The following is a 57,671-nucleotide window of genomic DNA, read 5'->3' as shown; positions in this document are numbered from 1 at the left end:
TGCACGTAGTCCAGCATCCCAAGCAAAAGGGCATTAACGCCGGTATATACGTGCTTGCTGCGGTAATTTCTCGGTGCTCCGTGGGCCGCGTTCCACGGCTTTTTCCACGGCGTAACATCGTTTTCCAGGGCCAGAATAATGCGGTTAGTGATAATCTCCTGAACGTCGGTGCGGGGGGCGAAGGTGGTTGCAGCTTTCATATCGAAGGGACTAAGGGGTGAGGGTTGCGGGTTAGTAGTTGTACTCAGGATGGGCGGGCGGTCCGGGCTGCTCGTGCTCTGCTTTCAGCTTGGCATCTTCCCAAGCTTCGCTTTCGGCAATGGCCAGGGCTTTCCATTTCATCAGCCGGGCCGCGTCGGTGCTGGTGCTAATCAGGGCCTCGGCTTTCTGGCGGCGCTCCTTGGTAAATGCGGGGTGGTTCAGGACTTGCCGAAGGTTGCGGCGGGCTGATGACACCATGAGCAGATAACCGGAGGCAAGAACGGGGGCGGCGGTCGTTTCCATGAGTAAGAGCCTGTTTGTTTGCTTGTTACTTATACTATTTAAACGCAACCCCCCCCATTAACGTTGCTTTTTTAGCAATAATAATCTTATTATTTTGGCAATAATCTGGCACAGTGTTGGTATTTTTCCCTCTTGTTCGTTTTTGCAATTGCAGATAGGTAGCCCCCGGGCAGGGTTGTGTAACCAATCACCTGGCACTGCTCCCACATCGGGGCGAAAGCAATAATGCATGCGCGCAGTTAGGCGTAGCGCCAGCAGTATTTCGGTGCTTTATTCCTTTGGTTCGCGGTAGGGATGGGAAGGGAGCGACCAGCGGGAGCTGTCCGTCAGGACCGGAGCGCAGCGCAGCCCTGGACAGCCCGGCCACCCGCCCAAAACTCAATTCACCAAGTACCAAAAGTGCCCATCACACGCTCAGTTGAGCACTACTGTTTGCCATTTTCTCTTGGCTTGCCAAAGCTTAACTAAGTCTTAGCTTTGCTACCTATACCCCCCGAAATGTCCTGGAATGAAAGCAATTTCTACTACGCTGATTTTATGTGTGCTGGGCCTGAGTGTTAGTGCTCAAACCCGTTCTGCAAGTCCGGTCCGAAAAAGCACAGGCACTGGCACTGCCAGCTATTCCAAGCCTAAGCCTAGCAGTGCGCCTAAGACCATTGCTCCCGCCCCACCTGTTGAGCCGGCCTTCTACGAGTTGGATAAGGTTAAGCAGAAACCTTATCTCGACGAGGCTTCTATGAAGGCGCTGGCCGATGTGGTCCTGGAGGCTTATGCGGCGGCAATCCAGAACCCGCAGGAACATTCTACAGCTAAGGCTGCGGAAGAAACAGTTTATGCGTTTTATGACATCAACTATGATGGCAAATTGGACAAGCTCAACGCCACGCAGGGCAAACGATTTGCGGTAGAGGACACGGCTGATTTAGCCAAGGATGACCGCTGGATGTTCAGTCTCCTTTTTGATGCCAACGGTACGCTTCAAGTGCCCGACAAGCTCAATGTCATTGCTCACCGAAAAGAGCAGCAAGGCAGTTCTATCAAAGAGGTCGGGCTGCTGGCGTTTGAGCTACCACTTACCCCGGAGCAGAAAACCCAATTAGAAGCGGTCAAGCTGAAAGTAACGGCTAAAGTGGACATGAATTCCATGACGGGAGACCTTAAACCGGTGCCGGTTCTTCTGCCCTTCACCCTGACTCGTGATAAGCCCGCGACCCATTTGATTGAGGGTACGATTACCAAGAATATGGGCAGGACCTATCTCTCTTTGAATAGCTTCAATTCCATGCAATCTCAGATTGATGAGCTGCTGAAAAACGAGCCACTTCTACTTAAAGCCACCCATCAGGATTTTGCATTTACGGTCGCTTATAACACGTCAGGCTATGATATTGACGTTCGTGAGCTGCGGGACAACTTCATTGTTCGGTCAAACTCACAAGCCAAAAGCTTCAACACAAATACGCTGACAGTAAGCAAATTCGCACCAGTTGCCAAGCCGCGCCGATGAAACAACTTCTATCCTTTTTCCTGCTGATTTGCTCCCTGACCGCGGTTGGCCAAGTCACCAAAAAAGTTATCATTACCACCTCCCCTAGAACGGTACCTGCTGGGAAAGTCTGGAAGTTGCAATGCAACCGCCCTACGAAAGTTCAGCTTCACGAGGGCACTCTGCGCTCGGGCACTATGTGCAACGGCTTATTTCTGTCGCGGCCGGGCCTGGTTTTCAATGTCAACAAAGGCTACGTACCCAATGCAGTGAGCTATGGCGTCGTCTTCAAGTCATTTGAAAAAGTGCCCTACACGAACGAATACACCTACTCGATTACACCCGTAGCCATCGTAGACAAGAGCTTCAGCCTGGATGAGCTACACGAGAAGAAGGCGGAAGATGTCGGTGTTAAGGAAGTTGTCTTTCGTGCGGGCGAGGTGGTCTTTGTGGCTACCTGCATGGCCAGTATTGAACTGACCGAGTACAACATGAGTGCTACGGAACTTGCAGCTGCGCAGAAAAAAGCTGCCGTTGCTGCCGCTGCAAAGAAGGCAGTGGTTTCCAATTTAACGATTCCGGTAAACCCGGAAAAGTACGTAGCGCCGGGCACCAAGCCTGCCATCCATGACAAGGATTTTAAAACCTTGAACCTAAAGAGCACCGGAGTGCTGCACCAACGCCCTGGCAAAGCAATGGCGTTGGATGATACAGCGGTTTTCAATTTCTCTCTTTCGGCTGACGCAGTTGATATCGAGAGCCAATCGGGCATCAACAAGTCTTATAAGGTCCTCGGCATTAAATACAACGAGGAAATGAAGATGCAGGAGTTCAAGTTGGGCGACGAGGCCGGTAGTGCAACACACAAGCTTTTGGTGGCCTGGAGCAATTCCAGCAACGGGTATATGCTTCTGCTCAACTCACTGGACAAGTCGGAAGAATACCAATTTCAAGAAACCGAATTGGTTTCCAAGCTGTAATCCCGCCTCTACAGGACCCATTTAGCTTATATGCAAAAGGTTGCTTATACCAAACTCACCACGGCCGATGAGAAGATATATTATAACGGCGATTTATTTACTGGGCTAGTATTCTCTCAATACGTTGAGAACTCATACGCCTCTACGCCCTTTGAGAAAAGTCATGGGGAGGAAGAAGTAGTAAACGGCGTACCAACAAACGTCTTCAAGGAGTTTTACAAAAACGGCCAGTTATGCAAACGCATACAGGTCGCGCCCGGACAGATATTTTCTGTCAAGAACTATATAGCAGGGGAGTTTGAGACTTACTACAAGGATGGCAAACTCTGTGAAAAAGGAGAGATTGTTAATCGACAGTTGCGAGGTCACTATGAATGCTATTACGAAGACGGAAGCCCATTCATAAAAGCAGAATTCCCTCCTGATTCCCGAGTTGGGAATGGCATCTGTTACTACAGGAGTGGGGAAGTTTGCCAAGAGGGGGATATCCAGGCCTGGGGCTTTTCCAATGCCCTCGAAAAGAGAGTTATAGCGACCCCGTTAGCACCAGACGGTTATAGCAACCTTGGCAATACGTATGGCATTCCATATGCTGACCACTACTTCTCCGACAAGCTGTATGACTATGTAAACAATGACTTTGACTTTGCTCCTTACCCAAGGCTTTTACACAACTTTGAATCAAGAAATAAGAAGGGCGAGCTGATAACTCAAATCAGAGATAGCATCAAGGAATGCTATGACAAGGATGGCCATAAGGTCTTGGTAGAATCATGCAATGAGGAACTGCAAAAGCATGGGCAATCATGCAAGTTCTCATATGGCTCCTTAAGAGAGATTGAAAGCTATTACAATGGCACCCTAGATGGCATATATTTAAATTTCAATTATAACGGGTTCGTATCAGAAAGCGGGTATTATAAAGATGGGCAGAAGGTTGGGACATGGTGCTATTTTGATGCGAATGGGGTCTTAAGGTAGCCTTCAGCGGTTAATAGCCTAGCTAATATTGGGCACTTTGCTTCCTTAGATGGTACTAGCTACTGCTGAAGCTAGTCTTAGGCTAGGCGTAAAATCAGCGTACATTGTCACTTGTGAATACTTTTCCAGTCACCGATGAAAAATGAATGGGACTTCTTTGCCGATGTGCAGCGACGGTTAGCTGCTGGCCAGCAGCTCGTGCAGGGGCACTTCGCTAATCCGATTATATTCCCCTATGACGAGCAGCGCGGCATAGTGCTCGATGAGGACGGAAACCAGTATGAGCTAGGAAATGACTATAAACAAGCACTGAGTGAGTTCCTGCAGCAAATGCATACCCCGTGGGGCTTATGCTTCCGGGAGCGTCTCATTTGCTTTGGACAACAAGTAACGGCATCGGACTATACCGCCGACTATGTCGTTGCCTATGAAGCTACTACTGCATAGGGGCTATAAATCGGTCATCCAAACTTTACTATGTAAGCTTGGGGCCACGTCTGCGCTCTGGCTGCTGGGTCTGCGCCTGCGCTTGCTTTGTCGGAGTATTGAGCACCTGCATAGCCTGGCGAAGCTGGCCTACGCTGGGACTATCTTTAAGTGCCGGCACCTGGTCTATCTTGGTGAGTACCTTGGCTAGATTCTCCTGGTCCATCGCTTTAATTTCCGGCTGCCTGAGCAAGCTTTTACTGACCTGCTGCAAATAGGCAGCCTGTAACCCTCCGCCGTTCTCGCGTAGCGACTGTGCTAGCGGCGCTGCAGCGTCAATAAACACGCGCCGGGCCTGGTCATGGCTGGGCGATTCACTTGGGTGTATCTGCTGCTGCTCGGCCCGTTTCTGTTGCCGAAACTCTTCCTGCTCAACGGCGAGTTGCCGGCGCTCAACCTGCTCTGCCCTCCCTTCAATGACCGTAGCCTTGGGGTTTGTAGCCAGCGCGTCAAGGGCCGCGCTAATGGCAGGGAGGTGGGGCGAATCCAATCGGTAGCGTAGGGTTAGCTCGGTTTCTATCTCGCGCTTGTCGGGCTGGCCGGGGGTAACACCAGCTGGCCGGTTAATCGAGTGGTCAATGCTCAGCCCAGCCTTCTCTATATTTTCCTGCAATATGGGCAGTTGTGATACCTGGTCGCGGCTCTCGCGGAACTCTACCACTAGCAGGCGCTCCCCTCTTTCACGGGCTTCGGCCTGCGCCTGGTGCTGCGCCGCGATTTTGCCTATGCCCTGCATCGGGTCATTTTTCCAGTACTCCATACCAAAACCGTATTGGTCCTCATCAACTGCAGCCGCGCCTAGTTCCCGCTTTACTACCTGCTGCATCTGCTTCTCTTTCAAGTCCTGGTTCCAATCCTTGCCCTGACTCTTAACAATCTCAACCTTGTGCTCAAAGGCCAGGTGCTGCGACGCGCCCTGGTTGAAGGCCCCCAACGCTTCGCGGTTCATCGGAACGTGAAACTGGTAGGTATGGGGACCTAGTTTGGTCGAGCTAATCAACTCGTCCCGTAAGGTCTGGCTCACGGCCTGCGTGTTTGTTTCACCACTCTGCTGACCATACTGACGGGCTGTCTGGTCGTTGTACGTTTTTAAGTGATTCGTCAGCGCCTGGACCCCGGCCGGGTTGGTAGCCGTGACTTCGACGGTTAAGAGGTGCTTATGCTCGCGAACTACTTTCATCGGGTTCTGCCCGCTGGCGAAGCCCGCGAGTAAGCGCGTATCGTAGTGGTGGCCCTGGGTGTCGTTGTCAAAAGCCGCCTTTACCGTACAGATGCGCTCCTCGCCAAGCAGGCGCTTCATCTCAAAAATCTTGTTTTGAGTAAGTACACCGGCCGTGGACGCATAGAGCGCTTTTTCGGCAGGGTGCATTTGCGCGTAGGAAAGCGCATCAAGTGCCGACTCTGTTACTACCATGCTGGCAGCCGGCCGGCCCTCCGGCAGTTTGCTGAGCCAAAGGGAGCGGGAGAATTCGCTCTCCGGGGCCTGGCCTTTGTACCCCTCGCCCTTTAACTCTAGCCCGACTACCCGGCCCTCGTGGTACGCCGGGAAGGCAGTATTTACAAAAGTCTTGGCCGGCATCCCCTCCTTCTGCACGGTATGGAACTGGTTCAGGATACGACCGGCGAACTGCGGGTTTGCTATCGTGCTTTTGGTAATACCCCGGCTTTCCAGGTAGGTGGTATTTTCCAGCGGCCGGCAGTCCTTGGTGTAGATGCTCTGGAATTTTTCGCCGGGCGCGGTTTCGCTGATGGGGGGCAATTCCAGCTTAGGACGCTGGTCCTCGGGCAAATTCAGGTAAGCCCGGAAATGGTCATTCACTGTCTGCCAAACGTTGCGGCCCGGCTGCTGCTCGATACCGACGATACGTCCCGAGTTGACCCGGTTTTTCATCCAGTCGATGACGCTCCCCTTATCGCGGTCGTCGTGACTGTTGAAGTACATCCAGTCGTTCCCCCGTCCCTTGAACACGACGAGCGTATCATCCCCCTCGAAAACGTGCCACTTGCCCTTGCCTAAGTCCTCCCCTTTTTTTAGGGTATAGCCGTAGTAAGTCAGCAGTTCAGGAAGTTCTACTTGCTCCTTTATCTTCTGGAAAGTCAGGGCGTGGTCCATGCAGGGGGCATTAGGTGGGGTGGGGAGGATAAGTTAAAATGATAGAAGCCCGAAAAGGATTTCCGGGCTTCTACGAGGTTCAAACGGCCTGCTGGGGGGCCAACTCATTAGAGGCGCGGTGCGCGCTTCGTTACTTTCGGCGCTTCTACCCTGGTCGTTTCCACAGTAGCGGCTGGGCGGGCACCCGGCGCCGTCTGCTCGACGCGGGGAGCCTGGCGCTGCTGTAACTCATGCGCGGCGGGCCGAATTTCAATACACGCCTTCGCAGCGTTTACCTGCACGGTCCCATCGAACTTTCTACCACCGTCGCCACTGGCCATGTTAGCCAGGTCAACCGCTTTGCCTTCCTTCAGGTCGTGGCTCTGTTCAGGAGTCAGCTTTACGCCGGCGATGGTTTCATGCAAAGTAACCTTGTTCTCCGGCAGAATGACAACTTTGTTCATTGCCTTATCCACGGCTACATAGCCGTTGTACTCCTGGCCTTTCTCGTCTTTGAGGCCGCGAATGAGGCCGGCGTTCCCTTCCGTTTCGAGCTTCTGGCGCTGCTCCGGCGTGAAGGGCTGGCCGCCAATCTCGTTCGGTATCACGAGCTTTTCCTGGGGCAGTTCCAGTTTGAGGGTGGCCGTACCATCGGCCTCGCGGTGCAGCACCATCTTGCCCTCAAACTTCACGACTTCCTCCCCATCCTTGCCGGCAACCTGCATGGGCAGCAAGTCGGTTTTCTGTCCATTCAGCAGCTTTTGCAGCTGGCCGTTCTGCTCAAGGTCAGCGGTGCTCAGGCCAAGTGAAGCCAGTACTTTTTGCGGCACGTCGGATGCCTGAAACAGTGCCGGGGCTTTGGCCGGGGCCGACTGCTCGGGAGCAGCTTCGGTACCTGGTGCTGCAGCTGACGCGCCGGCCACTGCCGGCGCTCCGGGGCCGGGGAGCACGTTGCCCTGGGGGGCCTGCTTAATCTGCTCGACGCCCTGGTCCAGCTGCGCGGAGCCAGCTCTTTTCAATAAGCGAGCCTGCAACTCCTGACGGGTCTTATCATAGTCAACTTCCAAAGTCTGGCGGGTTTTGGGGTTCCCGGTCAGGTGCTGATAGAAGTTCTTTAGAAAGGCAGATGCGGGGTTGCCGCTGGTGTCGATATCAAAGATGCTTTTCCCTTCCTTCAGCACCTGCTCCTTAGTCTTGCCCTGCTGCTCGGCTAGTTGCTCTACCCGCTTCTCTCCGGCGCTCTGTTGCATCTGCTCCGGCACGGTGAGTGCGGTTTTCGGCACGTCGGCCAAGTTGGCACTCAGCGCGTCCCACTGCTTCGCGCCAAAAGCTTCTTTTACCTGCTTGCTGCGCGTAGGCTCGTAGTCGTCGTCGTAGCCGACTTCCTGCCGACGAGCGGCGGCCTGTGCTGGCTTTTCAACCACTTCCAAGCCATTGCCCACCTGTTTAAAACCCTGCAAAATCCCTTCGAGCTGGGCCAGCTTGTTGGATTCCGGGTCGTAACTCACGCCGAAGCTGCCGGTCAGCTTCCCATCTTCGCCGCGTTCCATCTTCATTGTGCCGACGGCAACTCCGGCATCTTTGAGCTGGTCGAGGTAAGCGCGCATTTCCATCAGCGGGGCAACTTCGTCGCCTTTCTGCTTCCATTGGATTTGCACCTCCCCTACCGGGTCTACCGTGGGCGCGTCTGTGGCTCCTGGGACTGCTGCGGTAGCGGCTTGGGGCTGCTGGACCACAGTGCTCTCACTGGGTAGCGCCTGGCTCTTGTCGCGCAGCTCGTCGGCGTAAGCGGCCTTTCCGGCATCCGGCCCTTGTTCTGCTTGGTTGGCTACCACTCCCAAATCCGCTGCAGCCTCGGTGCGAGTAGAGCCTTGGGTATTCGCAACCACGCTGGCCAGGCCTTCGGCCTCGACGGTCTGCGCGGCCTGCTCGCGGGCCTGGGGCGCTGCCTCACAAAATACGTTAAGCGCTGGCACCGGCGTGTCACTGAACCTGAGCCTGCCCATGTCAATGATTTTCCAATTGCCCTCAATCAGCTCAACCATCGTTGGCTTGTCTACCTTGATAAAGTCCTGGCCGGGTTTAGGCAGCCCATTTATCTGATAGGCCGGTGCCAGCACGTCGTTGAAGCTGGCAGCCAGTTTTCCATCAGCACCAGGGGCCGGGAGAAGTGCGCCTTGGCTGGGATTGTCGGGGTTGATTTGAAGCTGATACAAGGAGTAGTGCTCGGCCTGGTCGGTTACGTCCTGACCGCTGATGTTGCCGTTGCTGGTAGGCACCGAACTCACGTAGCGAATGCTAGGCGACGTGGGGGCCGGCGTCGGATTTTCTGCTTGTTCTGCCATTAAGAAAGGAATTTGGTGGGAGGATTTTCCAATAAAAAAGGCAGGAGCCTAGTCGGCTCCTACCTACGGATTTACTCCATTATTGAAAATGGGTTACCTTATTGACCTCACCAATTAAGCTTGCCATTTAGCAGCAATGCCCGCAACTCGGCTAACTCCCGAATATGTACCTCGTTGTACTGGTCCAGTTTCTTGAGCAGCTCGGCCCGAACACACGCTCCGGCATCTTGGGTCGCCTCCGTAAGCTGAAGCTTACTAACAAGGCTGTTATTCTCGCTTAGTATCCAGTTAAGGTTATAGCCCTCCTTTTCATAGAGGGCCATCACTTTCAGCCAGTTTTCAATCTGCCCGCCCTTGCCGTTTTCCATCCGGTGGATGATGTTTTGGGTTAGGCCGGTCCGCTGAGCTACCCGCGCCTGGCTCCAGGCGTGTTCCCCCTGGAACCGGCCTAGTTCCTCCCGGATTGTGACCAGTCGCTTACCGACCCGCGCCGTCATGGGGTGCTCCGTAGGGCCACTGGTCTTATCCTTTGTCATGGTTATTCGTTCTTTTTCTTGATGAGGTGCTGCAAGTTCGGGTCATTCCCTATCCTGATTAGCTCCCGCTGGCAAAGCTCCTTCACATCGGTTTTAATCCGATTAAAGTTAGCCTTTATCATTTCTTCGGCTTCATCCTCTCCGGTAGCCGGATTAATGAAGCTGGTAATGTCCGGGATGGGCTGGTAGTTTTTGGCCTCGGCCGTTACGGCTTTCACGTCCACCTGAATCTTGGCGTGAAATACCTTCTGGTCGATTTCCTCCCCGAAGTTATCCGCTACGGCGCCCACAAAATTGCCTTGGGTCAGGTTCGCAATGGTACTGGGAGGAATCATACTGTCCATCTGCGTGGATAAGCTGGTGCTTGTCTCGCGCATGTTGATGCTCAGGCTTTGGCGTTGCTGCAAGATTTTGCCGAACCGTTCGCTCAGCCACTTGCCACTATTACCGGACACTTGGCCACTGAAAACGTTGCCTACCGTGTTCTTAATTACTTCGGCTTCCTTCTGGCCGTAGTCGCGCTCTAGCTGGGAGAAGTCCTGGAAGCCAAGGCAGGTACTCACCTTGTTGCTACGAGCTGTAGCAATGAGGTTATCGAGGCCCTTGAAGTAAATCGTCGGCAGCTCGTCAATGATGATGGAGGATTTGCGCATGCCCTTCTTGTTGACCAGCTTCACAAGGCGGGCATTGTAGAGCCCCAACGCGGCCCCGTAGATGGCCTGCCGCTCGGGATTGTTGCCGACACAAAGCACCTTCGGTTCCTCGTTGCTGTTGATGTCGAGCGTGAAATCATTGCCCGACATTACCCAATACAGTTGCGGGCTGGCCAGTCGGCCGAGCGGAATCCGTGCGCTGGCAATCTGGCCTTCCAGCTGCTCAATCGCATCCTTCTGGAACGCCGACACGAACGGCTTCACCAGGTTCTCAATCTCCGGGTAAGAGGCCAGCACGGGGAAGATTTCTTCGTAGTCCCGGCTTAGAAATTCAATGACGTGGGGGAAGGTGCAGTACTTGCCCTTCTCAAACAGGCGCAGAAACCAGATGATAGCGGCCACAAAGTTGATGGGCGACTCCACGAAGAAGTCGCCCTGCTTCTGAATCCAGCTCTTGTTCAGGTTCAGCATGATGGTAGAGGCGCTTTCGTAGGCGTCTACAATGTCCGTCATCATCTCCGGCAGCAGCGGATTGCAGCGGTGGCTTTTGCGTGGGTTATCGAAATTGATAACGTAGAAGCCTACCGGCTTATCGAACTTGTCTTGGTGCTTCAGTAGCTCATTGTAGCAGATGCGGCTCAGGTCGTCAAACTTGTAGTCGTAGATGTACATGCAGAAGCCCTTGGCCAGGTGCTGGCGAATGAACTCGTTGATGACAGCGAAGCTCTTGCCGCTGCCCGGGGTGCCGAGCACCATCGTGGCCCGGAAGGGGTTTACCACGTTTAGCCAGCCCTTATGCATCTTTCCGCGCAGTTGGTAAGTGGTGCGCAGGTTCACCGAGAACTCGTTTTCCATCAGGCGTTCCTCCTGGGGGAAACTCTCGTTGTCCTTATTGAAGATGTCTTTCATCAGGTTGTTGTTAAACAACCGGCTCAGCCAGGCCCCGGCGCTCAACAGCAGCAGAAACCCGCCGCTGACGGCCGCCACGTAGATGATGGTAGCCAGCCCTGGGCTCATGCTCATCGAGCGTACCACATCGGAGCCAAACAGCAGCGCAACGCCTATCACGGCATAGCCCAGAATCGTCTTGCCTTGCAGCTTTTCATCAGCACGCCCTTTGGTGCCAAGGCAGCTCAGCAGCAGAAAGACCGCTGCCATTGCCTTGCTTATCCAGCTAGCCTTGAACAGAAAGGTGTTCCGGGTGAAGTTGCCCATTATCGTCTCAATGACTTTATGGCTCCATCCCATCGACTTGAAGTAGCCGAAGCAGAAGTAGTAGATGTTTACAACCAGGAGCGCAATGGCGAGTAGGCGCATGAACTCCATTATCTTCTTTAGTCCTTTTTCATCTTCCATTGCTGGGTAGTGGGGGTAGGTTGATAGGTAGAAAATACATTTTAGAGGCGTGGGCCTCGTTTTTTTGGTTCTGGGGTGGGCTGCCTGGGGACTGGGGCTACTTGCTGCTGCACCTGGGCCGGGGTTGGAGCGGCCTGCAATGCCTCGCGCAGTTCGGCCCCTTTAAAGCCGACCTCCTGGCCCTTTACGGCTACCCCGTTCAGTTCAAAGCTCACCCCGCGAAGCACTCCTCCTTTGTCGTGGGTGTAGCGTACGGCTATCTGCTGCCGCCGGAGCTGTTCCTGGAACCAGGACTCCCCTCTCCTACCCTGCTCAGTCAACAGGCGCTGCACGGCCTCCCGGATGGCCTCCCGCGCTAACTCCTTGCTCGGGTCCACGTCCTTGATGCTCTGCCGGCGCTCCGGTAGCGGCTGCATCCCGAGTTCTTCGCTTATCTGCTTCGTGATAGCCGGCTGCCGGTAGAAGTTGTTGCTCGTGCGCAGGGCGGGGCCTCCATCGAGCGGAACCCGGTTCAGGTAGATGTGGACGTGGGCATGCTGCTTATCCTTGTGCTCATACACGACCACCTGGTGCCGCGCCACGGGAGCGCCCATCAGCTCACAATACCGCTTCACGGCCGCAACCTTTTGCGCTTCGGTTACCACCTCTCCGGCCTTCCAGGAGAGCACGGTATGCCACACTGGTTTCTGTATGCGCCTGCTCTCGGAAGCTACGCTTTGCATCTGCTGGGCCATGAGCTGCGGCGTGGCTCCTACCAGGTTTGAAATGTATAAGGGCTGTACTTCACCTGGCTCTTTTGCTTTGCCTTTTCGCAAGCCGGCACCGTAAGTCAGGGCTCCTTCAAAGTCGCTGCCAGTAACTGTCTTTGCTATCATGCTAGGAAGCCAAGGATTGTAGACAGGGCCTGCTTTAGCTGGGTTTCGTGGCTGTGAAATGGCTTGCCGGAATGAGCCATTCGGGCAATCTGATTTAGGTTGTTTCCAATCCCGACCAACTGACGCCTTACTTCCAATGGTAGTTTCTCTCTTATCTCGGTGCCCTGGCCCAAGTCCCGTAGGTATGCGGATACGCTTTTGTAACCGGCCAGACTAGCCTTCAATTCAATTGCTTTTTTCTCATCCTCCGAGACGCGAACGGGTATCATCTTGTCGCGGGCGGGTTCCTTTGGTTCGGGCGCGTTATCGACAGTCATTCTCTGTTTTGTAGACTAGTTGAGCCTAACTACGGCAAATTCAGTTTTAAGGCTACTTTTTAGGTCGTCTGCTTTAGCAAGCCAAGCCAAGTGAGCCTGCGAACTTGGCGGTGCCATTGTAAGATGCAAACGAAGTTTGTATATACAATGGCATGGCTTGCTGGACGAAAGAACGAGCTATCAGAACGGGGCCGTTGAACGATTCCAGAACGAGGCTAGGACTAAGATAGAATGAGGCTTTGACGCTTTGATACTTTGAGGCTATGAGGCTCATTTGCCAATCTCAATTAGGCTTCCGAGTAGGAGGGAAGGGGTATGCTACTTGGGTGATAAGTGAGTGCTATAGGCAATGGTTTATTGAGGCTGTGAGGCTAAGATGTTTTGAGGCCGTGAGGCTGTGATAACGCGAGGCTTTGAGGCTGAAACTACATTGGTTAATACCCGTACTAAAAACAACGAGCCCCACTTGATACTTTGAGGCCTTGAGGCTAATGAGCTTTGGGGTTTTGGCTATTTGAGGCCGCGATACTTTGAGGCTTAGAGCCTATGATATTTTGAGGCTCTGAGGCTATGACGCAAAGAGTTTTTGAGTCTATGATACTTTGAGGTTATGACGCTGTGATAATGTGAGGCTATGAGGCCTTGGCATCATGGGGCGCAGCCTCAAAGTTTCTTTGAGGCCATGAGGCTTTGAGGTTTCATAGTTCCGTCTATCTTTGTTTATTCCCTAACTAAAAAACTGACCCATGAGCGAACCAATAGTAATTGCCTTTGCCACTCAAAAAGGGGGTGCGGGCAAGTCCACCATCGGCGTACACGTTGCCTCAGCCCTGGCCTATGTCTATGGCTACAAGGTGGCTGTTTTGGACTGTGACTATCCCCAAAACACTGTCCAGGTATACCGCAACAACGAGTTACAGAAAATCAAGACGGACGAGTCGTTCAGTAACCGACTGCTCAATCAGGGAATCACACCCTACCCGGTCAGCATATCGAGCGTGGAAAAGGCGGTAGATTCCATTGAGGCGCTGGAAAAGCAGGGCTTCGATTTCATTCTGGTAGATACGCCTGGTACTATCAACATCACCGGCCTGCCCGAATTGCTCCGCATGGTGCAGTACATCTTCCTGCCGATGGAAGCCGACCAAGGCACCGTAGCATCTACGGTGGGCTACATGCAGGTTTTGGCGAGCTTCCTGAAGTCAGCTCAACCAGACCCCGACGAATCCAACCTACTCGGGTACTACGCCTTCTGGAATCGCTATGTAAAAGCGGAGAAAAAAGCCACTTACGACAACATAGAGAGCTTTTTCAAGGAGAAGGGCTTGCCCTTGCTGCAAAGCCGGGTAGAACTGCTGATTGGCTACAAAGAGAAGCGTTCGACGCTCTTCGCGCTTCCTGAGCGTGAACTGGAAAAGCTGGGTCTGGGCAAGCTGATAATGGAAATCCTCTATATCGTCCTGGGGCCTGGTAAAACAACACCCTCCGGCAAAGCCATTGAGATGCCGGCTATTAATGCAGTCGAGGCCGCGGCTTCGGATGATTCGCTTTAACACCTAGTGCACGCACACCCTCTAAAAGCCCTACAGACCCATGGCCAAACCTAAACCAAAAAGCGACGAGGAGAAGAAAGCCGCGCTTTCTCAAATGCTCAGCTTAGCCGAAACCACAAATCACCTCACCAGTGCAGCACCTGCAGCACATGCTGGGTCAGAGAGTGTGCAGGAAACACCACCTACACCGGCAACTACCCCAGATAATCAGGAACAAAAGGGAGAAAATGCTTCGGTGGCACCAACCCCTGAAGCCGCAGTTCCGGCTGCTTCTGAGCCGGCGACTAGCCCTGCGCTGGAAGTCCCTTCTCCGGAGCCCACGGCTTTGACGCCGGCGCCGGTGCCAACACCCGAACCTGAACCGAAAGCACCCGCACCAGCGGCGGCTGCCGCAACTAAAGACAACGACTCGGCCGTAGAACCGTCGCCAGGGGCTATACCTGACTCAGTGACTACCGTAGAGGTGGGGGCAGTGGAGTTGGCGTCGCTTTTCAAGCCCTCAGCCGACAAAAAGGTATTTACCATGCGGCTGACAGATGCCCATTACCAATATCTCCTACTGCTAGGCACCATCGTAGGCAATGGGGCATCCGCGCCCGATATCGTGCATAACATCATCGAGCACTTCATCGACAAAAACGACCAACAGATACAGAAGGCCATCGCGAAGCAGCTGCGACAACGCCAGGCCAAAAAGTAAAACCCAACCTTTCATTTCCTTTCCAAAATGCTTAATCAGTATACCTGGGGTGACTTTGCCCTTTTTGTCCTGGTAGTGGTCACCCTCTACTACATAGTGGTCGGCTTCCTGTATTACCGGCAAGAATTGACAGATTTCTTAACCCGGAAGGGTAGGGGAGGGGCACAACTCGCCGGGGTGGGGGCTGCCTCTGCAGCCTCAGTTCCTCCTTCGCTGGTCCGTACTCAGTCAGCTTTTGTTGTAGCTACCCCTACCGCAACGGAATCGAAAGCCGACGTAGAAACCCCGGAAGTAGAGGACGGCGCTGCTTCAAACCTGCCTGATGGCCCGGAGGTAGCGGAAGTAACCGGGTCGCTGCCGGATTCTACGGCAGCGGCTACCGGCCTGGATGATGGTGAGTCCGCCGCGGTGCCAATGGATTCAGCCGGTGGAGCGGAAACAGAAACCGACACAGCCGCCGAATACGACGAGCAGCGCACCGAGGAACTGGACGAGGTAGATACCGAACTGGCAGCCCGGGCACGGCAACTAGCTGCTCAGATGCCGGTCGAGGAAACCAATGTGGATGAGGAAGACGTTATTGAAAAAAACAATAACGAAACAGGCGATATTGAAACCATCAGTACCTTCAGTCACGTAGAGGACGAGACAGCTTATGAGCATGGCTCTCCAACCACTGGAGACTTGCTCTATGAGTTTCAGGAACCCATCGGTTCAACCGCCGATGTATTACCTGCTGCTGAACAGCTCTTTTCGGCTACTTCAGTGGTGGACTTCATCGCTCAGGCGCGAGCTGGCAACCGGCCAGCTGGACCAGTTGCATTGAATGAAACTTCCCTGGCTACTCTAATTGCAGACAAGGTTTCAGCAAGCAATCAGGAATTGAATGCCCTGTTCGGAGAAGACGATTCGTAGCGCTTCCTTTTCCCTTCCTACCAACACCATCTCCCTTACCATCTTCTATGAAAAACCAACGCACTGTTCGCACCCTTTCTACCGCCATACTATTACTGGCTACCCACGTAATGTATGGTCAGGGCGGCAACGGCACGGCTGGCATCCAAGATGCTACGACGCAAGTAACAAGCTACTTTGAGCCGCTAACCAATCTGATGTATGCCATTGGCGCGGTACTGGGCCTGGTTGGGGCCATTAAGGTGTACAGCAAGTGGAACTCAGGCGACCAGGACACGCAGAAAACAGCCGTGTCGTGGTTTGGCTCGATGATTTTCCTGGTTATTGTGGCTACGGTCATCCGCTCGTTCTTCCTGTAGCCCTGGGCTATGCCTGCCTATGACCTAAACCGGGGCATTAACAAGCCCGTCGAATTCAAGGGGCTGGTGGGAAGCAACATTTACTTCCTAGTGGCTGGCATCGGCCTGACGTTCGTTCTGTTCGTGGCCATGTACCTGGCCGGTGTCCCGCTAGTGATTACGATGCTGGTAACCTTCGCCGTGGGCGGGGGAATGTGGGCTGGGGTATTTGCCCTCAACCGCAAGTATGGGGAGCACGGCCTGATGAAAGCCAGTGCTCGGCGCTCATCGCCCAAGTTCATTACGAACCGGCAGAGTCGCTTATTCCAACATCTCAACGAGGACCGGACCGGGCGCGCATAGCGCCCGGTTTTGGTTACTCTCTACCGCATGAGCAACAAAGTTCTGCCTTCCGTTTCCCTGGAATCCAAGCAGCCCATCTACAAGGTTGAAAAGGACTGCCTCATCTCGAAGAACGCCGATGTTACGGTAGCCTTTCGGCTGGACCTGCCCGAAATCTTCACCCTCTCCCGGGAAGATTACGCGCAGCTGCAGTCGGCCTTTGTCAAGGCCGTGCGCCTGTTGCCGGACCACTCCGTAGTGCACAAGCAGGACTGGTACGTGGAAGACAAGTACGCGCCGGGCTTCGAGGCGGAAAGAACGTTGCTCTCGGCTTCCTACGAGCGCCATTTCAACGAGCGGCCCTTCCTCAACCACTTTTGCTACATCTACATCACCAAGTGCGCTTCGGAGCGTCCGGATTGGGGAAGTGCCTCGGGGCTGCTGGCCCGGCGCAACATCGTGCCCAAGGAAATGCTGGACACGAAGGAGCTGGAATCTTTCTTTGACAGCGTCGGCCAGTTCGTGCGGACCCTGGAAGGAGTGGGGCCCACGAATGCTCCCTACATCAAGTCGCACCGGCTCACGTCCGACGAACTGGCCGGCACCGAGCAGGCGGCGGGGCTGTTAGAAAAGTACCTGGCGCTGGACCTGTCCGACCAGGCCGTACAAGTGGACCTGGACCTGACCGAAGGGCTCAAGGTAGGCGCGGAGATATGCAACATGTTCTCGGTCGCCAACCTGGATGATTTACCCATTGGCGTAGAAACGGATATTCGCTACGAGCAATACAGCACCGAACAATCGGACTTTCCCATCAGCTTTGCCGCGCCTCTGGGGCTGCTGCTGGGGGCCAACCACATCCTGAACCAGTATGTGTTCCTAGATAACACGGCCAAGACCGTGAAGATGTTTGAGCAGAAGAAGGACCGGCTCAACTCGCTGTCCCTCTACTCGCGGCAAAACGCCATCAACTTCGAGTACTACAACTCTTTCCTCAACGAGTTGATTGCTACCAAGCGCCGCCCGGCGCGGGTGCACTGCAACGTGCTCACCTGGGGCCAGAATGAGGACCAGCTGACGGAAGTTCGCAAGCTGGTGAACGCGGCCTTCAACGCCATGAACTGCAAGCCGCGGCAGAACACCGTGGACATTGCCGCGCTCTATTGGGGCGGCATCCCGGGCAACGCCGGCGACTTCCCCTCGGAAGAGACCTTCTACACCTTCATCGAGCAGGCTGTTTGCTTCTGGGCCAGCGAGACCAACTACCGCTCCACGGGCGCCACGAAGGGCATCAAGCTCTCCGACCGCCTCACCGGCAAACCAGTGCTGGTCGATATCTCGGATGAGCCGATGAAGAAACAAATCATCTTCAACCGCAACAAGTTTGTGCTCGGTCCTTCGGGCTCGGGCAAGTCGTTTTTCACCAACCACATGGTGCGCCAGTACTACGAGCAGGGCGCGCACGTCCTGCTGGTCGACACCGGCAACTCTTACAAAGGACTGTGTGAGTTGGTGGGCGGCGTGTACTTCACCTACGAGGAAGACGACCCCATCGCATTCAACCCCTTCCTGATTTCGGGCAAGCTGGACGTCGAGAAAAAGGAATCCATCAAAACGCTGCTGCAGGCGCTTTGGAAAAAAGACGACGAAAGCGTGAGCCAGTCGGAGTACGTCTCGCTCTCTACGGCCGTGAGCACCTACTACGTGATGCTGGAAGCCAACCCGGCCGTTAAGCCTAGCTTCAACTCGTTTTACGAGTACGTGAAGGGCCCTTACCGCAAGCTGCTGGAAGAAGACAAGGTCCGGGAGAAAGATTTCGACATCGACAACTTCATCTATGTACTGAAGCCCTATTACCGGGGCGGAGAGTACGACTACCTGCTCAACTCGGAAAAGGAGCTGGATTTGGTGAACGCGCCTTTCATCGTTTTCGAGTTGGACAACATCAAGGACCACCCCATCCTGTTTCCGGTGGTCACGCTCATCATCATGGAAACCTTCATTTCCAAGATGCGGAAGTTGAAGGGCATCCGCAAGATGATTCTGATTGAGGAAGCCTGGAAGGCCCTCACCACGCCGGGCATGGCGGCCTACATCAAGTACCTGTTCAAAACGGTGCGGAAGTTCTTTGGGGAAGCCATCGTGGTAACCCAGGAGATAGATGACATCATCGGCAACGAGATTGTGAAGGATGCTATCATCAACAACTCGGATTGCAAGATTCTGCTCGACCAGCGCAAGTTCATCAACCGCTTCGATGAGATACAGGCGCTGCTCTCCCTGACGCCCAAGGAAAAGGACCTGGTGTTGAGCATCAACCGGGATAACAAGTCTACGCGGGGCCGCTACACGGAGGTGTTTATCTCCCTGGGCGGAGTCGTATCGAAGGTCTATGCCATCGAGGTGTCGAAGGAGGAATACGTGACCTACACCACCGAGGAAACCGAAAAGGTGAAGCTTTTCGAGAAGTTCAAACAGACCGGGGACATGCCCACGGCCATCAAGTTGTTTGCCGCCGACCTCCGCGAAGGCCGGGCGTAAGTCTCACTTCAACAAAAGGGGAAAAACATGAAAACGAAAGTCACCATCCTTGGCCTGGCTATCCTGTGCCTGAGTGCTGGCAAAGCCTCCGCGCAGCTCGTCGTAACCGCCCCGGTGCTGGAAGTCCAGTCGGGCGTACAGACCGGCTTGCAGAACACCATGAAAGGCCTTTCCAAAGCCGCTAACGTGCTGGTGAAAGCCGGCGTGAAGGAGCAGGAGTTGACCAAAGTCTTCTCGGAGAAAAACCTGCAGTTGGCCAAGACCTGGTACGACGGCCTGCTGCAGGTCAGCTCGGCCGTTCGGAATTACCGGCGCGTTCAATCTGTGTTTGAGAAGCAGGGAAAAATCATCCAGACCTACTCAACTGCCATTGAAACGCTGCGGCAGTCGCGCTACGTGCAGCCGGAACAGCTCTCGCTCATGACGGCTACCTATACCAAGATGCTGACCGAAAGCGCCAACACACTTTCTGACCTGCAAACCATCGTCAGCCCGGCCATGCTCAAAATGACGGATGCCGAGCGGATGCGCTTCATCGATAAGCTGGACACCAAAATATCCGACCAGTTGGGCCTAATTCAATATTACACGGAGCGAAATTTCGTGCAGATGCACATGGCTGAGCAAAAGGCGCAGGACACACAGGCACTCAACGCCTTCATGGGTGCCCGCTAGTCCTGTTTACTCCTTACTTCCCTCTACTGCCATGAAAGCAACTACCAAGTTATTCGCCCTGGGTCTAGCCCTACTTGCCGCTCCGGCTTATGCCCAATCAGTTATCTCGGCGCCGATTGCGGAAAGCCAATCCCGTAAGCAGGTCGTTCACCAAGGCGTTTCTACCACCCTACTGGGACAGGGCAAACTGCTGGCCAACGACATGAAAGTGGTCAGCGGCAAGATTAAGGGCATCATTGACAAAACACAGCAGCTGCACGACCAATGGTATAGCAGCCTGCTGCAAATCAGTGCCGGGGTCCGCAACTATCGCCGGGTACGCGAGATTTACACGCACCAAAGCGAGATGATTAATCAGTTCGCTACCGCTATCCCGGAACTGCGGACCAAGCAGCTCTCGCCCGCGCAGCTTAGCGAAGCCTCAACGGTGTACCAGGCGCTTTTGCAAGAGAACGTAGCCTTGCTGGGGGAGCTGTCCGGGGTGCTCAGTGCCAGCCGGGCCAAAATGACGGACCCGGAGCGGATAGAGTTTATCGACAACATCGCCGACCGCATCGCCAGGCAGCACCACTTGATGAACTACTTCAGCAACAAGTGCCGGGCCATCGCGCAGCACCAGGCCCAGCAGGTGCAGGACCGCGAAGCCATGAGTGCCTTTATGACTGCCCGCTAAGGGCACAGTCCTTCACCCACCTATCTCCTTCTGTGTTATGAAAACCTCCCTTATCCTGGGGCTTGGGATACTATTGGCTGGCTGCGGCTCGGACGCAACGACCAGCACGGCAACAACGACGGCTCCGGCCGATACTGTTTCTGCAGCCAGTGCCAACCCGGACCCCCGCGTAGATACCGTTCGCCAGCAGCACCAGCGGCTGCTCAGCATCCAACAAGAATACCTGGTGCAGCTCGGCCAACTCAAAGGCAACGAGAAGTTGAGCCCGAAGCGGGTGCAAAAGTCCAAAGAGGACTACACCTACTTCATCGGACAAAGCCAGGCCAATCTTACCGCCCTCGACCAACTCGACCCTGCCAAAGCCCAAGACCCGGCGCAAGTCGCCCTGGTCGGGGAAATAGCCGAAAAGCAGGCCAGCGTGCTGAACCTGGCCAAGAAAAAGCTGGCTGGCATCCACAACGAGCATTACCTGCCCCAATAAGCCCGCTCTGGCCCTTTTACCCCCATCCTGAATTCTCCTTTCTCTCCAATGGACCCTACCGCTATTGATTTGAACATGGCGGCTTATGAGCAAAAGCTTGAAGCCATTTACACGGAAATGCTCACGTTTACCTCCCTGTTTATCAACCTGGGCCGCGCCGTTGGCGGCATTGGAGCCCTGTTGTTCATCAGCAGCCGGGTATGGGGCAACATTGCCCGGGCTGAACCCATCGACTTATTTCCCCTGCTCAGGCCGTTTGCTATCGGCCTGGCTATCCTGCTGTTCGTGCCCCTGTGCGGAGCGCTGCGGGGCATAACCATGGCCGTGGCGCACGGCACCGATGACATACGGATGGGACAGATAGCCGAAGTCAACCGGCTCACCGCTACCAGGGACCAATTAGCCGCCGACGCCAAAGCCAAGTCGGATATGGCCATCAACGAGGAATACGAGAAGGAGCTAGGCAAGCTTGGGGCGCTGGACGTTGGCCGCAAGGCCAGCCTGGCCTTTAACCAGGTGCAGTACTCGGTGGGCCAGAATTTCCGGGAGTGGACCAAATCCATCCTGGAACTGGGCGCTCTAGCCGCAAAGCTGGCCATCAGCCTTATCTCCACCTTCCTGCTGGTGCTGCTCAGCGTCGCCGGACCGCTGGCCTTCGGCATTGCCATCATCCCCGGTTTTGGGGGCGGACTAATGAAGTGGTTCGGCTACTTCCTCACCATTTCCCTGTGGGTGCCCGTCGCGAACATCTACGCGGCGGTACTGGCGCATGTGCAGGTAACCATGCTCAATGAGAACATCCGGCAGTTGCAGGCCGGCGGCAGTGTGGAGTCGGCCGACATCGCCTACCTGTGTATGCTCGTGCTGGCTATCGTGGGCTACATTTTTGTTCCCAAAGCAGCGGATATGCTCATTGACGGCTCGGGCGTGGGTAACGCTGCCACGTCGTTCATTACGACCACGACGGCCACGACGGCGGCCGTTGCCGGTGCTGCGGGTGGTGCTGGCGTTCGGACCGGCGCGGATGTACTCGGCGCTGGGGTAGGGGCTGGTCAGGGAATACTCGGCCGGGCAGGTGCCGGCGAGAATGCGACGCGGGGAGAAGCCTTTGGTCAGCGGGCGGGCGCTTACGTGCGGGACCGGCTTACGCCCCGCAAGCAAAGCTAACCGGGGCGGCTCTACCCTTCACCTCAAACTCTATCCTTCATGTTTGCTTCCCTTAAAACCATCGACTCTGCTTTTCAGCAGGTCAAAACGCTGGCCTTGATTTTCATTGTCGCGGTGCTGCTGCTGGCCGGCACCATTGCCTACTTCGCGTTCAAAACGACCAACGCGGCAGCGAACCGCATTTACGTGTTGGAGAACGGCCAGCTGCTCACCGCCGGCGCGCAGGATGCGCGGGCCAACCGGCCCGTCGAGGCCCGCAGCCACGTCACCCGGTTTCATGAGTTGTTCTTCACCCTAGACCCGGACCAGAAGGCCATCAACAACAACGTCAACAAGGCCTTGTACCTGGCGGACAACTCGGCGAAGAAGCAGTATGAGAACTTCAAAGAGAAGGGCTTTTACAACGACCTGATAGCGGCAAACATCAGCCTGGAAACGACTGTGGACAGCGTGGTAATAAGCGGCTCGCGGCCCCTTACCGCCCGCTGCTTCGCGCATCAGCGCGTTATCCGAGCCACGTCGATAACCAACCGCAATCTCATTTCGGAGTGCTCGCTGCGCGACGTGACGCGCTCGGAGAACAATCCCCACGGCTTCCTGATGGAAAACTGGCGGGTACTGCAAAACAAAGACCTGAATACTACCCCCCGCTAGTACCTATTCTCATGGCAACACCTGCTAAACCACACGACGCGCAATTCTTACGAACCCGTAAAATGGCGACCTTCCTACCCATCGTAGGGGTACCGTTTATGGCGGTCATGTTCTTCCTGGGTGGCGGTGGCAAAGGCACCCCGGCTGAAGCGCAAAACGTCGAATCCGGCTTTAATACCGAATTGCCGACTGCTGAGAAGGCTACGATAACGGATAGTAAGCTGGAAGCCTACGCCAGCCCGGTTGACTCCATGCGCAACCGGGGCCTGGTTGATTCCAGGATTGATACCGCGTCAGGTGGAGGGCTTTCCTATGGCATCCAGGCCGACGGTAAAGCCGGCCCGAACGGCTCGGTTGATAATTCGGTCGCCGCGGCCCAAGCGCAGCTCATTGCCGCGCAGCAGGCGCAGCTCAACGGGGGCATGGCGGCCAACACGACCGCGCAGGCCGGTTCGCAGCCTGGCTCACTCACCCCGGAGGAAAAAATGGAGCTGATGCGGTCGGAGCACGAGCGGGAATTAGCGGAAGCGCGGGCGCAGGCGCAGATGGCTACGCTTATGGCGCAGTCGAACGCAGCCAGTGGCGGTGCAGCTCCTCGAACGATGGCCGCAGTTCCCAAAAAGAAAAAACCGGTCACCAAGGTGCGGGCCATTGACGAGGACGCGGTCGTGTCGCGTCTGGGCTCAAATAGTACTGGCCGGAAGCGCACGGCTTCTTTCCAGGGCTTTGATTCGGAAGGCAACGCGGGTACGGAAGCCAACACCCTGCCGGCGGTCATCCACGAATCGCAGGAGGTCGTTTCGGGGTCCCTGGTGAAGATGCGCCTGACGGAACCGGCCGTCATTAACGGACACAAGCTGCCGGCCAACACCTTTATCTACGGCAAGTGCAGCCTGGCCGGCGAACGCCTCAGCATTGCCATTGAAACGCTTAAATCCGGCAACAACGTGTTTCCGGCCTCGCGGGACGCAGCCAAGCAGGCCGGCGCCAACAGCATGGACGCGGCCGATATGATGACGATGAGTGCCGACCCGGCAATGGCCGCGGCGGGGGTGGCGGTAAGTGCCGCCAAAGGCCTCGGCAAAAACAAGATTCGGATGGTGAAAGTCCGTCTGAAGGCTGGCTACAATATCATGCTCAAAGTGGACAAAGAATAACTCTTCCTTATGAAAACGACCTCCTGTCTGGCGCTGACCCTGGTGCTGCTCACCGTTCGCCCCACTAGTGCGGTGGCTCAAACTACCGCGTCATCTCAGAAGCTACCCAATGCGACCGAAGCCACTAAGCTACCCACCTTGCCACTATATGTGAGCGACCAGAAAACGACCCACCTGGTCTTTCCCAGTCCGGTTACCTATGTCGATTTGGGCAGTACCGGCCTGATTGCCGCCAAGGCAACCGGCTCGGAAAACATCGTTCGCGTGAAGGCAGCCAGCGCGGGTTTTGGGGAAACCAACATGACCGTGCTAACGACGGGCGGCAAGCTCTACTCGTTTGTGGTGAATTATCAGCGGAGCCCGCGCATGGTGGGCATCGACCTGGGCACGGCCAATGGCAGCGCCGATAAGGGCAAGCTGCCCACTACGGCGCTGTATGTGAGCGACCAGAAAACAACGCACCTGGTTTTTCCTTATCCGGTTACCTATGTGGACCTGGGTAACTCGGGCATCATCGCGGCCAAGGCTACCGGCGCGGAGAATATCGTGCGCGTAAAATCAGCGGGTACCCGCTTTCCCGAGACCAACATCACGGTGCTCACCTCGAACGGCAAGCTGTATATGTTCACGGTGAACTATCAGCACGACCCCAAGGTGCTCAGCCTCGACATGGGCGCAGCATCTTCGCAGGTTACCAGCAGTGAATCAGGGGAAGCCATTCTATCAAACTCGCCCATTCCCCAAGGCAACTTGGATGCCTACTCCAAGCAGGCACTGGCACGGGGCGGCTCGTCGGCCGGCGAAAGCAAAAACCAGCTCACCGTTAAGTGTGGCGACGTTGGTTACAAGCAAGAAACGCTGTTCTTCCCCCTGCACGTTGCCAACAAGTCGAACGTGACTTATGACGTCGACTTCGTGAAGTTCTACATTCAGGATAAGAAAGTAGCGAAGCGCACAGCCGAGCAAGCCATTGAAATCACCCCTATCTACGTTTACAACGGCTCCCAAAAGAAGATTGACGTAAAAGGCAAACTGGAACAGGTGTACGTTTTCAAGAAGTTTACCATCCCGGACCAAAAGCAGCTCATCATCGAAGTTTATGAGAAGGGGGGCGGGCGTAACGTCAAGCTCCACCTTGCGAATTCGGACCTGCTCAAGGCCCGAACGTTCCAATAAGTTCGGCTTTACCTTATGCTTTTTCGCGCCATGAAAATCACTCAATCGCCCCGATTAGCGGCCCTACTAGCTAGCCTATTTGAGAATCCTAGCCCAAATTATGCGCTGATGGCAATGCTGGTGCTAGTAGCCGGCGCTACGGTTGTGTTTGGGGAAAACCGCGTACCAGAACCCATTGTGCACTCAGTTATGCTGCTGACCATGCTTGGAGTATCACGCTTGTTCAATGCTGGCCTGTTGCGCACGTTTTGGTATGTGACTGTAGGTCTGATTTCCCTGGTATTGATGCTTGACGTGGCACTCATGGTAATGAGTGCGTAGCCTTTGAGGTTGTGTTTCATCCTTAAACTTTCAAGTCCCTTTCTCTCGCATTATCCCTCGACTTTGGAGCCAATTAGCGTTTACCTTGACCATAACATTCTGAATGATGTTGCCCCACCTAAGCAAGAGTGGACCACTACCAAATGGGGAGCTTATCTTCTGGACCAGACTCAAAAAGGCCACATAGAAGTCTACGCCAGCCCGACCAACTGCCTTGAAATCGCGCTGACCAAGGACTTGGACCATCGTCATAACATGGCACGGGCGCTCAATACGCTTATCAGCGGGCATCGCATGTTGCCCACCTATGAATTTATCATCGTTCATAACTTACTCCGCCATGTTAATGGAAACTGGCCGGGCACCATTAATGAATCGCGGTTTCAAAGGATTTCGAGGCAATCATCTCGCACGTATATAGCGTTGCTAGGTCAATTAGCGGCGTTGAGAGACTACGACTGCTCAAAAGGTCTTGCGGGCATCATCGCCCCCAAAATCATCAGCCAGCTTATACAGGGAGAAATATTCAGGAACCCGTTGGCTGAACTACAGAAACGACTGGCAGGATTACGCCAGGTAACGGTGCAGGCGCAAGACGCATTCGCAGCATATGATAACAAAAGCCTTGACGAATTAACTGACCTTAAGGACAGCCTGTTGGAGGAGTCCTTTGAGGTCGATAAAAGAGCCATCAAGTTTCTCAAGGACAATAAAGCCGAGTTTATTGAGGGCTACGCACAAGATGAGCTTCGCTCGTCCATCTACCAGGTATTTCTCTATTCTGAAGACCTGGAGGTGTGTTTTGCTGGTGTTGAACAGGTTGTTCGGGGATGGGCCACCGTGCATCCCCTCGAGTCAACAAATCCAGCCTTTCAACCAACGCCACTTCCGCAAGCCCTCACTGCTGCCTTCGCGTCTGGCCGAATTACCAGGAACGATAGATATGTAGTCTTGAAAGCTCTAGGAGCACGCTTTTCACCCTTTTTGGATGTACCAAAGCTGTATTCATCAGCTGTTTTTAACGAGATGGAACGCACTCTCAATAAAGGGAAACTGCCAACAGGGGGGCTTGCACTTGATTGCCAGCACGCGCTAGCGTGCGCAGCTACCGAATTCTTCTTGGTCCGCGACGCTATTTTGTTGGACACGGTTAAGCGCTGGCACGCAACAATCATGAAGGAGTCTACCTTGTTCCGTGAATCGGCCGACAGTCTGAGTGACTTTGAACGCAAAGTAGAAAAGCGTCTTAAATCTTTGAGTACCAAATAGGGTAGAAGGTCACACTTAAATGAAAGTATTAATGCAGCATTGTCAAGCTCATCTCTACGCTTTCCGTTTACGTAGATAAGCAGGTTCTCTGTAGGAGCGAGGATAATATAGAGTGGTACAAGTAATTTGATACCCCCATTATAATTCTGATTGCTATGCCCAACTACCAACAAGGCTACGAGGATGGCCGCTCTGCTCAGCGTTACTCTGCTCAAACCTCCAGCCAGTTCGGGAAAGGCTTAGGCACTCTCATTGCCTGGGCATTTATCGCGGGCACTCGGATTGCAGTTGAAGTCTTGGTAGCAGCTCCGTTTCTAATTCTCGGCTTTGTTGTAATGGCTCCGCTGGACTTCCTTGGTCCAATGCTCGGGGCCGTGCGCGTGACCGGCATGGTTCTGGTAGCCTTCCTGGCTTTCGCGGGTCTATACTGGCTTAAGGGGTGCATAGTGGCTTTGCGGCACCGCCCGGGCCGGCTCTGGCTGCTACCCTTCGCACTGTGCGTTAGTGTAGCTTGCCTGCTGCCGGGCTGGCTGGTTCGGTCACTGGTCATCAGCTCGTTTCCTACCGCTGGCCCGCTGTGGGGATGGGGTCTGGGCCTGGCCTTTGCCTTGTTCGCTTTCGGCCGCTACCGCTTCACCGAGCATAGCGCCCCGGACCTGATGGACTGGTCTTATAGCCGGGGTTACCGGTGGACCAATAAGTAAGTATTGCTCCTGCTTTAGCCTAATTTAGGCCCTCGTCGCTTTGGCTCGGGGGCTTTTTGTTGTTTGGGAGGAGCTGGATTGGACAAGGCCCTTTCACCCTTTGGTTCATGTTGCGTAATTGGCTGCTGCAACGTCACGCCGTGCTGTTGCTGGTTGAGTTGGGGCCGGAAGACCTTCACGGCCTGGCCAACTGCCTGGGAGTAGCGCAGGAGCATGGCCTTATCCGACAACTGCGCTGCGGCTGAGCGGGCAACCACTACGTAGGGCTTCTGCAATTCATCCAGCGTGGCTTGCTCGGTGAGGGCTGCCGGGCGGGCCATCACGGCGGCCTGCACGTAGGTAAGAAGCGGGGACATAATCGCTGCACCGTTGGCGTCCTTTAAGGGAGCCCCGGTTTCCTGAGCGTGGCGGATGCCTACTCGCTGGCTGCTGGCCTTCAACTCGCGCAGGGCCTCTAGCTGCGCCACCTCCAATGTGGGAGCGCTCAGGGGGCGGGCCTGACTTGGATGGCGTGCTGCTTTGGCTGCGGCACTTGGTAGCTCACCGGTGGCCGCATCGAGCAGGTAGCGTAAGCGGGTCTGGTTCTCGTGGGCGCTGGTCGAGATGCCCACAATGCCGGTATCCCGGGCAAGGTTAAACTCCTTATGCACCTTCTGGAAATCGAGGCGATAACCAGCCTGGTGGCCCAGCTGCATCAGAACCGCTTGCATCGTGCGGCCGTTGCCCTCGCGGAAGGCGTGAACGTGGTTGAGGTGGTCGAGATAGTACGCGGCCCGTTCCACGAACTGCGGCTTGGATAGCCCTCTTAGATTATTCTCGGCAGTGAGTTGCGCCGTAATAGCGGCCACGTCGGCGCCCACGCGACGGTGGTTAGCGTAGGTCATCATGTGGTCGGCCTGTATGTTCACCGCAGGCTTATAGCCCTGAAATCCCCGGTCCTGGCGGGTTTCGCCGGCCCACGGGTACACGTCGTGAAATAAGTAGCGGTGCATGGCCCGTAAGTGCTGCTCGTCAAAGGAGCGCGGGATAGGGGGGATGACATAGGACGGGCCAACGATGGGCTCTAAGGGCTGCCTGGGGGCGACTAAGCCTACCTGCGCCCGAACGAACATCAGCCGCTTTATTGACAAGTCGGCTTCCAGACGGTCTAGCTGTGTCTCGCTGGTTGCGCGGACGTTGTTATAAAGCAAGCCATCGGCCGGGTTGGTAAAGAGGTCAGCCATAAAGGGGGTTCTTGTTGCAACAGGGCGGATTTACACGCTAAACGATTATCTGCTTAAACTATCTGTTACTTTGAGCCAATTATTAGCTAACAGCAGTTGGTCCTTAACTGAAAGACAATGAAAAACGGCCTTTTACTCTTCCTTCTTTCGCTAGTGATTACTAGTCATGCCAACGCCCAACTTAGCCGGTATAGCACCCTGCCAGAGCAGAAGGTACAGACAAGGTCTAACACCAACCAACGCAATTCCAATAGGGCTCTAGAACAGAGAGCAGCAGGTCAAGCGGCTTATGATAGCCAGGTAAAAGAGTGTATTTCGCAGACCAAAGAGATGTATGAAAGTGCTGGGACTTACCCACAGTCAATATCTGATGGCTGGCACAATACCATTATGTCTACAACGACTGGGAATGACTGTGGGGCTAACAGCTACCTGGTTGAAAACAACAGAATTACGAAATGGAATTATGAGGGCAAGCAATACATAGACATTACCAAGGGAGGCATCATAACCAATGGCAAGGCCATCTATTATATGGAGTTGGAAGGTGGCCAACCACTCTACTTCACTGTCTATTTCATGGATGATATACTGAAGAGATAGATACCAACCTCACTTCGGAATCCGCGTACCGGTTGCTGGTTTTCTGGCGTCTTCCCCCATTCCATCACAACTTCTTCTCTCTCAGTTTTCTAGCCCTGCTTCTAGCAACTCTAATGTTGTGCTCCTTTTGAGCCCTTGAGTAAATCACGTAGACATCCCAAAGTTCAGGGGCAGTCTTTTTGACTATTCTAGTAAGTTCCCTAAGACCTTCTTCTGTGAGTCGGCCGGCTCGATACACATCGAGACCAGTACATTTTTCTAAGCCAACCTTCAGAAAGTGCGAACCAACGCCGTTTTCTACTGAATAGAAGACTTCATGAGCGATTCCGTTCTCATCCCGTTCGACAAAATAGCTGGGACTCATTGGCATGTTATCCACCCAAATCTTGGGGTCTCCATGCGTAATCATACATCCTAAATAGTTGTCATTATCACACTTTCCAATCACTGCGAAAGGATGACGGGCTTCTTGTTCAGGAGTAGTGAATTTGCAGATATCTCCGGGTTGGTAGTCTGGCATCGGTATGTTAAATGGCCTCTGGGGTGGAAAAATATTTAAAAACCTATGCCTGAAAAGGGCACAAAAAACCCGGCAAGTGGCCGGGCTTAATGGGATGGGTGCTTAGAGGCTAACGATGCGTTCCTCAAAGTGCAAATACGGGCTGTACTCGTGCGCGGGCTCCACCTGGGGACCTTCGCCGGGGGCGTACTTGGCCAAAGGGTCAGGACCTGGTGCCGGGGCGTACTCGGCATCGAGGACGGCCGATAACTGCTCCAAGTCAATCTCACCGGCGATGTAGCGGTTCTGCAACTCCACGAGTTGCGCCGATGGGTGCCGGTTCTGGCTCATGGACACACCGACGGCGAACTTTACTACGTCGCGGCGCTGCTGCTCGGTGCGCTCGTTGTCGGAGAAATACGGGGTCTTTTCCATACTACAAGATACGTAATTGGGCTAGAAACGGGGGCCTCGGCGGCGCTGTTTGTCTGTTGTGGAAGTAGCGGGGGTAAGTGGGGGAGTGGGCAACTTTTTCAAGCTGGGGTGGTCGAGGGCCGGCGTATCAAAGGAGCGGCGAACCTTCAGCAACTCGGCAATTTCCTGGCCGCGCTCTTGCTGCTCCGGATTGCCATTTAGCAGTTGCTGTACACGGCTTTCAAAGACCCGGGCCACGGCTTCTTTCACGCCCTGGTCGGGCTGCTTCTGCTGCTCGGCCTGCTTCATCCAATCCAAGCGGTGCTCCCGGTCAATGCACGGCATGACACCGCTCAGCTTCAGCAAGGGATTCTCGCCGCCTAACAACTGGTCGCGGGGGATGGCAATAAAGAACTGCTTACCGACTCCCTCACCCCAATGCAGATTGTTACGAGTATGGCCTTCACCAAACTCGGCCGGCTGGGCTACCTGCACCTGCTCGGCCCTTAGTTCCCGCTGCAACTGGTAAAGCGCAACGTTCTGGCTATAGAGATGGGGGCTGTCCGGGTCCGGGCGGTAGGGGCCAACCTGCAACGCTTCGGCCAGTCCCCGCGCCTGCACCTGGTCTTTCTCGGTCAGGTACTTCATCAGCGTATCTGCGTCGGTGAAGTACACGCTGGCCGTGCTCTGGCTCTTTCTGATGACGTCGGCATCCCGAAAGTCGAACTGCACGAGCATCTTGCCGGCCGGTAGTCCTTTCTTGGGGTGTTCCCACTGGTCCACTCCGGGGTAAAGAGCGTTGCCCTGGTCGGTCATCGCCTGGCGGGCGGCGGTATCGGCTGGGGGAATGGTTACGCTCACTCCTTATGCCTCAAATGAGAACTTGCGGGCAGGCTGGTTGGGGATGCCCTGGCCGATTCGTACAAAGTGGCGGCTGTCGTGCAGCATCCCAGGTGAGAGGGTAATGCTGGCCGGAAATTCAAAGTGCTTGCGCAATAGCTCCACGTCGAGGGGCTCGGTAAAGCCATAGGTACCCAAACCGTCGCGGTTGAACTGGAACTCGTCACCGGCTGCTGGGGTGTAGCCCTGGGCCTTCAGAAACTCAATGACGGGAAGCAAGTGGTCGGTGTCGCCGCCGTTAGGTGAATCCTGGGCAATGACGGTTTTTGTGAGGGCCTGGCTCATATCTAACTTGGGCTGGTTGGCCGGCAAGTTAAGAACTTGCCGGGGCTGCTGTCGCTGTTGCTGCCTGCGTTTCAAAGCAGACGAAGAAAGGGAAAGGCTCATGGCAGGGTAAGGATGCTATGCTTGAGCCGGCTCCCAAAATACGCGCACGTTAGCCACGGAGGTCCGCTGGCGGGCTAAGGCAAGGTCATAGCGTTCCTGCACGGTCAGCCAAAACTCGGCCGTGGTGTTACGGAATGCCGCGGCCAGGCGCAAGGCCATTTCCGGCGTCACGCCCTGGCGCTTGTTAAGAATGGCCGACAAGGTTTTGCGGGTGGTGCCCAACCCCTCGGCCACTTCTTCTATGGTCAGTTTTTCCCCGGTTTCTTCGCGCAGCCCCTCAATGGTTTCGCGAATCAAATCGCCGGGGTGGGAAGGATTGAACATGGGCATGTTGGTGGGCGCTTTCTTACGAGTGGGTCAGTGGTAATCCAGGTAATCAACGTCTAGCGCATCCTCGCCCTCGAAGCGAAAGATGATTTTCCAGTTGGCTTTCACCTTCACCGAGTAGAAGTCCTTTCGGTCCCCCTTCAGTTGGTGGTAATCGGAACCGGGCGTGTTCATTTCCTCGGGCCGTTTCACGGCATCAAGGCGGGTGAGCACATTAGTAATTCTAACTAGATGGTCTGCGGGGAGCTTGGAGGCATCGCCTTTTTCATACAGCTGCTTGAGCGGTTTGCTCTGAAGGGAAAGTATCATCCGGTACGCGGGCGTTGTGAGGATTTCTGGTGCTGGTCATCTGTCGCTGGTAACGGGGGTTGGTTTCAGAAATACAACGCAAATGTAACCTGTAACGTTTCACGTTACATAAAAACTTTAAAAGAATCCTTCCTGCATGCTACTGCTCCGCTTACCTACTTCATGCGCCTTAAAGCTCAAGTCTCAGAAGTCCTATTAGGCACATATAAGCACGATGGGTGGGGATACAGATAGCTTCTGCAACCCCACCCACCGTGATTACAGTGCTGGCTCGTGTTTGCCCTTGTTTGCCCCAAGAGGGTGCCTGGGACAAGTAATTGAGGTCAGCATGGAGATGGACGACTGCTTGCTACCGCAGTTTTTGCAAGCATACTGGCTCTTTTCAGAGCCTTCATATAAGGCGTGCTTCCCTTTATTAGCACCGAGGGGATGCCGTGGGCATGTGATAGAAGTCAGCATGGAAATGGACGACTGCTTGCCGCCACAATGTTTACAATAAAAGTTGCTCATTTATATATTAACAAAAAGTGTTATTGCCTACTCTATACAGTTTTCGGCTTCCCTGTAAGTGCTCTCTAAGACACAGTTGTCAATGATGATGCAGCCTGCCTTTTCATGCCGACTACAAGGTCTCCATGATGAACTTGATGATTGTCTCCTTTCTGCTTTTAATCAATTCTTTGCTCCATATGCCTGCTTTTTCGCTTAAGGTCTGTATTTCCCGCTGCTGTGCAGAATGAGTGTAGGAAGCACGCTTATCCTGAAACGGCTTGTTGCCAGCCGAACAGTTGTGTGACTTGGAAAGAAGCAGGTAATTGCCAAGGCAGTCGATGTACTTGTTGCGAAAGTCATCATCGTACAGGGGATAACCAGCTGCTACCGGTTCGCCTTTAGGAGGGGTCTGCGGGGCAATATGCTCAAGTTCCGGGCTCTCTATTGCGTCAAATCGCGCTAGGGCATACCCGCGCTTTCCGTTGCTCGCCAAGTGGTTCTCGTATTTCCATAACAGGAACTTGGCAGTAGAGGGGTGCAGCCACCCTTGCAGCGCGTTTTCCAACTCCGTGTTGTTCCAGTAGGCAAACCACCAGTCAGTGGTGGTCTTTAAGAAATCGACCTGCTTCACTATCGGCTGGATAGTCGGCTGGATAGGAGGATTATCTTGCTTAAACTTGGCGTATACGTCGCTGAGGCGAGACGTCAGGACCGCCTTGGTACCGATAATACGGCTGCGCAGGACCACTGATTCCAAGGAAACACACAGTTGGCAGATGTCCTCGACCGGCAGGCGGAAGGAATAGGCCTTGATGATAAACGGGATTACTAGGCTGAACCCTCCGAGAGTTATCAGCGAATGAATTTCATGATGGCGTGGCTCGTCCTCGGTGTAGAAAGTTGTTAGGTGTTGAAAGCTAGTATAAAGCGACAGGGTAAATGCTTTGATGAATCCGATGGGATTTGAGCCAGCGAGCTTTTTGTTGACCCGTTCGAGTGGTGTGCTTTCCGCCAACGAATTGAAGTAGACCTGCGCGGTATAACCCAACACATCATCTTCCTTAAACTTGCTTTCAATCGAAGAGATGGACTTGTAGATGCTCTCAAAGCGTTCTTTAATTACATTGATGAGTTCATCCTTTTCATCCCCGCCTTGCAGGTGCACGGTGAACATGAACTGGGCCTTGAGCAACTCCAGGTTGGAAGGCTTCTTGCCGCGGTTGTTCTGAAAGATGAACATTTGAATGGCCTCTGATTCATCCTTTACCGGGTGCGTGGAACAGGTCGCGGAACTTACCGTAGCCAGCATCTTCACGAGGTAGGCTTCATCCTTCTCGGCCAGAACGCGGGTAAAAAAATCGAAGGCTGCCACAATGCGTTTGGCAGAAGTCGTTTTCAGTCCCCGATTATCAGTCCGTTCCTGGTCAATGACGTATTCCTTGAAGAGTTGCCGGTCATAACTCACGGTTTCAAAATGGTAGGTAGACCGTACCCGAAGCATGGACTCACGGCTGGTCTCTTCCTGCTCAGTCAATGGTCGCAACGCCTTCAGACGGGCAAACAATGCCGAGAGAAAGATGACAATGGTGGTGAGCCGCTGCTGGCCATCAACGACGGCGAAGTCCTCAACCGATTTTTCTTCAAAAAGAAAGTGCCCAAAGTAGTAGGCCGTTTTAGCTGAACTGATATTGTACTCCTCCAAGTCCCGGAGAAACACATTGACCTGCTTATTGGAATTCTCTTTCTTCGGGTCAGTATCCCACGAATAGGCGCGTTGATAGGAGGGAACGACAATTTTGTTGCCGTTCAGCATTTTCTTGATGGTAGTGGACGATTCCATTCAGTTGGGTTGATTGTGGTACTTAGGATTGTTCGGCTTGTGAATCGCCCTACTATGTGCTCTGAGGCGTTTGGCTGTGTTACATAGAGGCCCACGCTATGGCAGAGGCATGAATTTGCTTAACCTGCGCCCGGAGCGAAGCCGGGGCCAATACTTGCACTTGGTCACCGAGAGAGAGCAGTTCCATTAGCAGGTCGTGCGTGTTGTAGACGGTCAGCTGAATCAGTAGCTCCTCGTCCGTATCCACCAAAATCCGTTGCGAGGAATGGAGAGGAAACGATTTGAGGTATTGGCCTTGGGTCGGTTCCAGCCCCAACACAATTTCAGCTGGCGGCTCGTGGTCAGGGCGAATGATGCCAAAGCTGTGGGCGTAGTAGGTATTGGGCTCAAAGTCCGCAGGGGGCTCAAATGAAAGAACTGTCGATTCCAGCGCCCGGATGCGGTCGAGCCCAAAGCACCGCAGCCCCTGGCGGGCCGGCTCGTGCGCCAGCAGGTACCACCGGCCTTTGAATTCTTTGAGCAACAAGGGCGAAACAGTCCGGTTGGTGGGCGCTTCCTCCCAAAACTTATGGTACTGAAACGCGACCTGCCGGCGCAGTTGAATGGCGCGCAGCAACGGTTGCAACCATTCCGTGCCCAAGGGCCGACGGGACTCCCACTGCACAAACGGGCTCAGGGCCGTCGGGAGGCGCAGGAACTCCTGCAGTTCAAAGGCATCGAGCAGTCGCTGGTAGCCTTCCGGCAACGGGTCTGCCGAGACAATCACGTAGCCGCCGGCTCGCCGGTCGTGCCCAATGGTAACGCCAAAGCGCTCGGCGATTTGGGGCAAGTCCCGCTGCAGAGTGCGCTGCGAGTAGTTAGCGGCCAGGTCCCGCAGCGAGGACTGCTCCAACAGGTAGTCGCGCAACTCCTCAAAAGGCACCGCCCGCTTGAGGTGCTGCAGGCGCAGGACCACTAAAAGTTGACGAAGAAAATGGGCGTGGGTCGTCACAGAAGAAAGCAAGGGCTTCCGTTCGTCCAGGATTTCAACCGAATACGCTGCCCTATTTCATCCCCTGGAGTAGAAGGCAAACGGACGGTACCTGCTCTCCTGAAGAAGCGTAAGCAAGGTGCAAGGTAAGGATAAGTAGCGGCCGGCAAACTCCCTTTATGATGGCGGGCCGGCCTTATTTTCATTGTCGTAAAGGGCCATCAACATGCTCTCCTGCACCCACAGCAGACCCCACCGCTCGAACTTGTCGGTATCGGCTCCAAAGTAGCGCTGTGCCTGCTGCCAGCCTTCTTTCCCGGCCTCGACCAGTTCAGCCAGGCTCAGGCCCCGCCCCCGGTAGCGGCGGGCAACGGAAACCAGGAGCATATTGGTGTCCGGTGGAAGGCCGGGAGGTATCGGAGTGTTCAGCACCTCTTCCCGGGCTTGCTGGTCTTCCTCGGTCTGACACTCCAATTTAACAATGCGCAGCGGTCGTAGCATGGGGTTACTCAGAAGGGTAGGAGTTGTCTTACTGCCGGCTGACGAGCATCATCACCTGGATGCTTTCGCCGAGGGCCGGATTGAGGCCGTGCCCAAACACAACTTCGGCCTGGTCGCCGGCCTGGCTCACCACGTATTCCAGTAGGTAGGTTAGCTCGTCCATTTCCAATTCAGTCGCCGTTCCGCTTTGAATGGCCAGCAAAATCCGGTGGGCCGGTAGTGTAGCATCTCCGAGCACGGTGGATTCTGTCCACAGCTGCTGTCCGACAACTGCGGCGCGGTTGTGGCCCTCCCCGGTGGCCATGCCGAATTGAAGGCAGGTAGCCCCGGCCAGCAGTGCCCAAACGTCCTGGTGGTCTACATTGATATCCCCGGTATCCGCCAGGATGTGGTGCAAGACGGTCAACAGGCCGGATTTTGTGGCCGGTGTCAATGCCTGCTTGGCCGGCACGTCGGCGCATTCCTGTAGCCAGGACGTGAACAGGGCATCCGCCTGGGCTGGGCCGCTTGCGAGGGGTGGGATGAGTGAGGTCTGCATGGGTTGAGGTGCCAATTTTATACGAAGGTGCAGGCAGACGACGACAGAACGTGTCGTTCTCATCCGGGCCGGAGAATTGCTGCCGGGGTTAAGCTAAATGTTCGGGATATCTTCGATTTGCACCGACCGATTCTTTGGCTCTTATTAGGCCCGGCTGCTAATCCCCCGGCCCAAATCGAATGACCAACCCACTACTTTCAGACCAGGAAAGCGAGCTTACCGCGTTGCTGGATGCCTACCAGGAGCAGTTTCCAGCGGCCGAGAGCCCCATAACTTATATGATGGGGTTTGGCCCGGAACAGCTGTGCACCATTTTGCGGGAAGCCAACGGGCGGGAAATCGTATTCAGCTACCCCGAATTGGACCAAGGGGTACTCGATGGCTGCGTCTATCATTATAAGGAAGCCCCGGATGAAGCCGGGCGCGGTAACCCCATCACCTTGCAGGAACTGCTCTATGCCCGCGGCCTCCCGCGCACGGCCAAAACGAAGCTGGTGCGGCACCGCGATACCAGCGGTAAACTTGACATCCACGACCTCTACCGCAACCACCGGCCGGCTTTCCTCGACTACCAGCGCCAGCAAGGGAACCGCGTGTTTGACAAATGCGACTTCCTCGTGGCCTGCCTGGGCGAGCCGGGCAGCCAGTCTCGCTTTGTGGGGGTGTTTCAGGTGCAGGGCATCGAGCGCGAAACCGAAGAACATTACTACTACAACCTGGTCGAAGTGCCCGGCTTTGCCGACCTGAAAGAGCGGGTCATCTTTGACTGGGGCAGGGCCGCCATCAGTTGGCACCAATGGCTGCGGCCGGAAGTGGGCAAGACGGTACTGGAAATTCAGCCCAAGCCGTTCAGCCAGCCCTTTACCGACTACTTGGATTTCACCCTTTCGTTCGCGGAGCTGACGCAACTCGTCACCAACCAGTCGCCCCGCGACGAGTGGTACCGGATGCTCTCGGCCACGGCCGGGGTGTACTTGATACTGGACCAGTCCAGCGGGAAGCAATACATTGGCTCGGCCTCCGGCACGGAAGGCATCTGGGGCCGCTGGAAAGACTACGTGGCCACGCGGGGCCATGGGGGCAACGTGGAATTGGTCAAGCTCCTGGCCACCGACGCTCAGCACGGCCGGCATTTCCAATTCACCGTCCTGATGACCCTGCCCAAAACCATGACCCGGCCCGAAGTCATCAAACGCGAATACCTCTTTATGAAAAAGCTCGGCTCCCGCGCCCACGGCCTTAACCAGAAAGCATCCCATGAACAATAAGGCAGCCATTACCACGCACGCGGGCCTGACGCTCGACCTGGCCCAAATCAAGTGCTTCAAGCTGTCGCCGTTTCTCATCGACGGCAACGACACTCGGCAACTGCTGGTGGAGTACAAGACCCGGCCAGTCTATGTGCTGCACCCAGGCACGAAGCAGTGGGAGAAGGAATACCTGGCCGATGTCATTGCCTACGACTTCCCAAGCTATGAATCCGCGCAGGCCCACCTGAGCGAGTGGGAAGAAATCTGGCAGGACTACCTAAATGGGCAGGACTAACGGATTTAGGTAATTGCGATAGTTTGGCACGAGCAGCTTCTTCGTTCACTTGCAGCGCCTACGGTCCATCGCTGATGGTTCGTAGGCTATTTCTGTTGAACTGGCCCAAGCCCATCCGTGAAAATGCTACTCCTATCTTGTGTCCTTTCTTAGCACCCGCATCTTGTTAATATGGAAGAGGCTGAAGTAATCGCCGGTTGTGAACACCTCTTAGGGTTGATAAAGGAGCGCGACCGCAAGCTGCTGGTGTTGAAGTATGTCAACTTCCTGGATTGGTTCGGGATGGGTCTCCGGCGCAACCCCGAGCGGGTGGCCATCATTGACTCCTTTTTACAAGCCAACAACATCACCGTGTGGTGTAAGCGCGAGTCGCAAAGCTCTATCGCCCATTTTGACCGCCGCACCACCGACCGAATCACCTTCCGCCTCGAAGGGGCAGCCCAAACCATGCAGAACGGCCAGGACCAGATTAGCTACGACAACGCCGGGACCATCGAGGTCGCCAAGCAGGACAGCGGCATCGCCCTCTACCCTCACCAGAAGGAGGCCTTGCAGCATCTGAATGATAAAATCACCAAGTCCGGGAAGGTGCCCTTCGCGGGCTTGCTCGTCTTGCCAACTGGCGGCGGGAAAACCCTGACGGCGGCCCATTGGCTGTGCACCAACCTGCTTAACCAGAACAAGAAAATCCTCTGGATTGCGCACCGGCACGAACTCCTGGACCAGGCCAAGGCGACGTTTCACGAACGGCTGGCTTTTCAAGACATTCTGCGTACCAAGCCCTCCTTCAACTACCGCATCATTTCGGGCATTCACGACAAGCCGGTGCACATTCGGCCCACCGATGACCTCATCATTGCCAGCAAGGACAGCCTGAACGCCGGCTTCAAGTACCTGCTGGATAAATGGCTGGTTAACCAGGAAGAAGTCTTTCTCATCATCGACGAGGCGCACCACGCAACGGCCCGGACTTACCGGAAGCTCATCGAGAGCATCCGCGGCAGCGTCAAGCAGTTTCGGATGATTGGCTTGACCGCGACGCCCTTCCGCACCGTCGAGGAAGAGCAGGGGCTGCTGGCCAAAGTGTTCCCGGACGACATCATCTACAAGATTGACTTACGCAAGCTCATCACCCGCGGCATCCTGTCCGAGCCCGTCTTTGAGAGTGTCGAAACCGACTTCAACGTCTTGAGCCTGTTCAACAAGCAGGAACTGGACAAGCTGAACTACTTCGACATTGGCAGCATCGGCGAGGGAACGGCCAAAACCATCGCCCAAAACGACCAACGCAACTGGTGCATTGTCAACCGCTACTGCGAGAACAAGGCCAAATACAAGCAGACCCTCGTTTTTGCACTCAATCAGGACAACGCCATTGCCCTGAAAAAGCTATTTCAGCTGAAGGACATCCGCTGCGAGTACGTGCTCTCCTCCATTCGGGACCAAGCCACCGGCGTTACCATTTCCAGCAAGGGCAACAAAGAGATTATCCAGCGCTTCCGGGCCGGTGAACTGGACGTGTTGATAAACGTCAACATCCTAACGGAAGGCACGGATTTGCCCAATGTCCAAACCGTTTTCCTGGCCCGGCCGACCATCTCGCCGACGTTGATGACGCAGATGATTGGGCGGGGGCTGCGCGGCGAAAAGGCCGGTGGCACCAAGGAAGCCTACATCGTCAGCTTCATTGACAACTGGGAGGACAAGGTTGCCTGGGTCAACCCCGAGCGGTTGATAATCGAGGAGAACACGGACTTCAACGACACGCAGAAAAACACCCAAAAGCAGCTCGTCCGGCTCATCTCCATCAGCAAGATTGAAGAGTTCGCGGTGCTGGTGAACGACCACATCGACAAAGCCGACAAAGAGAAGCTGGAAAACATGCCCTTCATCGAGCGTTTGCCGCTGGGCATCTATCACTTCTCCCTGTTGAGTCAGTTCGAGGAGGAAGCCCGGGAGAAGAACTGCGAGGTTCTCGTGTACAGCAACCTCAAGCAGCCCTACGCCGATTTGATGCATGCGCTCCCCTCGCTGGTAGCAGGCCTGAAGGCCCCGGTGGCGGATTACCTGTCGGAAGCGCAGCTGCAGGACCTAAGCGCGACCATCGAGAGCAAGATTTTCTTCGGCCACGACCTGTACCCGGGGTACAGCCCGCAAGATGTCAAGGACATCGTGCAGTACTATTACCAAAGCGAATCGCTGCCGAGCTACATCGAGTTGCAGGACCGGGCCAAGTTTGACGTGACCAACGTGGCCAAGGATATTCTGGCGGGCGACTACAGTCGCTCGCAGGAAGAAGCCTACAAAAGCCAGCTGTGGGACGAGCACGAATCGCAGTGGAAAACCTTCTTTGGCCACGACAAGCGCTACTTCCTGCATGAAGTTGACTTGGCCATCCGCCGCATCAGCAACCCGGACCTCTACCAGCGCCCGACCATTATCCCCACCGACCGGAAGGAGCTACGCCGACTAGAGGAACTGCCGATGGGGGAAATCCGGGAGCAGAACCCGGCGTACTGGAAATGGCTCAGTGACCAGGTGTACGAGAAGCATCGCGATGCCGAAGGGTACTATCAAAGCGCGGAAGGCGATTACCGAAGCAAAAACAAGCTCGACTTTCAGTTGGACCACATCACGGCGATAAGCAATGGGGGGCTGACCACCTTCGAGAACCTGCAGTTGCTGACCCGAAAGCAAAACGCTGTCAAGGGAGCCCGGTAAGTGAAAGGGCTCCACTGTCTTCGGAAAGACCATAACTTCGCTACCTCTCCGCCTCATTCATTTGTTTATTCTATGAGAAGTCTCACTACGCTCATCTTCTTGTTTATTCTAACCAGTTACCGTCTGGTAGCGCAAACCACTACTGCCCCCACAGTAACCACAGTAGATGGCAAGGCTCGTATCGAGTTTATCGTATCAGCTGCCGGCGAACAGGATGCCCTTTTTCTGAAAGGAAAAGATTGGCTGTACAAGACCTATAACTCGGGCAAGACGGTGGAGCAGTACGACGATAAGGCTGCCGGACGGATAGCCGTTAAGGCCCGGACGCAAGAATTGAAATGGAATGCCGGGCTAGGCATTGTCAACACGGCCGGGGGCTTCACCTATAACATGACGCTGGATTTTAAGGAAGGCAAAGGCCGACTCATTATCGAAGACATCACTTATCAGAAAGGCCAGCTAAAGGATGCGATGATACTGGCCTCGGGTGCGGATTTGGCCGACACGTTTCCGGCCAACTGGCCCACGCTCGGGAAGAAAGCGATGACGAAGCACTGGAACGAAATGCAAGCAGCCGGCACGAGCGAACTGCTGGCGCTGGCGACTTCCTTTCAAAGCGCACTGACGAAAAAGGGAGATAACAAGGATTGGTAGCTCTCACCGAAAAAGCCGTGCTTATCAAGCACGGCTTTTCAAAACTTAGTTTAGGTACGATAAGCCTTCATTATCGTACCTAAACTATCACTACATTTGTTGCCGTAAAATCATTGGTAAGTATGCTCCATTTCGATAACGCTTGGCGTTTTGAATCGCCCGGTTCACTGCACCCACAAGTCTCCCAAGAATTCCTTGAAATCATCGGTAAACTAGCGCAGGGCAAGCAACAGGTATACGAACACTTCAAAACGTACCTTGCTTCGGTGTCAGGCACTGTGGCTTCACGCAGTTCCAATGCGAGTTGGGCGTATACTGATTTGCAACACGCTATCGATGAAGCCGCTAATAATGCGCCCATGTGCATCGAAGCGTTTTATTCTGCTTGTCAAGAATTCAAAGATGGCCCGGTTCTCGGCCATGAGCTGATAAATCGCATTCTGGCGAAGCACGGTGAACCGTACCAGATTAAGCCGCCCAACCTGGAACGGCTCGAATCCGGTCAACCGGTAACCAAACCAGAGGTACCGCTGTCATTAGCACAACAGGCACAAGATATCATCCACGCATCTTTCGCCGAATCGCAGCGGCTGTTAGCAGAAGGCCGGTATCGGCCCGCAGTGCAGGAAATCCTATGGCTGTTGGAAACAGTATCAACTGCCTTTCAGGGGATGTCCACTAGCGAGAGTGAGACAATACAAGGAAAGTATTTCAATAAGATTGTCGACGAACTGCGAAAGCGAAATCAAGGCACGGCTCTGGAACAGGTCATCGGATGGTTGAAGACGCTGCACGGGTATTTGTCTGCGCCGGCCGGCGGAGGCATTCGACATGGGATGGACCTGAAAGAAGGAGTAGCCACGTCAGAGGGTGAAGCCAAGTTGTATTGCAACCTTATTACCAGCTACACTAATTTCCTTCTTTCTGAGTACCAACGATTAAGTTCAAGCTCTGCAAAGCTTGATTAAGAGCCTACCGGAATGAAACAAAAGGAAAAAAAAGCCAACCTACCGGTAGTGACCGATTCCGTGCCGGCACTGGCCCTGGCCGACCTCTCAGGTACGGTCCCAACTGCGGTGAGCCGCTACCTGGTGCGCGGCCTCGAAGGGGCCGATAACACCCGCCTGGCGTATGCGACCGACCTGGCCACGTTTGAAGCCTATTGCACCGAACACGGGTTGGAGCCTTACCCTGCCCACGTAACTACGCTGGCTGGCTACGTGACCCACCTGGCTGACTTGCCGCGCAAGCTGGCCACCATCGCCCGGCACCTGGCTGCCATCAACAAGAAGCATCAGCTGCTCGGGCTGCCATCGGCCGTGGGGGCTCCCGCCCTAGACGTCGTAATGAAAGGCATTTCCCGCGAACTGGGCAAGCGGCAGAAGCAGGCCCCGGCATTCACGGTGGCCTACCTCAAGAACGTTATTAAGAACCTCGACCTCGAAACCGCGGCCGGTATCCGGGACCGGGCACTCCTGCTGCTCGGGTTCGCCGGCGCCTTCCGGCGCTCTGAGTTGGTGGCCCTCGACTTGGAGCAAGTCGAACTGAAAGATGCGGCCCTGGTGCTACACCTGGGCAAGAGCAAAACCAACCAGACCGGCGAAACCGAAGATAAAGCCGTTTTCTACGCCGCTAACCCGCTTTTCTGCCCGGTACGGGCCTTCCAGGACTGGCAGCGCCTGCTGGGGCGCACGTCGGGGCCGGTGTTCGTGTCGCTTCGTAAAGGCAAGACGGCCGGCGACGCGGTGCCAACGGATAAGCGCCTCTCCGATGTCCGGGTAAACCGGCTCGTCAAGCAGCACCTGGGCGAAGAGTACTCTGCGCACTCGCTGCGGGCATCTTTCATCACCACGGCCAAACTCAACGGCCAATCCAACGAATTCATCAAAAATCAGACTAAGCAGAAAACTGACGAGATGATAAGCCGCTATACCCGCCTCTCGGACGTGATAGCCTACAACGCGGCGCAGGCCCTGGGACTATAGCGCAAAAGAGCCCACGTAAATCAGGCAGTTCTCGATTTTTCGTAGAGCGCTAGCTTCTTTCTTGATTCTTCAGCAGCTCGTTGAAGCTCTTTTTCAAGGCACTCTGTCTCTTCGTAGTCAATTCTGTAGCCAAACAGCTTCACCTTTATCACTGATTGCATGGACATGCCCTCAGAAAAAACGGTACTGAAGCTCTTATTACAGCTCTTGCATTTGTATTTGTATCTACCCGTAGGCGTTTGACCAGCTGCGTTGATGGAGTATTTGTCAGCCTGGCAGTAGGGGCACTTGAAACTATGCCGGTCCACCCGATACTTAACCGCAGAAGAATCGGTGAATAAGTACTCGTTGTTATTCCAGTCCACTAAGTCCAGGTTATAATCCCTTACCAGGCCGATAAACTCGGCTTTCCGCTGTTGGTAACCGGCTTGGTCGAAATAATGAGCAACGGGAATCTTCAGCAGGTAGTCTGCTCTAGGAAAATAGAGCGCAATCGTATGGATAGGGTAAATGGGCTCGCAGTCTTTGGTATGCATCAATGACAGCAGATAGTAGCCAATCAACTGATTTAGATACGAGCGCTGCAGGGTCTGCGTCGCGGTAACTTTCAGGTCTATCAGTACCCCATCAATGATAATATCAGCGTCCGCCCCTCCAACCAGCATGCCGGCGCGACCAAAGGTCGGGTTCAAAACGCAGTGGTGCTGTGCCAGAAAGGGCTCCCAATTGACGGCCTGAAAGAGTTTTTCAACCTGGTCGATTTCAGCTGCTTCGTCGTCAAATGCGACTTCCCGAAAAGCAAACTCGGGCCTTCCGGTGCGGTAGACCACGTCAAGCTTTGCAAGCAACAAACAGGAAAGGATTAGCTCCGGTGTAAGAACACCACTGCGGAGGAAAGCTTGGTATTGACCCTTTGCATCATCAAAGTCGCTCTCCAAGCGAGCAACCAAAGGCAGGGTTTTAGCAGCTGCTTCCGGCTTGGTCTTGGCTTTCCTGGCTTGCGAACTGGTAACCATGCCCAATGCGTGTTCGGCAATCCATTGGCGCGGCTCCTGCCGGAACTGTGCGTTGATTCGCTCTAGCTGGAATCGAAAGAGGTAGTCAAAGGCGGTTCCGATACGCGAGTAGCTAAGGTCGCCATTGCGTTCCTTATGTACCGTGATTGGCACCCTCACTACCGGTATATTATTGGGGAAATGATGCCTGAGCCATGCGGTCAGATTGCTGTGAAGGGGGCTTTGCAGAATTGAGGTTAAACTCATGGGTGCAATCTGAGAATGCTAGACACACTCAGCTGCCAACGGGTAATTAGCCCGTGTCTCCCCGCAGAAGTACAGCCGACTGCCCTCCGTGTCACATTTGAAGTCTGTACCAGCTGCAATGCTCCAAATCTGATTGCAAGAAACCCTAATGCGGGATTTAGACTGGGGGTGATGCCTGCTCAGTAGGATATCACAGGTAAGGGTATCGTCATCCATCTCTACGTTCCATGCAACGGCTTGATGAAGGTGTAGCACCGCTAGATACCAGGTACGCCCCTCTGACTCATAGGAGTGAGCCTTTACTATGTAGTGATTAGCTGGGTCAGCAAGCCCGACAACTAGCTCCCGTAGGGCAATGCGTGGGTGAGTTGTCGTGGAGGCTGTCACAAGCGTTTTTTTAGTGGGTATGTCAGCAAATTAGAAGCAGCGGTCCTTACGCGGCATCCAGAATAAAGTCTGCGGGTATTTGGAGCTTTTGATACAAGCGCCGGGCCAAGTCGAGATTGATTTGCCGCTTTCCCTTCAGCACCTCGTTGAGGCGTGAAGGAGTAATTTCCAGCAGGGCTGCCAACTCCTTTTGCTTCATACGCCGGCGAAACATCTCTACTTCAATGCGCCCAGCTATCGTTTGGGGAGGCCCGGGGTGGAAATCTTGTGCCTTCTCATAAGCGTGAATGGCATCCCGCAGGGGCAATAGCGCAGCAGTGTTGCCCGAATCAGTATCAAGCAACTCATCAAACTGGCGTAAAGCCGCCAAGTACTCAGCTTCGGTGTGCAACGTCATGACTAAGCAGGTTATACGGTTGAGGCATTCACTTTATCGTAGGCGGCGTGTGTTCCAATAAATCGAATATATACTGTACGAATGTTGAAATGTATCCTGGCAATAAGGCGGTAGCGGTTGCCCCGTATGTTAAACACGTAGCGGTCGTTTCCTACATAGTCTGCGGTCGGATAACTAGCCTTTACATCTGACCAAGTCGCCCAATCAGCGCACTCGACCTGAGCATACCATACCCGCAGCGCTTCTCTTGCGTCAGCATGACGTTCGCCAAATTCACGCAGGGTCCGCTCGGTTAAAACAACCATAACGCAAATCTAGTCGCTTTGATTACAATTTGCGCAATTTTATTCTGATTTTGGTAATATAGGTGCTACATTTGCTCAACCCTGAATCGTGGGGGTAATGACTAGCGACAGCATTAAATTCTGGTTTGAAACCGTAAAGCTTTGCTGTAGCTTCGTAGATTTTTTGAGTCCCCCGAACGCCTACTTGTGTACGAATTAACTCCAAAACTGCCCACCAATGCCGCTATACGCCGGTTGTGGGCCGTTCTTGCTAAAGCTCCCCTGCCAACAGTGTTGGCGGATTATCTGCGTGGGTGGCTGGGTATGTTGAATGACGAGGCCCTGCCTCACGCTGATTACTTACGCTTACGGGTTTTTGGCCGGGTGCTCATGGACCTTGCCAGTCAGGGATGGCACTTCTCCTGCACCAGCGAAGATGCAACCATTCTACGCGCATTGTCCCCGGATACAACGGTACGCCCTGGGCAAAGCGCCACTTCGCCCGCTGAAGTAAAGCAAGTGCTACGGGCGTCGCTGGTCGCGAACCGCGATGAGCAACTGCGTGACCCCGATAATCAGCGCTTCATACGACGTATGGAGATGCCCCGCCGACATGCAGGGCGCATGTTGAACGTGCGTAACCTGCTGGTAAACCCAAGGACTCTAGCTGCTGAATTGCAGACTTGCCTGGCAGCCCCTGAAGCAAATCGCGCCGAGTTGATTGGCTCATTGGTACAGCCCTACTTGCAGTTGGCCACGGAAGCAACCGATGAGCACACCGGACTTCGTCTGCTGGACATCTGGCGTTACTGCCGCTACACCTGGAGTCTTCCTTTTCAGACCCAGCCGGGCCGGCGCATGTTCTACTTGGTACGCGACGCAGCTCGGCCGCTGCACCCCATTATTGGTATTGGCGCCCTGGGCTCCGCTGTTGTTCAGATAACGGTGCGGGACGAATACGTTGGCTGGTCAGTCAAATCCTTGCAGAAGTGCGCTGACCCAACGAGTCGACTACGTGCTCTGGACCTTGAACTTGCCCGCGCAGTAGATGAGATATTCGCGGAGGATTTTGTTGAGGAAGGTATACTAGAGCTAGCAGAGCTAATTCAACCCACCGCGGCGACCTTCGACAATCTGGACCGCGCTGCCCGGGACTTGCCTCTAGCAAGTCGTACGGCACACCGGGGACTAAAAATCGACCTCGAAGTAGAGGCGCGTTCAGACCTTTATCGTCGTAAGCGGGCAGAAACGCTAAGCGGGCTGCTTTCTGCCCGCCAAGTGTTTCAGCAGAGTGACCACCTGCCTGCTCCCGAACGGTTAGCCCACCTGCTAGCCTCGCCAGAGGGCTTGAAGGCATTGCGCGTTGCCATAAAAAGCATCAAAAAGCGTCATGTAGCGGCTTCTATTATGGAAATCACTACGTGCGGGGCTATACCTCCCTACGGCGAGTTACTGGGTGGAAAACTGGTTGCAATGCTGATGGCAAGCCCTCAAGTCGTAGCCGAGTATAAAGCACGGTATACCGATAGCTCGAGCGTGATTGCCAGCCGTATGCGGGGCGAAATTGTAAACCGTGACGCTAACCTTGTCCTGCTGGGAACCAGCAGTCTTTACCACGTTGGAAGCAGTCAGTACAACCGCATCAAGTTTCCCACTGCGAAAGGGGAAATCGAGTACAAGCTTATTGGGAAAACGGAAGGGTTTGGAAGTGTCCACTTATCGCGTCAGAGCTATGATGCAATCCAGGACATGCTGCGCGAAGACCCGGCGCAGAACAGCCAGAGTTATACATTCGCTGCCGGAGTAAACTATAAGTTGCGCTCCATTGCCTCGGCGTTTAACATGCTGGGCCTTCAGAAACTGCAAAAACACGCTACCCCTCGCCTGGTCTATCTCACTCCCACGGCCAAGAACTGGCAGCGCTACCTATTAGGAGAAGACCAGCAGCCTGATTGGCTTTATTCGGACCTTGGCAATTATGTCCAAGAAACGGCAGCTATTGTTGAGCATTGGAAACAGCGCTGGTTTATCAAGCGGGCTCAAAACCCTGAAATCGTTGCCCGTCTGCTAACGGCGGAAAAGATTGCCTCACTAACTCAAATCACCGACCACGAAACCGAGGCTGCCCGAAAACAGCAGGGGTCTTTTTTTTTTCTAGGAGATAATATGCCACCCAAGATAGACTGGTCGGTATTCGCCTTGTTCAACGGCGGACGCACAAGCTTTGCTGAGAAATTGAAGCCAGCGGAGCTAGAAATTTTTCATATCGAGTCCAAAAAGCTGGAAGCCGGAATCATTGGCTTGCTTAACTCGAACCGACGAATCTACCTGACTGGCAATCCAGGGGACGGAAAGACGCACCTTATCCGTCGATTGTCTGAGGACAACGACAAATGGCCGGGCAATACGTTCGTCCACTGGGATGCGAGCGCAGAGAATCAGGAAAAGCTCGTGACGGAGCTAAAACAGGCCATTAGCGACAAGCGGCCGGTGCTGGTGGCAGTAAACGAAGGGCCTTTGCGACAAATTCTGCTTGACCTACCCGAGTCCGAAGCTAGCATGTTACGTGAGCAATTGGCAACCCCATTTGTCTACGACGCGGGCACCGCCGATGAGCCGGAAATTCCGGAAGTGCTCTTGGTCCACCTTGGCTCCCGGCAGGTATTGACCCATGAGTTGATTGAAAAAGCGCTACAAATTGCCCTCCGGAAAGTAGATTATGATAGCGCTCCTCAACGGGTAAGAGATAATGTGCAGGCTCTGGGCCATCACCTGGTTCAACAACGCCTCGGTGACTTGCTGAAACTGGTTAGCCAGGGCGGTACCCACGTCACCATGCATCAACTGCTGGGGTTGCTGTCGCGCATGATTACCGGGGGGTCACCCTTACCTGCGCGGGCACAAAACGCGCATCCTTACTACGAGACAATTTTCGAGAAGATAGAGGGGAGTGCACTATCGGCAACGCTTCGGGAACTGGACCCTGCGCGTTCGCCCCACGCGCATTTGGATACCCACAAACTTTGGGATGCTCCCGTCTCAGCTGGGCAATGGCTGACCAGCCCGGCCCATCCTGCTCCAGGTTCAAGTTCTGACAAAGAAGAAGCTGTGCGCTGGTTCCGGTCACTGAAAAGGCAATACTATTTTGAAGCCTCGCAAGGCAAGGACTTGCTAAAATCCATCCCCCCGGACCGGGCAAGTTTCGCCGAACTAGTTTCTGGTGGCACAGGCCAGGCACGACGTAAGTTGTTAACAGCCCTTGCACGATTCGCTAACCAGAAAATCGAGAGCGGCACGAAAAATCACGATGGAAGTTCTAACGCAACTGCGCCAGAACTATACCTATGGACATCGCTACGCTACGATGCGGTTGGTCCAGCTACTGCCCTGATAGCGGCGGCAAGTTTGCGGGAAACAGACGTGGCCGTGCAGCTTCCGTCCTTATCCCCCGCTCTCGCCAGTCTGCTGGACTACGAGCCTGACCATGTCCGGTTAACCCTAAGTCGTAAAGCAAATGCGCCCGCTTTATTGCTTGATTTAGAACTCTGGACTGCGCTAGGACAGGTTGCTCGTGGATTGCCCTTGCAATTTCGGTCGGAAGAAGCCGGCCGGCGAGTGGGACGTTTTCTATCGGAGCTAGCCGCTTTTAGCACGGCTGATGAAACGGGGAAAATACGAATCCATGATGTTGAAGCAGGCCACACATACGCAGTTGGCTTAGAAGCACAGCCGCTTGATAAAAACGGGCACAGCAAGATAAAATACGTGCTCTAAGACCACCCCACTTTCGTTTCGACCAATCCTTAGTTGATACTATGCCTGAGCTTTTACTTGCTGAAGTAGCCGAACTTGTTGCCAACGCTACCTGGGGCTTCGTTCCTGCCCGTGACATTAAGCCTGTCCATTTAGCGAACGGCATGTTTCGGGCGCTTGCTGGTCCAATAGAACCGGATTTGGGTTTGTTGAAGAAGGTGGTGGCCACTATGCGGGGCAAGACGCAGAAATCTTCCACAGAAATTATCGAAATCGCTGATTTCAGAGCCGCAGCTGAGTTGCCGCTGAGTACCGCAGCAGCGGAGGGAGCAGTAACACAGTTACGCAAGGCGCTCGATGTGGTGCTCAATCAAGATGGGGCATTTTATGAAGGTTCAACCTCTACGCCTACCCTCTCCCACTGGCATCATCTCACGAAAGACCCCTCAGACCAACGAGCGGGGCATCTACTTGCACACGTTTTACTAGGCGCCCCCGAACGGGCGGCAGCCTTGGCAATCCGGGGAGCCTTATCCAAGAATAATGACGCTGTTTACCGGCTGACCGCTCCCCTAATAGGAAACCAAGAGGAAGAATTGCCTGCGTTTCCTGCACCAGATAGTGATATCCAACAGAAAGCGCAAGAATCGTGTGTTCTAAAAAGCCTTCAGGAAAGCTTTACTACCCTAGCAGAATACAGTGAGTATCTGGATAAAACCGCCTTGTTGCAACGAACGGTAACCCTGGCAGGGTTCGGATTGCTGCTCTACCTGTTCAACGGAAATTCAGATACCTGCCAGCCATTATTGCTTTGTGCTTCTGACCATCCAATGGCAGTCAGAGAAGCCAGCCGCCACACCTTGGCCTTGGCCCGCAGGCGGCTGCGAACGGTATTTGGGGAATCACTGCGTAAAGAGTTGATTAAGCGGGGTGATGATAAACTCAAAGAACAAGAATACCGTGACTGGGCATCTACATGGCTCCCGTCCGAATCTTTTACTCCTAACCAAATTCAGCGTTACGCCTTAGAATTTGAGCAGGAACTGCTAGCTGGCGAAACGCCCTTTGAAGCAGCCGTCCGCGCTCTAACAGGCCCGGCAATGGCCATAATTGGCAGAACTAAATCGGGACAGGACAGCGTCACACCAGAGGGCTGTAGCAAACACCTCGGTCGGCGCATCGGCTTGCAGTGGCCCCGCAAGCATGGACGGGGCGAGCGCTATTTGCTCCCTGTTGGGGCTATCTATGATGCTTTGGTGACTAGCCTGCTGCATCATAAGGACGTGATACAGGCGGAGGTATTTTGGGAGTTGGCATACAAGCGGTTTGGGCTGATATGCGGCGCGTTGCCAGAAGTCGATGGAGAACGCCTTGCCCGCTTAGGGATTCGCAATGTCACATCAGCACAGCTGGCTGCCAATGCCCGCGGCATCATTGAAGATTTGACCCGTTTGGGTTACGCTCGAACTTACGCCGATGACGTGACGCTGATTAGCGCCATGTGGTAGCCAGCAGATTGGCTTTTCCCTTATCCTTCCCGCTTATATAGAGCCTGTGATGCCCTCGAAAGATATACTCTTCGCTACCCTATTTGAACTGCTAGAGCAAGAGTTCGCTATAGCACCAACTGGGCTACTGCTCCCTAATTTGCCGTTACCGACTGCGGATTGGTTACCTGAGTTACTGCATACGCTGGCAGATGATAGCCGGTACTATGTAACGGTTGTAGGAGCCGACCAAACAAAGACCTTGGCCCTTCAGCCATTGGTAAATCCTCACTTTGGGCTAACGGCAACTCATGCAGTAGAAATACGCAACGACTTGGAGTTGCCCGCCGATGCGCGGCGGCTGGTTATTGTGCTTAAGACTGAGCCCCGCATGAATTCATTGCGGGATTATAGAATTCTAAGCGTTGAGAAGATAGTCCAGGCGATAGCCCGTAAAGGCAGTACTAAAGCGCCGAACTCGCCCCAACGCGCCCTTTGGGATGTATTGGCTACCACGAAGTTACCAACCGAACTCGGGGCCTTGATTCGGTTTTATGACGAGGTCTACAGAGAAGGAGGTGCTGAGCCACGGGAGGCTTTACACATTCTTGAATTGCTCCCAGACCCTGCCTTATTCAACGACCACCGCACTACTGTTGGGGCAATAGCACCGCGTCTGGAGCTAAATGCAACCTTGACGGGGCGGTTGTTGCTGCGCGACTCGGAGGACGTTGACAAGGCATATGAGACATACCGCAAAGCGGTAGACGCAGCCAATCCTATAACGGACTTACTACGAGAGAGCTACGGGCGATTTCGCAAATTGGACCCGGCTGCTGAATTACCATCTCAATTAGAGGGGTTTTCGTTTGAAGCGGTGAGAATGCTGTTCGGAGAGAGCAGCCTCCCTCCTGTGAAACCATCTCCCAACCCTCAACCGGAGCCTGAACCCGAGCCGGAGCCAGAGCCGGAGCCAGAGCCAGAGCCAGAGCCTGAACCCGGGCCAGGACCAGGACCGGGACCAGGGCCAAATCCTGAGCCAGAACCAGAACCCGAGCCAGAGCCAGAACCGATTCGGCCTAATCCCCCTGGAGGCGGCCCCTCTGGTGGCAAGCCAAGTCGTGAGTCCTTCCGAGAAGGGTTACTTGATGAGGCTGTGTTAGCAATCGCAGCTGACCCCCGTTTTGCCGAAACCTGGGGTCAGGAGGTAACCAAGCTTTTTTCTGCTTTGCGGAAGGAGCCTGAAGGGAGCAACATGCTGATTGGTATTCGGACAGAGTGTGACCATCGCACGGAACCTGGGGCCCTTCTTTTGACCGAAGAACTACTAGACACCCACCGTTTTGGCGGAATCATTACGGTAGGGCAGGCCAATTCCTTAGAGGAAGCATTGGCTTCTTTATCCGAAGGCCTGCCCGCTGCAAACCCCATTTTTGATGCAACGTGGCTAAGCCAGTTGCAAGAATACCTAACAACGGCTGAAGAACTTCTTCCCCCCGGTTTTGAAGGCATCGCGCGGCTTAAGTACTACATGGACTGCCGGGCACGGCTCGTTCCCGTGGCCGATATGCTTACGGCTGCCCCCCTCACTACTTTGCTGGCTCAGCCTGACATCTTACAAGCTGCCCGCGATACAGTAGCCGCTTACGAGGGGTTAATGGAGCATATTAGCAGCCACTTTGCTCAACTCCAACAAGAAGATGGTGCTCAGCTCTTAGGGGGACTATTGCTGCGCTTAGACTTGGTGGAAGTGCGTGATGGCATGGGTGGGCGAGCAGGGTTATTAGCACCTTTTCATCCGCTGATTCTGTGGAAGAATATCGAGTTGGCCGATGAGGTGCTAGCTGGGCATGCAGCCGACTTGCGTTTGTTGATTGGGCGGCTTAGCCTTTTCTCCGAGCCTTTAAGGGCCCTGATGCTCCCCGTTGACGAGTCCTACACCGACACGGCATTAGCGTATGCTGACCGCTTGGGTTCCTGGGCGGTATATCGTCCTGCGGGGCTGGTAAACGTCACGGTAAGCATTCGCTTGCTGGAACGGGCTGCTGAGAAAATTGCGATACTATACCCCCCGGTACGTCAACACCTCCGCCTCTTCCTGCATCATCCAGAAAGCCTTGAGCGGGTAACCGAGGTTCTCCGGCATCTTTTTGCCCCTAAAAAAGGGCATACGCCATTCGAGCATGTTCAATTAATCATCAGCCATCATCCAGACACACCCATCAAACTCGATGGTTTGAACAACTTCATCAGTGAGGGTTTGGTGACTCCCGAACTGAAATCAGCTGTTGACGCCGACGAAATCGTTCCGTGGCTGGTTGACAATCCGGTGCACATACTGGTGCTGCCAGGGCAGCGCTATTTGCAGCCAACCCGGATTGGACGTCAAGCAAGCAACATCCACCCGCTTAGTCTGCCGCGACTGCTTCAGTTTAATCAGTTTAAGAAGATTATCAGCCTGCAGCCTCGTAGTCAGCAAGGGTCAAGCAGCGGCGCTAGCCAGCCCTTTGGCCCCTATCATGCCCTCGCCGCTGCGCTGGGAGGACAACCCCAGCAGGAGCTATCAGGCACACTCGTTCAGCAGGAGAATAATGGGAGCCAGACCATCCTGATGCCGCATGCTGTTTTCATGTTGTTGGCGGGAGCAACCGGCGTCGAGGGGGCACAAGTGCTGGCCCGTGAAGGAGGCATTGACGGGGACGTAGTGGTAACGCATTATCCTAAACGCTTCGTCAAAGGCGTCGAGTACATGCTGCGGGAACTGAACTACCAGCCGGATGCAGCTGGAGTACTGCGCCTGCTGAAGCGTTTGGAAACGGTGGGCGAAACCGGCCTTTTCAAAACCATCAGCGATACGGGTGTAGGCGGATTTTCCCCTCCTGAGCTGAAAGGGCAATTTGGGTTGGCAGTCGCTTTAGGTTGGTATCTGGCCCTCGCGGGCAATGACCCACGTCATTTGACCGTAAGCCTGGACTCAGAATTAGCGAAGCGTTGGCTTGAAAAGCGTGATTCTGACCGTCGCAACGATTTGCTAGGCATGCGCCGCTTGGAAAACGGACGGCTGAGCATCGACTTAATCGAGGTCAAGTCCTATAAGGTTGGGGCTAATATTGAAGGCGACGGACATCCGGGCGAACAGCTACGCGCCGTAGCGCGAGCCCTGTTCCCTGTCTTGGAAGGCAAAGGCGGTGACCTGCTAACCGATTGCCGGCGAGAACTACTGCGTGAGCAGCTATTCAGGGAGGGTCAACTTACGTTTCCCAAGGAAGGTGTTACCACCAAAGAATGGGGTGGTTGGATTCAACTCCTGAATGATACCCTGGATGGCGAATTATCCCTTGAGGAAGGGAAAATTGAAGTTAACCTTATGCTCATCGAGGTTTGCTTTGAAGAAAACATTGAACGGAGCGAAACCATTGTGCAAGCTGATGCTGGCGCACAACATCCAGCTGACCGCTTGCCTGTACATCGGGTTCGTTTGGGCGAATCGGATGTAAAACTGTTGCTTGGCAGCGATTGGGCCGCTCCGGTCACATTGCCAACTGTTACGGTCCCGGCACCCGTAAAAGCTCAACCAAAAGGTGCGCAGGCAGCTGCAACGCCAGCCCCAAAGCCAACCGTTATAGTTGCAGACCCCATAGTTGCACCTAAAAAACCAGATGGTCCTGAAAAGCAGGGTGAGGATGATTCGGAGGTGACCGGCACCACCCCGCTACCAGATGCCCCTATAGCACCTGCCAGTGGGGGTAGTTCTGCTCCGATTCCCCCGGAAGCAGTACTAGGTGAAGAAGAACCGGCTGAGCCCACCCAGTCCGTCAAATCCACGGCTGACTTGGAGGCGCTGGCCGCGGCGTTATACCGCGCTTTGCAAAACTTTGGGCAGACCCCGAAGAAGCCCATTGACCCGCAACTTGCCGATGTAGGTCCTACCGTCATCCGTTTCAAGATAGAAACCCGCGTAGGGCAGCAACTCAACAAGATTCAAGCAAGGGCATTGGACTTGCAACGGGAGATGGAGTTGGAAAAGCCCCCCGTCATTTACAATCTGCGAGGGTACATCGCCGTAGATATCCCGCGCCCTGACCCACAGGCCGTTTTATTGAAGGACGTTCTGGCAAGCAGCGCCAAAAAGAAACAGGAGTTAGCTCCCATTTCTTTCCCTGCGGGTGTGGCTCCCGACGGGGACGTGCCATGGCTGAGCATCCCGCTTCTGCCGCATATGCTAGTTGGGGGTACTTCGCGCTCGGGCAAAACAATGTTCCTCTATAGCATCATTGTTTCTCTAACGAAGTTGAATACCCCGGACGAGTTGAAAATCGTCTTGATTGACCCCAAGCGGACTGATTTCAACTATTTCAGTTCATTGCCTCACCTCTACAACGGCGAGATTCTGACTGATAAGCAGCAGGCGATGGACGTGTTGCAGGACCTGCTTAATATCGAGTTAGAGCGCCGTACCGATGTGCTGGTGGAGCACGGGTGCCGGGATATTCAAGACCTGCACCGAAGCCAACCACAGATTGTCATGCCTTATGTGATAGTGGTTATTGACGAGTTTGCTGACCTGTCCGGCATCATGGACAAGAAGCAGCGGGAAGCCTTTGATATGCTCCTGGGACGTGTTGCCCAACGAGCCCGGAGCGTTGGCATTCACCTCATCATTGCCACGCAACGGCCAGATGCGAAGGTGATTTTCGGAAATCTTAAGGCTAACCTGCTCTGCAGAGTGGCTTTTCAGCTTACTTCTGGTATCGATAGCCGCATTATTTTGGATGAGAATGGGGCAGAAGACCTGATAGGCTACGGCGACATGCTACTCAAAATAGAGGGACGGATTCAGCGTTTGCAAGGGTTTTTCATCAGCACAGATGAGTTGCGAAAACTTAAATCCTAGCTTTTCCGCTCTTGGCTAATACGGCATTGAACATGACGGCAAGAAAATTAGGGCTGATTTACGCTGCCATCCATGCGGAAAGGCTGGGTTTTATCCGGGAGATATGCGAGGACTGGTCAAAACCAGAACTGCCCTTTGCCCTTGATGAGTCGATGAAGCACTTGGAAAGCGGCATGCTCTATACTTTCAAGCAAGGGGGCATACAAACTCACCGTATTGCAACGGAATTGGAGGCTCCAACCAAGGATTTCTATGACCAGTTGGACCGGACTATTTTCAGTAGACAAGGGGCCAGCATTAAAGCAAACCGGCACAATTTAGACACGGTAGACTTCATCCTAAAAAACGACCTTGACAGCACGTACTACCATCAGGCATACGCTATCAGAAAGATAAACGGCTTTCTGGATAATGAATTTGAAACCTTTGACTTTGAGAAGGCGGTCGAGGCATACCGGGTTGAATTGAAGTGCTCGGGCTTTACCAGAGTTGGCAAAGAAGACAAGGCCTGGATTGCCATTGAATCAACCAACTACTTCCTTAACCGTACCTGGGACCCCTATCTAACAAAACTGCTCCCGATAATCCACAACGTCATTTGTGAAGACTCCTACTACGCAAGCTGGCAATCCATACTGGATGAGTTGAAGACTGGTCTCGGTCTCGAAGGGATAAAAAAGCTGGAATTGGAAGCCGCACAGCTGGAATTCAACATCAAAGACAACATATTCAGTAAGTATAGCCGAACTGCCCATAAAGAGGGCTTAGTATCTGAGATAGAGCTAATTCGGAATCGAATTTTATCAGGATTGGGTCAATAGAAAGCAGGGCACTTACCCTATACCAATTGAATTATCATAGATTCTATTTCACCAATTTCTGCCAATTTTTTTAGTCAATTCAAAACTAATTTAATTAGTAACAACGTATACTTGCGGCTTACTTAACAGTTCCGCTGTATGAGAAACGTTGAATTGATACCTGTTCCGGCAATTAGCCAAAACCCAACCTTACTGCCCCTATTCAGCTATCTAGTGCCTGCTGGCTTCCCTTCGCCGGCAACGGACCACCTCGAAGGGCTCTTTGACTTGAACCGGCTGCTGCTGCGACATCCCGACGCTACCTACCTGCTACGGGTCAGCGGGGAGAGCATGGCGGGTGCTGAAATCCATACCGGCGACCTACTGGCCGTGGACAAGCATTTGGAAGCTGACCACAACCATATTGTGGTAGCCGTGGTGCACGGAGAATGCACCGTAAAGCGCTTGGTGCGTGAAGGACAGAAGTGGTGGCTCAAACCCGAAAATCCTGCCTACCAGCCTTACGAGATTACCGACACCGACGAGTTGCGGATTTGGGGCGTGGTTACCCACGTCGTGCATGAGCTAATTCCCGGCAAATTGACGGCGTTAATCCAAAGCCTCGATTAGCTATGTTCGGCCTAGTCGATTGCAACAATTTCTACGTGAGCTGCGAGCGGGTTTTTCAGCCGCGCTACGAGGGTCGGCCGGTGGTTGTGCTCAGCAACAACGATGGCAACATCATCAGCCGCTCCGCTGAGGCAAAGGCCCTGGGCCTGCAAATGGGCGACCCTTATTTTCAGGTCAAGCCCTTGCTGCAACAACACAACGTGACCGTATTTTCGAGCAATTACGCCTTGTATGGCGATATGAGCCGGCGTGTCATGTGGTATCTCGGCCAATCGGCTCCCGGCGTTGAAATCTACTCCATTGACGAGGCATTTCTGGACCTGGCCGGAATGGAAAAGCACTTGGGGAGCCTGGATGCTTTCGCCCGTAAGATTCGGGCCGGGGTTAAGGCGCGAACGGGCATTCCGACCTGCGTTGGGGTTGCACCGACCAAAACCTTAGCCAAACTGGCGAACCGCATCGCTAAGAAAAACCCGGACCTGGGCGGGGTGCTCTACCTCGACAACGCGGACCGGCGGGCCTGGGCGCTGGGGCAAGTGGCCGTGGGCGACGTGTGGGGCATCGGGCGGCAGTACGCGGCCAAACTCACCGC

Annotated in this window: 55 protein-coding genes (1 of these 55 running past the window's edge); 33 read left to right on the top strand and 22 right to left on the bottom strand. The window is 54.4% G+C overall.

Going from position 1 to position 57,671, the window contains the following annotated elements; translation table 11 throughout:
* Both ACYVDE_RS00275 and ACYVDE_RS00270 read right to left on the bottom strand, forming a co-directional pair.
* Positions 1–200: the 5' portion of a zincin-like metallopeptidase domain-containing protein gene (locus ACYVDE_RS00275; RefSeq protein WP_460499490.1), read on the bottom strand. It extends 271 nt beyond the left edge of the window; the window shows 200 of its 471 coding nt (coding positions 1–200); its start codon is at positions 198–200; its stop codon lies beyond the left edge, outside the window.
* 31 nt (positions 201–231) lie between these two features.
* Positions 232–504: a hypothetical protein gene (locus ACYVDE_RS00270; RefSeq protein WP_138082060.1), complete on the bottom strand. Its 273-nt coding sequence runs from the start codon at positions 502–504 to the stop codon at positions 232–234.
* Between the two features lie 508 nt (positions 505–1,012).
* On the opposite strand from ACYVDE_RS00270, the gene ACYVDE_RS00265 reads away from it, so the two are divergent.
* The 4 genes from ACYVDE_RS00265 (at position 1,013) to ACYVDE_RS00250 (ending at position 4,398) form a co-directional block, all read left to right on the top strand.
* The gene (locus ACYVDE_RS00265; RefSeq protein WP_138082062.1) at positions 1,013–2,011 is read left to right on the top strand and encodes a hypothetical protein; all 999 of its coding nucleotides are present in this window, start codon (positions 1,013–1,015) and stop codon (positions 2,009–2,011) included.
* Positions 2,008–2,970 carry a hypothetical protein gene (locus ACYVDE_RS00260; RefSeq protein WP_138082064.1) on the top strand — a complete coding sequence of 321 codons (963 nt, stop codon included), beginning with the start codon at positions 2,008–2,010 and terminating at the stop codon, positions 2,968–2,970. The genes ACYVDE_RS00265 and ACYVDE_RS00260 overlap by 4 nt, the downstream gene beginning before the upstream one ends.
* Positions 2,971–3,000: 30 nt before the next feature.
* The gene (locus tag ACYVDE_RS00255; RefSeq protein WP_138082066.1) at positions 3,001–3,951 is read left to right on the top strand and encodes a toxin-antitoxin system YwqK family antitoxin; all 951 of its coding nucleotides are present in this window, start codon (positions 3,001–3,003) and stop codon (positions 3,949–3,951) included.
* A gap of 135 nt (positions 3,952–4,086) precedes the next feature.
* Positions 4,087–4,398, top strand: a complete 312-nt coding sequence (locus ACYVDE_RS00250) for a hypothetical protein (protein WP_138082068.1) — start codon at positions 4,087–4,089, stop codon at positions 4,396–4,398.
* A 28-nt stretch (positions 4,399–4,426) separates the two neighbouring features.
* On the opposite strand, the gene ACYVDE_RS00245 is transcribed toward ACYVDE_RS00250, so the two are convergent.
* The 6 genes from ACYVDE_RS00245 to ACYVDE_RS00220 all read right to left on the bottom strand — a co-directional run bounded on the left by ACYVDE_RS00245 (position 4,427) and on the right by ACYVDE_RS00220 (position 12,611).
* Positions 4,427–6,550: a toprim domain-containing protein gene (locus ACYVDE_RS00245; RefSeq protein ID WP_138082070.1), complete on the bottom strand. Its 2,124-nt coding sequence runs from the start codon at positions 6,548–6,550 to the stop codon at positions 4,427–4,429.
* A 107-nt stretch (positions 6,551–6,657) separates the two neighbouring features.
* Complete coding sequence (locus ACYVDE_RS00240) at positions 6,658–8,874, bottom strand: DUF4099 domain-containing protein (RefSeq protein WP_138082072.1); 2,217 nt, start codon at positions 8,872–8,874, stop codon at positions 6,658–6,660.
* A 107-nt stretch (positions 8,875–8,981) separates the two neighbouring features.
* Complete coding sequence (locus ACYVDE_RS00235; RefSeq protein ID WP_460499489.1) at positions 8,982–9,371, bottom strand: helix-turn-helix domain-containing protein; 390 nt, start codon at positions 9,369–9,371, stop codon at positions 8,982–8,984.
* A 41-nt stretch (positions 9,372–9,412) separates the two neighbouring features.
* Entirely contained in the window at positions 9,413–11,419 is a 2,007-nt protein-coding gene (gene mobC, locus ACYVDE_RS00230; RefSeq protein WP_138082076.1) for a conjugal transfer protein MobC, read from the bottom strand.
* A gap of 41 nt (positions 11,420–11,460) precedes the next feature.
* Entirely contained in the window at positions 11,461–12,294 is an 834-nt protein-coding gene (locus tag ACYVDE_RS00225) for a relaxase/mobilization nuclease domain-containing protein (RefSeq protein WP_138082078.1), read from the bottom strand.
* Positions 12,291–12,611, bottom strand: coding sequence for a plasmid mobilization protein (locus tag ACYVDE_RS00220; RefSeq protein WP_138082080.1), 321 nt, complete (start codon positions 12,609–12,611; stop codon positions 12,291–12,293). The genes ACYVDE_RS00225 and ACYVDE_RS00220 overlap by 4 nt, the downstream gene beginning before the upstream one ends.
* A 746-nt stretch (positions 12,612–13,357) precedes the next feature.
* Between ACYVDE_RS00220 and ACYVDE_RS00215 the strand changes: the two genes are divergently transcribed.
* From ACYVDE_RS00215 to ACYVDE_RS00140, 16 genes are all read left to right on the top strand, one after another.
* Positions 13,358–14,164: a ParA family protein gene (locus tag ACYVDE_RS00215; RefSeq protein WP_138082082.1), complete on the top strand. Its 807-nt coding sequence runs from the start codon at positions 13,358–13,360 to the stop codon at positions 14,162–14,164.
* A gap of 40 nt (positions 14,165–14,204) precedes the next feature.
* Positions 14,205–14,864 (top strand): hypothetical protein, encoded by a 660-nt coding sequence (locus ACYVDE_RS00210; protein WP_138082084.1) that lies wholly within the window; start codon positions 14,205–14,207, stop codon positions 14,862–14,864.
* A gap of 27 nt (positions 14,865–14,891) precedes the next feature.
* Positions 14,892–15,779, top strand: a complete 888-nt coding sequence (locus ACYVDE_RS00205) for a hypothetical protein (RefSeq protein ID WP_138082086.1) — start codon at positions 14,892–14,894, stop codon at positions 15,777–15,779.
* 47 nt (positions 15,780–15,826) lie between these two features.
* Positions 15,827–16,138, top strand: a complete 312-nt coding sequence (locus ACYVDE_RS00200; protein WP_138082088.1) for a DUF4134 domain-containing protein — start codon at positions 15,827–15,829, stop codon at positions 16,136–16,138.
* A 9-nt stretch (positions 16,139–16,147) separates the two neighbouring features.
* Complete coding sequence (locus ACYVDE_RS00195; protein ID WP_138082090.1) at positions 16,148–16,480, top strand: DUF4133 domain-containing protein; 333 nt, start codon at positions 16,148–16,150, stop codon at positions 16,478–16,480.
* A gap of 27 nt (positions 16,481–16,507) precedes the next feature.
* Positions 16,508–19,000: a TraG family conjugative transposon ATPase gene (locus tag ACYVDE_RS00190; protein WP_138082092.1), complete on the top strand. Its 2,493-nt coding sequence runs from the start codon at positions 16,508–16,510 to the stop codon at positions 18,998–19,000.
* 27 nt (positions 19,001–19,027) lie between these two features.
* Entirely contained in the window at positions 19,028–19,675 is a 648-nt protein-coding gene (locus ACYVDE_RS00185) for a hypothetical protein (RefSeq protein ID WP_138082094.1), read from the top strand.
* 31 nt (positions 19,676–19,706) lie between these two features.
* Positions 19,707–20,348, top strand: a complete 642-nt coding sequence (locus ACYVDE_RS00180; protein WP_138082096.1) for a hypothetical protein — start codon at positions 19,707–19,709, stop codon at positions 20,346–20,348.
* 37 nt (positions 20,349–20,385) lie between these two features.
* Positions 20,386–20,829, top strand: a complete 444-nt coding sequence (locus ACYVDE_RS00175) for a hypothetical protein (RefSeq protein ID WP_138082098.1) — start codon at positions 20,386–20,388, stop codon at positions 20,827–20,829.
* A gap of 48 nt (positions 20,830–20,877) precedes the next feature.
* Positions 20,878–21,996: a hypothetical protein gene (locus tag ACYVDE_RS00170; RefSeq protein WP_138082100.1), complete on the top strand. Its 1,119-nt coding sequence runs from the start codon at positions 20,878–20,880 to the stop codon at positions 21,994–21,996.
* A 39-nt stretch (positions 21,997–22,035) separates the two neighbouring features.
* Positions 22,036–22,650 (top strand): conjugative transposon protein TraK, encoded by a 615-nt coding sequence (gene traK, locus ACYVDE_RS00165; RefSeq protein WP_138082102.1) that lies wholly within the window; start codon positions 22,036–22,038, stop codon positions 22,648–22,650.
* Positions 22,651–22,661: 11 nt separating this feature from the next.
* Complete coding sequence (traM, locus tag ACYVDE_RS00160) at positions 22,662–23,807, top strand: conjugative transposon protein TraM (RefSeq protein WP_460499487.1); 1,146 nt, start codon at positions 22,662–22,664, stop codon at positions 23,805–23,807.
* A gap of 9 nt (positions 23,808–23,816) precedes the next feature.
* Entirely contained in the window at positions 23,817–24,983 is a 1,167-nt protein-coding gene (gene traN / locus ACYVDE_RS00155; protein WP_138082105.1) for a conjugative transposon protein TraN, read from the top strand.
* Between the two features lie 30 nt (positions 24,984–25,013).
* On the top strand, positions 25,014–25,304 hold the full coding sequence (locus ACYVDE_RS00150) for a hypothetical protein (RefSeq protein ID WP_138082107.1): 291 nt from the start codon (positions 25,014–25,016) through the stop codon (positions 25,302–25,304).
* 63 nt (positions 25,305–25,367) lie between these two features.
* The gene (locus ACYVDE_RS00145; protein WP_138082109.1) at positions 25,368–26,573 is read left to right on the top strand and encodes a hypothetical protein; all 1,206 of its coding nucleotides are present in this window, start codon (positions 25,368–25,370) and stop codon (positions 26,571–26,573) included.
* 155 nt (positions 26,574–26,728) lie between these two features.
* Complete coding sequence (locus ACYVDE_RS00140) at positions 26,729–27,277, top strand: hypothetical protein (RefSeq protein WP_138082111.1); 549 nt, start codon at positions 26,729–26,731, stop codon at positions 27,275–27,277.
* Between the two features lie 14 nt (positions 27,278–27,291).
* On the opposite strand, the gene ACYVDE_RS00135 is transcribed toward ACYVDE_RS00140, so the two are convergent.
* Complete coding sequence (locus ACYVDE_RS00135) at positions 27,292–28,389, bottom strand: Fic/DOC family protein (RefSeq protein ID WP_460499496.1); 1,098 nt, start codon at positions 28,387–28,389, stop codon at positions 27,292–27,294.
* A 228-nt stretch (positions 28,390–28,617) separates the two neighbouring features.
* On the opposite strand from ACYVDE_RS00135, the gene ACYVDE_RS00130 reads away from it, so the two are divergent.
* Positions 28,618–29,103 (top strand): hypothetical protein, encoded by a 486-nt coding sequence (locus ACYVDE_RS00130; protein ID WP_138081921.1) that lies wholly within the window; start codon positions 28,618–28,620, stop codon positions 29,101–29,103.
* Between the two features lie 64 nt (positions 29,104–29,167).
* On the opposite strand, the gene ACYVDE_RS00125 is transcribed toward ACYVDE_RS00130, so the two are convergent.
* The 10 genes from ACYVDE_RS00125 to ACYVDE_RS00080 form a co-directional block, all read right to left on the bottom strand.
* Positions 29,168–29,623 (bottom strand): hypothetical protein, encoded by a 456-nt coding sequence (locus ACYVDE_RS00125; RefSeq protein WP_138081923.1) that lies wholly within the window; start codon positions 29,621–29,623, stop codon positions 29,168–29,170.
* Positions 29,624–29,725: 102 nt separating this feature from the next.
* Positions 29,726–30,037 carry an antitoxin VbhA family protein gene (locus ACYVDE_RS00120; protein ID WP_138081925.1) on the bottom strand — a complete coding sequence of 104 codons (312 nt, stop codon included), beginning with the start codon at positions 30,035–30,037 and terminating at the stop codon, positions 29,726–29,728.
* 21 nt (positions 30,038–30,058) lie between these two features.
* Entirely contained in the window at positions 30,059–30,877 is an 819-nt protein-coding gene (locus ACYVDE_RS00115; RefSeq protein ID WP_138081927.1) for a hypothetical protein, read from the bottom strand.
* A gap of 3 nt (positions 30,878–30,880) precedes the next feature.
* Entirely contained in the window at positions 30,881–31,201 is a 321-nt protein-coding gene (locus ACYVDE_RS00110) for a hypothetical protein (RefSeq protein WP_460499486.1), read from the bottom strand.
* A gap of 117 nt (positions 31,202–31,318) precedes the next feature.
* Complete coding sequence (locus ACYVDE_RS00105) at positions 31,319–31,627, bottom strand: HigA family addiction module antitoxin (protein ID WP_317129515.1); 309 nt, start codon at positions 31,625–31,627, stop codon at positions 31,319–31,321.
* A 33-nt stretch (positions 31,628–31,660) separates the two neighbouring features.
* A complete protein-coding gene (locus ACYVDE_RS00100) occupies positions 31,661–31,939 on the bottom strand; it encodes a type II toxin-antitoxin system RelE/ParE family toxin (protein ID WP_138081933.1) in 279 nt (92 codons plus the stop codon).
* Between the two features lie 622 nt (positions 31,940–32,561).
* Positions 32,562–34,271, bottom strand: coding sequence for a DUF262 domain-containing protein (locus ACYVDE_RS00095; protein ID WP_138081937.1), 1,710 nt, complete (start codon positions 34,269–34,271; stop codon positions 32,562–32,564).
* A gap of 79 nt (positions 34,272–34,350) precedes the next feature.
* A complete protein-coding gene (locus ACYVDE_RS00090; protein ID WP_171025832.1) occupies positions 34,351–35,262 on the bottom strand; it encodes a helix-turn-helix transcriptional regulator in 912 nt (303 codons plus the stop codon).
* A gap of 156 nt (positions 35,263–35,418) precedes the next feature.
* Positions 35,419–35,742 (bottom strand): sigma factor, encoded by a 324-nt coding sequence (locus ACYVDE_RS00085; protein ID WP_138081941.1) that lies wholly within the window; start codon positions 35,740–35,742, stop codon positions 35,419–35,421.
* A 28-nt stretch (positions 35,743–35,770) separates the two neighbouring features.
* The gene (locus ACYVDE_RS00080; protein ID WP_171025833.1) at positions 35,771–36,280 is read right to left on the bottom strand and encodes an FtsZ/tubulin family protein; all 510 of its coding nucleotides are present in this window, start codon (positions 36,278–36,280) and stop codon (positions 35,771–35,773) included.
* Positions 36,281–36,459: 179 nt separating this feature from the next.
* On the opposite strand from ACYVDE_RS00080, the gene ACYVDE_RS00075 reads away from it, so the two are divergent.
* From ACYVDE_RS00075 to ACYVDE_RS00050, 6 genes are all read left to right on the top strand, one after another.
* Positions 36,460–37,548 (top strand): GIY-YIG nuclease family protein, encoded by a 1,089-nt coding sequence (locus ACYVDE_RS00075; protein WP_138081945.1) that lies wholly within the window; start codon positions 36,460–36,462, stop codon positions 37,546–37,548.
* Positions 37,538–37,825: a hypothetical protein gene (locus tag ACYVDE_RS00070; RefSeq protein WP_138081947.1), complete on the top strand. Its 288-nt coding sequence runs from the start codon at positions 37,538–37,540 to the stop codon at positions 37,823–37,825. Before ACYVDE_RS00075 ends, ACYVDE_RS00070 begins: the two co-directional genes overlap by 11 nt.
* 171 nt (positions 37,826–37,996) lie before the next feature.
* Entirely contained in the window at positions 37,997–40,546 is a 2,550-nt protein-coding gene (locus tag ACYVDE_RS00065) for a DEAD/DEAH box helicase family protein (protein WP_138081949.1), read from the top strand.
* A 72-nt stretch (positions 40,547–40,618) separates the two neighbouring features.
* Positions 40,619–41,200, top strand: coding sequence for a DUF4468 domain-containing protein (locus ACYVDE_RS00060; RefSeq protein ID WP_138081951.1), 582 nt, complete (start codon positions 40,619–40,621; stop codon positions 41,198–41,200).
* Positions 41,201–41,322: 122 nt separating this feature from the next.
* Positions 41,323–42,168 carry a hypothetical protein gene (locus ACYVDE_RS00055; RefSeq protein ID WP_138081953.1) on the top strand — a complete coding sequence of 282 codons (846 nt, stop codon included), beginning with the start codon at positions 41,323–41,325 and terminating at the stop codon, positions 42,166–42,168.
* A gap of 12 nt (positions 42,169–42,180) precedes the next feature.
* Positions 42,181–43,185, top strand: coding sequence for a tyrosine-type recombinase/integrase (locus ACYVDE_RS00050; protein WP_138081955.1), 1,005 nt, complete (start codon positions 42,181–42,183; stop codon positions 43,183–43,185).
* A gap of 20 nt (positions 43,186–43,205) precedes the next feature.
* On the opposite strand, the gene ACYVDE_RS00045 is transcribed toward ACYVDE_RS00050, so the two are convergent.
* The 3 genes from ACYVDE_RS00045 to ACYVDE_RS00035 all read right to left on the bottom strand — a co-directional run bounded on the left by ACYVDE_RS00045 (position 43,206) and on the right by ACYVDE_RS00035 (position 45,536).
* Entirely contained in the window at positions 43,206–44,447 is a 1,242-nt protein-coding gene (locus tag ACYVDE_RS00045; protein ID WP_138081957.1) for an IS1 family transposase, read from the bottom strand.
* A 433-nt stretch (positions 44,448–44,880) separates the two neighbouring features.
* Positions 44,881–45,231, bottom strand: coding sequence for a helix-turn-helix domain-containing protein (locus ACYVDE_RS00040; RefSeq protein WP_138081959.1), 351 nt, complete (start codon positions 45,229–45,231; stop codon positions 44,881–44,883).
* Between the two features lie 11 nt (positions 45,232–45,242).
* Positions 45,243–45,536 (bottom strand): type II toxin-antitoxin system HigB family toxin, encoded by a 294-nt coding sequence (locus ACYVDE_RS00035; protein WP_138081961.1) that lies wholly within the window; start codon positions 45,534–45,536, stop codon positions 45,243–45,245.
* A 186-nt stretch (positions 45,537–45,722) separates the two neighbouring features.
* On the opposite strand from ACYVDE_RS00035, the gene ACYVDE_RS00030 reads away from it, so the two are divergent.
* From ACYVDE_RS00030 to ACYVDE_RS00005, 6 genes are all read left to right on the top strand, one after another.
* A complete protein-coding gene (locus ACYVDE_RS00030) occupies positions 45,723–49,289 on the top strand; it encodes a Druantia anti-phage system protein DruA (protein WP_138081963.1) in 3,567 nt (1,188 codons plus the stop codon).
* Positions 49,290–49,330: 41 nt separating this feature from the next.
* Positions 49,331–50,776, top strand: a complete 1,446-nt coding sequence (locus ACYVDE_RS00025; RefSeq protein WP_138081965.1) for a hypothetical protein — start codon at positions 49,331–49,333, stop codon at positions 50,774–50,776.
* A gap of 1,291 nt (positions 50,777–52,067) precedes the next feature.
* A complete protein-coding gene (locus ACYVDE_RS00020; protein ID WP_212744950.1) occupies positions 52,068–55,649 on the top strand; it encodes a DNA translocase FtsK in 3,582 nt (1,193 codons plus the stop codon).
* Between the two features lie 11 nt (positions 55,650–55,660).
* Positions 55,661–56,470, top strand: coding sequence for a hypothetical protein (locus tag ACYVDE_RS00015; RefSeq protein WP_138081969.1), 810 nt, complete (start codon positions 55,661–55,663; stop codon positions 56,468–56,470).
* Positions 56,471–56,608: 138 nt separating this feature from the next.
* Positions 56,609–57,079 (top strand): LexA family protein, encoded by a 471-nt coding sequence (locus ACYVDE_RS00010; protein WP_138081971.1) that lies wholly within the window; start codon positions 56,609–56,611, stop codon positions 57,077–57,079.
* Positions 57,080–57,081: 2 nt separating this feature from the next.
* Positions 57,082–57,671: Y-family DNA polymerase (locus tag ACYVDE_RS00005; protein ID WP_460499485.1), on the top strand; the 590-nt coding region annotated here is incomplete at its 3' end.

It is taken from the genome of Hymenobacter agri (assembly GCF_054778495.1).
The sequence above is the reverse complement of the archived record's forward strand: the minus strand, read 5'-3'. Positions and strand labels throughout refer to the sequence as shown.

Coding starts and splice junctions, on each gene's coding strand:
- ACYVDE_RS00270 (WP_138082060.1), bottom strand. CDS start 504: ATGGAAACGACCGCCGCCCCCGTTCTTGCCTCCGGTTATCTGCTCATG.
- ACYVDE_RS00265 (WP_138082062.1), top strand. CDS start 1,013: ATGAAAGCAATTTCTACTACGCTGATTTTATGTGTGCTGGGCCTGAGT.
- ACYVDE_RS00260 (WP_138082064.1), top strand. CDS start 2,008: ATGAAACAACTTCTATCCTTTTTCCTGCTGATTTGCTCCCTGACCGCG.
- ACYVDE_RS00255 (WP_138082066.1), top strand. CDS start 3,001: ATGCAAAAGGTTGCTTATACCAAACTCACCACGGCCGATGAGAAGATA.
- ACYVDE_RS00250 (WP_138082068.1), top strand. CDS start 4,087: ATGAAAAATGAATGGGACTTCTTTGCCGATGTGCAGCGACGGTTAGCT.
- ACYVDE_RS00245 (WP_138082070.1), bottom strand. CDS start 6,550: ATGGACCACGCCCTGACTTTCCAGAAGATAAAGGAGCAAGTAGAACTT.
- ACYVDE_RS00240 (WP_138082072.1), bottom strand. CDS start 8,874: ATGGCAGAACAAGCAGAAAATCCGACGCCGGCCCCCACGTCGCCTAGC.
- ACYVDE_RS00235 (WP_460499489.1), bottom strand. CDS start 9,371: ATGACGGCGCGGGTCGGTAAGCGACTGGTCACAATCCGGGAGGAACTA.
- mobC (WP_138082076.1), bottom strand. CDS start 11,419: ATGGAAGATGAAAAAGGACTAAAGAAGATAATGGAGTTCATGCGCCTA.
- ACYVDE_RS00225 (WP_138082078.1), bottom strand. CDS start 12,294: ATGATAGCAAAGACAGTTACTGGCAGCGACTTTGAAGGAGCCCTGACT.
- ACYVDE_RS00220 (WP_138082080.1), bottom strand. CDS start 12,611: ATGACTGTCGATAACGCGCCCGAACCAAAGGAACCCGCCCGCGACAAG.
- ACYVDE_RS00215 (WP_138082082.1), top strand. CDS start 13,358: ATGAGCGAACCAATAGTAATTGCCTTTGCCACTCAAAAAGGGGGTGCG.
- ACYVDE_RS00210 (WP_138082084.1), top strand. CDS start 14,205: ATGGCCAAACCTAAACCAAAAAGCGACGAGGAGAAGAAAGCCGCGCTT.
- ACYVDE_RS00205 (WP_138082086.1), top strand. CDS start 14,892: ATGCTTAATCAGTATACCTGGGGTGACTTTGCCCTTTTTGTCCTGGTA.
- ACYVDE_RS00200 (WP_138082088.1), top strand. CDS start 15,827: ATGAAAAACCAACGCACTGTTCGCACCCTTTCTACCGCCATACTATTA.
- ACYVDE_RS00195 (WP_138082090.1), top strand. CDS start 16,148: ATGCCTGCCTATGACCTAAACCGGGGCATTAACAAGCCCGTCGAATTC.
- ACYVDE_RS00190 (WP_138082092.1), top strand. CDS start 16,508: ATGAGCAACAAAGTTCTGCCTTCCGTTTCCCTGGAATCCAAGCAGCCC.
- ACYVDE_RS00185 (WP_138082094.1), top strand. CDS start 19,028: ATGAAAACGAAAGTCACCATCCTTGGCCTGGCTATCCTGTGCCTGAGT.
- ACYVDE_RS00180 (WP_138082096.1), top strand. CDS start 19,707: ATGAAAGCAACTACCAAGTTATTCGCCCTGGGTCTAGCCCTACTTGCC.
- ACYVDE_RS00175 (WP_138082098.1), top strand. CDS start 20,386: ATGAAAACCTCCCTTATCCTGGGGCTTGGGATACTATTGGCTGGCTGC.
- ACYVDE_RS00170 (WP_138082100.1), top strand. CDS start 20,878: ATGGACCCTACCGCTATTGATTTGAACATGGCGGCTTATGAGCAAAAG.
- traK (WP_138082102.1), top strand. CDS start 22,036: ATGTTTGCTTCCCTTAAAACCATCGACTCTGCTTTTCAGCAGGTCAAA.
- traM (WP_460499487.1), top strand. CDS start 22,662: ATGGCAACACCTGCTAAACCACACGACGCGCAATTCTTACGAACCCGT.
- traN (WP_138082105.1), top strand. CDS start 23,817: ATGAAAACGACCTCCTGTCTGGCGCTGACCCTGGTGCTGCTCACCGTT.
- ACYVDE_RS00150 (WP_138082107.1), top strand. CDS start 25,014: ATGAAAATCACTCAATCGCCCCGATTAGCGGCCCTACTAGCTAGCCTA.
- ACYVDE_RS00140 (WP_138082111.1), top strand. CDS start 26,729: ATGCCCAACTACCAACAAGGCTACGAGGATGGCCGCTCTGCTCAGCGT.
- ACYVDE_RS00135 (WP_460499496.1), bottom strand. CDS start 28,389: ATGTTCGTTCGGGCGCAGGTAGGCTTAGTCGCCCCCAGGCAGCCCTTA.
- ACYVDE_RS00130 (WP_138081921.1), top strand. CDS start 28,618: ATGAAAAACGGCCTTTTACTCTTCCTTCTTTCGCTAGTGATTACTAGT.
- ACYVDE_RS00125 (WP_138081923.1), bottom strand. CDS start 29,623: ATGCCAGACTACCAACCCGGAGATATCTGCAAATTCACTACTCCTGAA.
- ACYVDE_RS00120 (WP_138081925.1), bottom strand. CDS start 30,037: ATGGAAAAGACCCCGTATTTCTCCGACAACGAGCGCACCGAGCAGCAG.
- ACYVDE_RS00110 (WP_460499486.1), bottom strand. CDS start 31,201: ATGAGCCAGGCCCTCACAAAAACCGTCATTGCCCAGGATTCACCTAAC.
- ACYVDE_RS00105 (WP_317129515.1), bottom strand. CDS start 31,627: ATGTTCAATCCTTCCCACCCCGGCGATTTGATTCGCGAAACCATTGAG.
- ACYVDE_RS00100 (WP_138081933.1), bottom strand. CDS start 31,939: ATGATACTTTCCCTTCAGAGCAAACCGCTCAAGCAGCTGTATGAAAAA.
- ACYVDE_RS00095 (WP_138081937.1), bottom strand. CDS start 34,271: ATGGAATCGTCCACTACCATCAAGAAAATGCTGAACGGCAACAAAATT.
- ACYVDE_RS00085 (WP_138081941.1), bottom strand. CDS start 35,742: ATGCTACGACCGCTGCGCATTGTTAAATTGGAGTGTCAGACCGAGGAA.
- ACYVDE_RS00080 (WP_171025833.1), bottom strand. CDS start 36,280: ATGCAGACCTCACTCATCCCACCCCTCGCAAGCGGCCCAGCCCAGGCG.
- ACYVDE_RS00075 (WP_138081945.1), top strand. CDS start 36,460: ATGACCAACCCACTACTTTCAGACCAGGAAAGCGAGCTTACCGCGTTG.
- ACYVDE_RS00070 (WP_138081947.1), top strand. CDS start 37,538: ATGAACAATAAGGCAGCCATTACCACGCACGCGGGCCTGACGCTCGAC.
- ACYVDE_RS00065 (WP_138081949.1), top strand. CDS start 37,997: ATGGAAGAGGCTGAAGTAATCGCCGGTTGTGAACACCTCTTAGGGTTG.
- ACYVDE_RS00060 (WP_138081951.1), top strand. CDS start 40,619: ATGAGAAGTCTCACTACGCTCATCTTCTTGTTTATTCTAACCAGTTAC.
- ACYVDE_RS00055 (WP_138081953.1), top strand. CDS start 41,323: ATGCTCCATTTCGATAACGCTTGGCGTTTTGAATCGCCCGGTTCACTG.
- ACYVDE_RS00050 (WP_138081955.1), top strand. CDS start 42,181: ATGAAACAAAAGGAAAAAAAAGCCAACCTACCGGTAGTGACCGATTCC.
- ACYVDE_RS00045 (WP_138081957.1), bottom strand. CDS start 44,447: ATGAGTTTAACCTCAATTCTGCAAAGCCCCCTTCACAGCAATCTGACC.
- ACYVDE_RS00040 (WP_138081959.1), bottom strand. CDS start 45,231: ATGACGTTGCACACCGAAGCTGAGTACTTGGCGGCTTTACGCCAGTTT.
- ACYVDE_RS00035 (WP_138081961.1), bottom strand. CDS start 45,536: ATGGTTGTTTTAACCGAGCGGACCCTGCGTGAATTTGGCGAACGTCAT.
- ACYVDE_RS00025 (WP_138081965.1), top strand. CDS start 49,331: ATGCCTGAGCTTTTACTTGCTGAAGTAGCCGAACTTGTTGCCAACGCT.
- ACYVDE_RS00010 (WP_138081971.1), top strand. CDS start 56,609: ATGAGAAACGTTGAATTGATACCTGTTCCGGCAATTAGCCAAAACCCA.